Source organism: Acinetobacter sp. V91_7 (assembly GCF_031799075.1).
Classification (GTDB): Bacteria; Pseudomonadota; Gammaproteobacteria; order Pseudomonadales; family Moraxellaceae; genus Acinetobacter; species Acinetobacter calcoaceticus.
In genome coordinates this window covers 1-57,671 of record NZ_JAVQNT010000032.1, presented here as the reverse complement: position 1 = coordinate 57,671, position 57,671 = coordinate 1, and the positions used below count along the sequence as shown (strand labels likewise).

Below are 57,671 nucleotides of genomic sequence, written 5' to 3'. Positions count from 1 at the left end.
AGGCAGCACTTCGGACCCAACTGGTCAATGAACTTGAACAAGCAAAAGTAACCAGTGAAACAGAGCGATTACGTTCTGCTTTATTATCTTCAGTATCGCATGATTTACGCTCACCACTTGCTTCTATTATTGGAGCAGCTGATACGCTTGCCCATTTTAAAGCAGATATGTCAGAGCAAGATCAGCAAGATTTACTCGAAACCATTCATTTAGAAGGTGAGCGTTTAGATCGTTATATTCAAAATTTGCTTGATATGACACGTTTGGGGCATGACGGCTTATCTTTAAAAAGAGACTGGATTGGTGTAGATGAATTAATTGGTTCGGCAACCCGCCGTTTGAAGCGTTATAAACCAGATACTCAAGTGTTGGTCGAATTACCTGAACAAACCATTAGTTTATATGTTCATCCAGCACTGGTAGAACAAGCTATTTTTAATGTTTTAGAAAATGCTGCAAACTTTTCACCTCCAGATGAACCAGTCATGATTCGGGCTTCTCTTTTATTTGAAGATGAAGTGAAAATAGAAATTGAAGATAGAGGAGCGGGAATTCCTGAAGATGAAAGAAACCGCATTTTCGATATGTTTTATACTATGGAACGTGGAGACCGCGGAAAATTTGGTACAGGTTTAGGACTGACAATTGTGAAAGCGATTATTGGGGCTCATATGGGTACAATAGAAGCATTTTCAGGTCGCCAAAACAAAGGTACTTTAATTCAAATCAAACTACCCATTCATCCAGTAAAAGAATAAGTTGTAAAGTCATGATAAGTTCAGAAACATCACCTGTAGAAACACGTATTGTGATTATTGATGATGAGCCTCAAATTCGTAAATTTTTAGACATTGCCTTAAGAACACAAAAATACAAAACCACACTTTGTGAGACTGGTTACAAAGGTCTGGAGGCTTTGGCCACACAAGGTGCTGATTTAGTTATTTTAGATTTGGGTTTGCCAGATTTAGACGGTAAAGAAGTGCTTCAAGAGTTACGTAGTTGGTCGAATGTTCCTGTCATTGTGTTATCTGTACGTGCCGATGAATATGAGAAAGTTGCATTACTAGATGCTGGTGCAAATGATTACATGACCAAGCCTTTTAGCGTACAAGAGTTATTAGCGCGCATACGAGTCATTTTAAGAAACCAACCCATTCAACAAGAAGCTCATGTTTATGATGATGGCTACCTTAAAGTTGATGTCATGCAGCGTTTAGTGTGGATCGAGCAACAGCCAATTACTTTAACTCGAAAAGAGTTTCAACTGTTGACGCTGTTAATGCGCTATCAAGGGCAGCTTTTAACACAACCTCAACTGTTAAAAGAACTTTGGGGGCCAACCCATCAGGAAGATACTCATTATTTACGTATTTTAGTGGGTAAGTTGCGCGGTAAACTTGGAGATAATGCAATTCAGCCACGCTATATTGCAACTGAACCCGGTGTTGGATTGCGTTTTTTATCTAAACAGAAAAATCATTAATTACATATAAAAAAACCCTTAGGGAATTTCTCCCTAAGGGTTTGCAAAGTGGTTTATATCTTTTAGCTTTTTTTATTTATATATCCCAATGTTGTTCTGCTTCAGTCATTTGACTGTAAATATTTTGATATTCAGCCTGTTTAACTGTGTACCAATGTTCTACAAAGTCTGCCCCTAAATATCCTTTTAAAATAAGATTCCCTTTAAATATTTTTAATGCTTCTGGCTGATTGTTGGCTAATAGAATGTGCTCATCAGGAAATTTTAAAAGATGTGCAGGTTTTGGTAGCGGTAACTTATGAGATAAGCCATAAGATACACCCGCTAAAATCGTAGCTGTAACCAGATAAGGATTACAGTCCGCTCCTGCAACACGATATTCTAGACGTTGATTTCTCAAATCTGAGCATGGAATTCGAATTGCGACATTGCGATTATTGGTACCCCAATTTGCTTCTAACGGTACATGGTGCCCAATTTTAAAGCGTCTATAAGAATTAATATTGGGCGCTAAAATAGCCATAGATGCAGGCATTAATTCAATTAGGCCACTAATCGCGCTGAGTAATTTGGCCGAAGGTTCATCTTTTTCTACTGCTGAACTAAATACATTTTCATGGTACTGATTGAGCAAGCTCATATGAAAATGCATGCCACTACCAGCCTTTGCTAAGTTGGGCTTTGCCATGAAACAGGCAGTTAAGTCATGCTTTCTTGCGACTTGTTTTACAATTCTTTTTAAAGCATTAATTTGATCGCACAGCTTTAAAATATCATGAGTGTGTTGAAGGTTTAGTTCGTATTGTCCAGGTGATGACTCTGCAACAATAGCGGTAATTTCAATAGATTGTAGTAGGGCTGCTTTTTCAACTTCTTCTAAGACTTGTTGATAGTTATTTGGTGCATCTATGTCAAAACATTGGTTTTCCAAACATGTTTCAGTGTGATGGTTTGGGGAGAAAAGATAAAACTCTAGTTCAGCAGCCATAACAGGGAAATAATTGTTAGCGTGTAACTGATTTAATAATTTTTTTAATATATTGCGTGGTTCATATCGACAATCTGAGCCACCTTCTTCTTGCATTGTGAGGAAAAGCTGGGCATTCAATTCAGGGGATAAGGCACTTGGTTGCAAGCTGTCTAAAATGGGCAGGCAAAGTCTGTCTGGTTCACCAATATATTTTCCTAGGCCTGTCTCTTCAATAACTTTTCCATCAAGACTCATTGCATAAACAGAAAGTGGAAAATAACATCCGTTAGAGAGATTTCTCAAACTTTTAACATCAATTCGTTTGCCACGAATATGTCCGTTTAAATCATGTAGGCAAATATCAATATGCTGAGTATGAGGATATGAGTTTAAATATTCATCGACTTCTTTCAAAAATAAATCGGATTGGAAAATATTGACTTGTGTTGGTGGAGTAATATCGTCTGATATTTTAAAAGCCTTAAGGAGAGAGTCTTGTAAATTTAAGTTTGGATAAATATGCGTACTCATTATAAAAACCTTGGTGGTTATTTAGCTAAAATCCTACCTCAAGCTGTGAGGTTAATAGCATAAAAAAAGAGTAAAATGATTAAAGAATGATTTTTGGAATATTTTGGTTTTTTGTATGAATAATCAATTATTTGAGTCTAATTTTTATAATTAAAAATTTAAGTAAAATTAGCGTATAAGGGTAGTCTAAGAGTTAGCAAATTTCTTAGAATTTTATTTTTAAATTAAACAATATTAGTAATTATGACCTTTCAATTTGGTGAGATGGTCAAACTGATTTAAACTTAAAGACTTATCCAGTGAGTCACTTATTTTTGAAGTCTTGAATAGAGCAAGACCTTTTAGGGTATTTACTGGAATTTTATTTTTGCGTTTTTTTAAATTTATTTTTTGAGTTCTCTTAATATGAAAAATATCGGTTTAGCCATTCTAGCCATCAGCCTTTCAGGTTGCGCTGCAATGAGCGTAGAAGAATGTAAGACTGCAAATTGGTCATTAGTGGGTGAGAAAGATGGTTCAAAAGGTTCGTCGCCACGTTTAGATCAATATTACAAAGCATGTGGAAAAGCCAATATTGTTCCAGATCAAAAGTCATATGAACGTGGGTATAAAGAAGGTCTAGGATATTATTGCCAGCCAACAAATATTTTTTATAACGCTTTAGAGGGTAGTGGCAATATCAATGTGTGCCCAGTTGAGCAGCGTAATCGTTTAAGACCTTATTATCAGGCAGCTTCCGATTACTACAATGCAAAAAATGAATATGACCGTTATGACGAAAAGTTTAAGCAATATTCTGATAACGCGTACAATGAAAAATTAAAGCCAGAAGAGCGTGAACGTTATCGTAAGCTTTTAAGAGAATTACAAATTGATCGTGACCGTATTAATCGAAACTATTGGAATTCAATTCGTGATATTGAACGTTTCAAATATGATCATGGCTTAAAATAATATTTGAAAAGGATTGATCTGGTTCAGATCAATCCTTTATTTTTTAAAGATAATAACTGGTTTTTGTCATGAGCTTTGAAATGGCTGTCATGGTGATTTTTACCGCATACGGTAATTCAACACCACCTGCTTCAAGTGCAGTATGACGGTGATGTAACTCATCTTCATTCATTTGCTCTAAAATTTTACGAGAGCGATCATCTTGAGCTGGTAGCTGTTTTAAATGGTCTTGTAAATGAAGACTGACTTGACGCTCCGTTTCAGCCACAAAACCTAAACTATATTTATCACCTGCAATACCCGCAAGAGCACCCATGCCATATGAAAGCCCATACCATATTGGATTTAATAAACTGGTATGACTATTTAGCTCTTTTAAGCGAACTTCACACCAAGCTAAATGATCTTGTTCTTCAATTGCTGCTTGTTGCATTTCTTTACGTACATTGGGTAATTTTGCAGTTAATGCTTGTCCATGATAAAGGGCTTGTGCACAGACTTCACCACTATGGTTAACACGCATTAAGCCTGCGACATGGCGAGCATCTTCTACCCCTAGTTTTGCTTCAACTGTTTCAGCTGGATTTTGGCGCTGTGCTGCTGTTGCACCCGGAACAAGACTACGTAATGCTTGATCAAAAGAGTTAATGAGCTGATCAATTCCAGTATAGTGGCGCATAAATTAGTCCTCCAAAGAAAGATGTGCTGTGGCAAGCATTGGTTTTAGTCGTGCTAGAAGCCAAATACTAAAGATTGCACTAAGTACAGCTGTAATAATAAAAAGTATTTTAATATCAATTTTTAAAACACTTAAGATTAAAATTGAAAAAATTGCAGAAGAAACCATAAAAACGGCATTTAAAATGTTATTAGCCGCAACAACACGGGCACGATGTGAGCGCGGAGAATAAGCCTGCATCATGGCATAAAGCGGAACAATATAAAAACCGCCGCTAATCCCCAGTAAAGTCACTGCTAACATTACATGATAGTAAACCCAGCCTTGAGTGAAAATATCTTTTAACGTAAGTAATGCCCCAGTTCTTTCGGGAACAAAAGCTAAACTGGCAGCAAGGTAGAGCGCAAAAACAGTAAGGCCAATAGCACCAATCGGCACCATTTTAATATTAATTTCTGAACCACCAATTTTACGGCAAAGAAGTGACCCGACACCAATACCGACTGAAAAGAAAGTAAGCAAAAGGCTGACGACATTTTCTGAAGCATGGAGATTTTGTTGGGTGAGCTGTGGAATTTGCGTTAAATAAGTAGCGCCATAAAACCAGTACCATGAGTTACCTAACAAAATAGTGAACACTAAAGGTAAGCTTTTGGCATATTTAATGGTTTGAAAGCTTGTACGAATGAAATTCCAGTCAATCTTTAAATCGGGAGCAGCAACTTTTTGAGGTAAAATGAACCGACTACATAAATAGCCAATGCAAGCAATAATCACAACAGTAAGACTAATCCACAATAAGTTCCCATGTGATGATGCAATTACAGCACCACCTAAAATCATCCCGAATAAAATTGCCATTGAAGTGCCTGACTGAAACAGAGCATTACCAGACATTAACTCGTGCGGTTTTAAAATTTCAGGCAAAATTGCGTACTTGATGGGGCCAAAGAATGTTGAATGTGTACCCATTAAGAATAAAGCAAGAAGAAGCAACCATAAGTGCCCCAATAAAAAACCAGCAGAACCAATGAGCATAATAATAATTTCTAAAATTTTTATGCCACGGACGAGTTGTGAGCGCTCATATTTATCTGCAATTTGTCCAGCAGTGGCCGAAAAAAAGAAATAGGGCAAAATAAACAAGAGAGCTGCTAAATTATTGAGGGTACTTACAGGGGCAGATTGTTGCTGAATCAAACCATAAGTAATCACTAATAATAAAGCTTGCTTAAAAACGTTATCATTTAATGCGCCAAAAAACTGGGTAAAAAACATCGGTACGAACCGACGTGATGTCATCAGGTGCTCATCTTGTTTCATCATGTGCAAACTTCATTGTGTTTTATAAAAAAATGTGACCGATTGTTAATTTGCAGAGAAAACCATGTATGATATTTTTAACGCTTGATTAAATGAAAAATCAATGGTTTTGAGTGAGTTTTACACTCACCTTGGTGCGTTTTATTAAAAATAAGTCTAGAGTTTTCTATGCCTTCTAAAATTAAGTTTAAACAGTCAACTCTCGCTCATTCTATGCATTTAATTTTAAAAATGCAGGGGATTCCTAAACTTATTTGTAGCAGCTTGTTGTTAAGTGTTTGTGTAACGCCAAGTTTTGCTCAAACTTCTGTTGCAGCTAGTTCGTCAACTGCAAGCCCAACTGTGTCTGATACTTCAGCAGAACAATTAGCTTCGGTAGATCAGCAAAATACTGCGCCAATTACAGATATTGCTACACTTGTGACTCAAGCTCAGCAACAACAAGATAGCTTGGCTATATTGCAACAACAAGAACAATTTCCAAATCAAATTGACGAATTTAAGCCAATTACACTGGATAATCTCGAAGATTTACCAGATATGCCTGTTGACCAAAACATGGCAAATGAAATTTATAGGGTAGCGGAAGAAGCTAAAAATGAAGCGCAGAGTTTTCAAAATGGCACTCAGAAGCTACCTGAAGTAACGGTAAGTGATGCAACGCAGTCTGAAGTACAGGAAATTAAACAAGCACCTGTAAATATTGACCAGCTTATGCAAGAGATTCAATCTGATAGCAAGATTGTAGTCGAAGCCAATGAAACAGGAAAAACCTTACCAGAGTTAACTCCAGAGACCGATGAACCACCTGAGCAAGCGGGTTTCTTTAAGCGTATTTTAAATAAAGTGCGTCCGCCACGTGCAATTCCAATGGAACAAGTACCGCGTATTAGTGCAGAGGTAAGTGGTGCTTCAGATGTGCTGGCTAAAAACATTAAAGGTAAGTTATCAACATTTACTCAAGAGTCATTTGAAGATTTTAATGCAGCTTTACCTCAACTTAGAACATTAAGTAATCAAGCAGCACAAGCGGTTGGTTATTATAATGCTGAGTTCCGCTTTGAAAAATTAAGTTCGAGTCGGGTTCGTGTAAATGTGACGCCAAATGAACCAGTACGAATTAATGAGCAAAATATTGAATTTACTGGTGCGGGTGAAAAGCAACCACAGTTTCAGGTTATTCGTTTAGTTCCTGATCAAGATGTAGGTGACATTTTTAACCATGGTTTATATGAAACCACTAAAAGTCGTATTGTTGATGCCGCATCTAATAATGGTTATTTTGATGCTTACTGGCGTTTGCATGATGTGAAAGTGAGTCAGCCAGAAAATAAGGCTGATATTAACTTACGCTATGAAACAGGTGAGCGTTACAAATTAGATAAGGTTGAGTTTCGGATGAGTGATCCATCGAAACCTTTGCCATTAAATTTGAATATTTTAGAAAGTATGGCGCCTTGGAAAGACGGCGATGACTATGCATTTTGGCGAGTAAATGTGTTAGCAAACAACCTAACCAACTCACGTTATTTTAATTACACTTTGGTTGATAGTATCAAACCTGATCCAATTGAAAAACAACTTGAGTTACCGCCAGATTTGCAGGCTTTAGTGGATGAGCAAAACATTGATGTTGATGAGTCTAATTTACTTTCACCTGAACAACGACAACTGGCTAAAGCACGTCAATTAGCGACATCTAATAAAGAAGTTACACAAAACGTAGTTGATGAAAAACAGTTTGCAGGAACACAAAAGGCCAAAGAGGCAGAACCTCAAACTGCTATGTTGCAAAGTGCGTCAGTTCAGCAGGATGAACAAGAAACTGAACAGGACCGCTTGCAAGCACAAGCACGTGAAACTAAAAGAATTCCAGTCATTGTGACTTTAAATGCAGATAAGCTAAATAGTTTAGAAACGGGTGTTGGTTACGGCACCGATACAGGCGCACGTTTACGTAGTCAGTATCGCCGTTCTATTGTCAATAAATATGGCCATTCATTTGATGCCAACTTAGAAGTTTCGCAAATTCGTCAATCTATTGATGGCCGATATAGTATTCCCTATAAACACCCGTTAAATGATTACTTTAACATTGTGGGCGGATATGAGCGTGAAACACGTGATGATATTGGTCCAGATGTAAGTTTACTTACTGAATCCGCTGTTGTTGGTGGAGAGCGTATCATTAAACGTCCGTTAGGGAACTGGCAACATACTTTTGGTGTCCGCTACCGTTTAGACCGTTTAACCCAACAGGGTAATGTTGATATTTCTGAATTACCAGATGCTTTTAAAACTGCCGCATCAGAGCAAGAAGCATTATTATTTAGTTATGAAACTTCTAAAACTTCTAGTAATACACGTTTGAACCCAACTAAGGCTTTTAAACAAACCTATAAAGTAGAATTAGGTAGCGAGAGTTTACTGTCCGATGCCAATATGGCAATAGCAAGTGCGGGTTGGAGATTTATTTATTCTCTTGGCGAAAATGATGATCATCAATTCGTTGGAAGATCTGACCTTAGCTACATTTTTACCGATGACTTTGACAAAGTTCCGTACAATCTTAGATTCTTTACGGGTGGTGACCAAACCATTCGTGGGTTTGACTATAAGAGCCTTTCCCCAGAAGTAGATGGATATAAAATTGGGGGACAAGCTTTGGCTATCGGTTCTTTAGAATATAACTATCAGTTTAAGGACGGTTGGCGAGCCGCTATTTTCTCTGACTTTGGTAATGCCTATGATAAAGACTTTAGTAATCCAGCAGCTTATAGCGTTGGGGTTGGAATTCGCTGGAAGTCTCCAATCGGGCCAATCCGTTTAGATGTCGCTTCGGGTATTTCAGATGAAAACCATCCGATTCGTTTACATTTCTTTATAGGCCCACAACTTTAAAAATAAAATTTTATTAGGTTTATTTTATGGCGGATGTAGAACAGCAGCCAACTTCGGCACCTAGTTCACCTAAGAAGCGGCGCATTTTGCGTAGTTTCGTGCTGACGATATTGATCATATTTTTATTATTAGCGTCTTCGTTAGTGATCATGATGTCAACAGATCGCGGAAGTCGTTTTTTATTAGATCGGGTTTTAGAAGCTCAGAAAATAATTAAATATGAATACGAAGGCGGGAACTTACTGCGCGGAATTATTCTTAAGAATGTTTTGGTGCAATTAAAGGACGTTGATGTTTCATTAGATAGAGCTGACGTAGGCTTAGGATGGCGCTCTTTATTATTAGAAAAAGAAGTGCATTTGAGCCATGCAGATGTGCGTAACTTACGTATTATTAATAAAACTCCGCCCTCTGGTAAGGCGTTTGAATTTAAGCCTATTAAGTTGCCATTTGTTCTACGTGTTGATGAAGCCGATGTTGATCATTTAGAGATTAAGTTAGCGACCTCAGATGTAAGTTTTCATGATGTTCATTTGCAAGATGCAGTTTGGTCAGAGACCAAACTGGAATTTGAAAAATCCAGTATGGATATGGGCTATCTTTCAGTCCACAATGCCACAGGAAAAATGGATTTCAGCGGTAAATATCCATTAAATGCGACAGCAGATTTAAGAATCCCATCTTTAAAAAGTTTAAATATTCAAAATATTAAAGTCGTAGCTCGCGGAAGTTTAGATACTTTAAAAGCTGGTGTTGCAACAACAACTCCTGATTTGTTAACAGGTTGGGTGGTATTGCATCCTGTTCGTGATGAAGTTCCAATGCAAGGTCAGTTATTACTCAAAAATTATCACTTACCTTTATTGGTTGAACAAAAATTATTTGCAAAAAATGGTGTGATCAAGTTTCAAGGCGATATTGAACAACTTAATTTAGCAGTTGATACAGATTTAAAGGGCGAGAATTTACCTGAAGGTCAATACAACGCTTTAATGAATACTGACTTGGTTCATCAACTTAATATTACCGATTTTAATGGCCAAGTCATGAAAGGGGCTGTTAACCTTAAAGGTTTGGTGAGCTGGAAAGATCATGTTACTTGGGATATCAAAGGACGTTTAGACCATATTAATCCTAAAGACAAAGCAATTCCTCAGGTTGTTCAAGACTTTTTACCGCCAAGTTTAGATGCTGCTGTTGCTTCAACCGGCTCTTTGGAAAAAGGTACTGAAGTATTTGCTAATGTTGATTTTGATCGTTATGAGTCTTGGAAACTCAAGTTTAATCAGGCGCCAGAAAAAAATAATAAGCCTCAACCAATGCTCATGAATGTAGCTTGGACGAAAATAGACCGTGCAATGCCTTATATTGGATGGTTAAGCAGTGACAGTGGTCAGGTTGATTTAACATTACGTGATGGTCAGCAAGATATTAAAGTTGCTACAAAAGTATATCAGCATGAAAAAACTTTATTGCCAGCAGGACAATATCTAGCCAATTTGAATGTTAAAGATAATGTTTTAAATGTTCCCAATTTTAGTTTTACTGCTGAAAAAGGTAGTTTAACTGGTCAGGCTAAAGTGTTGCTTCCTACCGAAAAACGTCAGTTGGTTTGGAACGCATTGTTAAATGCAAAAGATTTTAACCCACAAAGTATTCATGCGGCAGCACCAGTTAATCTTTTAAATGGTTCGATTAAAGCGAATGGTTTTGCTAAACCAAACCAGCAAATCATTCAATTTGAGAAAATTGATTTAACGGGTCGACTGGCTCAAGCAGGTCAAGAGACTGTAACTTTAGGTGGTAAAAGTACAGCAGCATTATTATTCCATGATGTGAAAGCTGGTGGTGGCTTTAAAGGTTTTGCAGTTAATTATGATGGATCTTTAAAAGCCTTAAAACAGGCAAATGGTTTATTGAAGTTTTCTATAGCAGGTACGCCAGATTTTATTCGAATTAACCAGTTACAGCATGATGGAGTAGCTGGAAAAATCTATGCGACAGGTTCTGTAAATTTAAAAGATCGCATTGCATGGGATATTAATAGTTCATTGGTTCGCTTTAAACCACAATATTTTGTCTCAAGTATTAAAGGTGAACTTTCAGGGAATCTGAAAACCCAAGGGGTTTGGTCAGATCATTTGAAACGAATTAATATTCAGCAATTGAATCTTGCAGGCTTTATAAATAATAAACCTGTTCGCGGTAAGGGTAATTTATCTTTATTGATGGACTCTAATCAAAAGGGCTTTTTACCTCAGCAGTTTGAAGCCAATAATTTATTTTTAGTGTATGGGCAGAATCAGCTACAAGCGACAGGTAATGCACAAAATCTAAAAATCAAGCTCAATGCCCCCGCACTCTACGAGTTATATCCAGGGTTGCGTGGTCGAGCTTATGGCGACCTAAATGTTCAATCACAACCACGTTTAAAAGCAACAGCAAATATCGCGGTAGATAACTTTGCATTTAATACTTTAGTAAGTGTGAAGCGGTTGAGTATTCAAGGGGAGCTTCCAACATCGGAAACAACACCGACTCAATTAACCGCAAAATTAGATAATTTGCGGAGTGGAAATAGACAAATTCAGTCTGCCGAATTGAATTTAACTGGAACAAGAAAAGCGCATCTATTGAAAGTACTCGGCAATAATAGTATTTCCAAATTCTATGTTCAGTTAGCGGGCGGGTTTAACCAAAATAATGATTGGTTAGGTCAAATTCAGAAAGGAAGTTTTGATTCAAAACGCATTCGTTTAGCACAAAATCAAAATGCTCCAGTGATTTATTCTTCTGTACGGTCTGAGTTATATGTAGGTCAACACTGCTGGCAAAGTGCGAATAGCCAGCTCTGCTTTGACCAGCCGGTACGGGTAAGTAAAGCACGCGGTAATATTTCGTTTGTAACTCAGAACATGGATTTAAGTGACTTCGCGGCATTTATGCCAGAAGGCTTAGCGATGACTGGACAATTAAATGGTTATGCCAAGGCATCGTGGGTAAATGGAGGCAATCCAAAACTTGACGCACGTTTAATTACACGTAAAGGTGAAATTGGTTTAGCTGCTGAAGATCCTCAAGACCCTGCAACTACTCTGGCTTATGATGAGCTAAGTGTTATTGCAAAAAGTGTATCAGAAGGTCTTTTGTTCCGTGTTGATGTTAAAACACCTGATATTGGTACGGGATATGCGAATGTTATTATTAATCCATTCCAACCATCAATGCCAATGCATGGTGAGGTCGCTTTTAATGATGTCCAATTAAAAGTCTTGAAACCATTTATACAAGATGTCCGCACACTAAGTGGAACCTTGGCTTTAGCAGGTAAGGTCAATGGTACATTAACTCAGCCACAGTTTACTGGTGAAATGCGTCTGAAAAATGGTGCAATCAGTATGATTTCGCTGCCAGTTAATTTAACTAATGTTCAGGTTTACTCATCAATTCGTCAGAACATGGCAACCATTGATGGCGCGTTTAACAGTGGTCAAGGTGTGGGGCTTTTAAAAGGCAGTTTTGAATGGAAAGATGCACCGCGTCTTCAATTAAACCTCAAAGGTGATAATTTACTTGTACGTCAGGCGCCATTAATTACTGCAATTGCCAACCCAAACCTTACACTTGATATGTATCCTTTCGATAAGCGTTTAAGCTTAAAAGGATCGGTGGATGTTCCTCGTGCGCGAATTTCAATGCCAGAAACAACTGCTCCAGTCATTAATACCTCATCAGATGTTCGTATAGTGAGACAAGGTCAAGACCCGCTTGCAATTTTACGTGCTGCTAAACCTTGGGATATTCGAGCTGATATTGCTGTTAATATTGGAAAACAAGTGATATTCCAAGGCTTTAACAGTAATATTCCATTAGTTGGTCGCCTAAATTTAAGCCAACGTGGCTATGAGACTGCGATGAGAGCTAACGGGGCAATTGGTGTCAGTCAAAAAGTGAAAATTGAAGCTTATGGACAAAGTCTAGATTTGAATCGAGCGATTGCGCGTTTTAATGGTCCATTGGCAAACCCAACATTAGATATAGATGCAAACAAAAATGTTCAGGGTAGTATGGTTGGGGTACGTGTTACAGGTACTGCGACATCGCCAAACATTCAGGTTTATAATGATGCAGGACTATCTGAGCAAGAAGCATTAAATGCGCTCGTTACGGGACGTATTAATGAAGGTTCAAGTGGTTTAAGTAATGCAGAAGGATTTAAATCTGATGTAAATAACACCATTGCTGCTGCGGGTATCAGTATGGGCTTGGGCGGTACACGAGCTTTAACGAATCAGATTGGACGTACTTTCGGTCTAAGTGGATTAGCTTTAGATGCTCAAGGTACAGGTGATGATACTCAGGTGAGTTTAACTGGCTATATTACACCTGATCTGTTTATTCGTTATGGTGTAGGTGTGTTTACTCCAGTCAACAAGCTTACGTTACGTTATCAAATGAACCGCCGTTTATACCTAGAAGCAAGTCAATCTTTAGAAAGAGCGATCGATCTTTTCTACAACTGGCGCTTCTAAATGTATGAATTAAAAGCTCACTTCAAGTGGGCTTTTAATTTAATAACACCTTCATAACATTTAAAAAAGTTGAATATTTACTATATAAACCATCGATTCTCTTAAAAGTAAGCCCACCTTGAGTAGACTTCTGATTAAAGAAAATTCACTTGAAAATTGCTGTTTTATAAATTAGTTTTCAGAAACATTAAATGAAATTAGATTGATAATACCTTGTTGATAAGTGCAAATAAGGTGAATTTTTCAAGGAAATAAACGTGAAAATAGATACTTATGTTGAAATAAAATATGGCAAGGACAACGATACAAATATTAAATATCGTGGGCTAATTCACAAGTTAACAGCAACATTGTCGTTGACGCTTTTGTCATTTGGATGGTGCTCCACTGTAAATGCTGCACAGCAACAAATCGCTTTAGTGGGAACATGGACATCTATCCCTGATGCACCGCTTGTGCAAAAACCAAAACAAGCCAGTGAAGGTTTGTACCAGCTTCAAGTGAATAGCAATGGAACTTTAACTCCTATTAATGTGTTGAAAATGAAAAGTCCTTCTTGGATTGTAAAATCTAAAGATGGTCGTTTTGCCTATACCACTAATGAAGAAAATGAAGGAGCGGTGACTGCATTATCAGTTCAAAATGGTAAGGTAGAAGTGTTGAACACAGTGAATAGCCATGGTGGACATCCAACACACGCATCAATCAGTTTAGATGGTAAATTCCTGTTTGTGTCGAACTATTCAGCATTCGATAAAGGTCGTGGTGGTGTGGCCGTTTTGCCAATTTTGCCAAATGGTCATTTGGGTGAAATGGTTCAAAATATTGTTTTTAGCGAAGGTTCTGGTCATGTTAAAGGTCGTCAGGAGAGTGGTCATGCACATTCGACAACTTTCAGCCCAGATGGCAAGTATTTATATGCTAGCGATCTTGGAAATGACAAAGTCTATACCTTTCGTTATAACTCGAATAAGCCTCAACCACTCGAAGCGGACAGCAGCCGAGATGTGACCTTTAAGCACGGTTCTGGCCCGCGTCATATGGTCTTTTCACCAAATGGCAAACATGCATACGTTACCGCAGAAATGCGAAGCGAAATTGTGACATTTAATGTGCAAGATGGTCATTTGAAAAAAGTAGCTGAGCTAAAACTAATTCATGAGGACAAAACACCTGAATTTAAGAGTGCGAGTGGAATTATCCTCAGTCCAAATGGCAAATATGTGATTGCTGCCAATCGTGGTGCAGACAACAAACTTTTAGTATTTAAAATTCAACAGAATGGATTGCTAGGTAAACCAACAGTTTATAAAGCGAATGGTATTGAACCACGGGCTTTCTCATTCGATGCGTCTGGTAAATACCTATATGTGACAAACGTTTTTAGTAATAACATTAGCTTGTTCCGTTTTGATGCCAACAAAGGCACATTAAAACCCGCTGGTGATGCAGCAAAAATATCAACACCGACTGATATCAAATTTTTTAATTAACCAGAATCATGAAACTGGCATTTCTAATGCTTGATATAAAAGACCGAGGTTTTTATCTCGGTTTTTTTATGGCAATTTTTGCAAAAATGATGATTTTCCGTATGATATCAACAGCAATAATTAGTGTAGTGAAATGATGAAAAAGATTTTATTGATTGCGGTGAGTTTATTCTTTGTTGGTTGTTCAGAAAATAAGCCATTAACACCTGAAGAGCAATGGCATGGCTTTTGTACTAGCGTAGGAAATGCGGCTAGAAGCATTGTTTTTGATCGTCAGCAAGCAATTGAAAAAACTCAAGCAGTTGAGCATGCAAATAAGATTGAAGATGACATTACGAAAAAATTTATTCTTAATGTTATTGAAAAAGTTTATGCAATTCCAAAAGAAGAACTGACTAAAGATTCTCAAGCACTCCAAGAAAAAGTTAGAAAGCAAGCAATGGATGAATGTTTGGCAACGCCTCATGACAAAATGCCAAAATATAAATCGTTCTAAATGTGTAAGGTTGTTGAGTTTCCTCTTATATAAGGCATTTTTGCTTAAAAATAGCCCAGATTTGGCTAATATGCTTATTATTTATACACGGGTATTTAGATACAAAATAATGGGCATCACGGAGAAACACCCCGTTTTCATTAACTTTTACCTTGAACTCTAGTAAACTTTTGTAGTCCATATTACTTGTGAAGCTTTTTAAGAAAGCTGGAATTTGCAAGTAATTTTTCAAAAAAAGAGGAATGAACACCGTGCTAGAAGCTTACCGCCAACACGTTGAAGAACGTGCCGCACTCGGAGTCCCACCGAAGCCACTTGATGATGCTCAAACAGCTCAGCTTGTTGAACTATTAAAAAATCCACCAGCAGGCGAAGAAGCGTTCTTGGTTGATTTGCTTGAAAACCGTGTTCCTGCAGGTGTTGACCAAGCAGCTTACGTAAAGGCAGCGTTCTTGGCAGCAATTGCAAAAGGCGAAGCAACTTCACCACTCGTTTCTAAAGAACGTGCTGTTTACTTACTTGGCACGATGCTTGGTGGTTATAACGTAGCACCACTTGTTGAGCTTCTTGACAATGCTGAACTTGCAAGCCTAGCTGCTGAAGCATTAAAGAAAACACTTCTTGTATTTGATGCATTCCATGACGTAGCAGATAAAGCAAAAGCGGGTAATGCCAATGCTAAAGCTGTTTTACAATCTTGGGCAGACGCAGAATGGTTCACAAGCCGTCCTGACGTTCCAGAAGAAATTAAAATCACTGTGTTCAAAGTAACTGGTGAAACAAATACTGATGACTTGTCTCCAGCACAAGATGCTTGGAGCCGTCCAGATATCCCATTACACGCAAATGCAATGTTGAAAAACGAGCGTGATGGTATCAATCCTGAAAAACCAGGTGAAGTTGGTCCATTAAACCAAATCAAAGAACTCATCGCGAAAGGCAACCAAGTTGCTTATGTTGGTGACGTTGTTGGTACAGGTTCTTCACGTAAATCTGCAACTAACTCTGTACTTTGGTTCTTCGGTGACGAACTTCCACACATTCCAAACAAAAAAGATGGTGGTGTGTGCTTAGGTTCTAAAATCGCTCCAATTTTCTTTAATACAATGGAAGACGCAGGTGCATTACCTGTAGAAATCGACGTTGCTAACATGAACATGGGCGACGAAGTTGTATTGAAAATTGACCACGCTGCTGCAAAAGTTACTGCTTTTAAAGATGGCGTACAAATTTCAGAAGCAGAACTTAAAACTCCAGTACTTTTAGACGAAGTACGTGCTGGTGGTCGTATTAACTTGATCATTGGTCGTGGTTTGACAACTAAAGCACGTGAAGAATTAGGTCTTGCACCTTCTACATTGTTCCGTACACCTGTACAACCTGCTGACACTGGTAAAGGCTTCACACAAGCTCAGAAGATGGTTGGCCGTGCATGTGGTTTAGCTGAAGGTCAAGGTATCCGTCCGGGTACTTACTGTGAACCTAAGATGACTACAGTTGGTTCTCAAGATACAACTGGTCCAATGACTCGTGACGAGTTAAAAGACTTAGCATGCTTGGGCTTCTCAGCTGACTTAGTGATGCAGTCTTTCTGTCACACTGCTGCGTATCCAAAACCAGTTGACGTAACAACTCACCATACATTACCTGACTTCATCATGAACCGTGGTGGTGTATCTTTACGTCCTGGTGACGGTATTATCCACTCTTGGTTAAACCGTATGTTACTTCCAGATACTGTTGGTACTGGTGGTGACTCACATACACGTTTCCCAATTGGTATTTCTTTCCCAGCGGGTTCTGGTCTTGTTGCGTTCGCAGCTGCAACTGGCGTTATGCCACTCGATATGCCTGAATCTGTACTTGTTAAGTTTAAAGGTAAAATGCAGCCTGGTATCACTTTACGTGACCTTGTACATGCAATTCCTTACTACGCGATTCAAGCGGGTGACTTAACTGTAGAGAAGAAAGGTAAGAAAAACATCTTCTCTGGTCGTATCCTTGAGATCGATTTATCAGAAATGGAAAATGACTTGACTGTTGAGCAAGCATTCGAACTTTCTGATGCATCTGCTGAACGTTCTGCTGCTGGTTGTTCAATCACACTTTCTGAAGAGAAAGTTGCTGAATACTTACGTTCTAACATCACCATGTTGAAGTGGATGATCGCAGAAGGTTATGGCGATGCTCGTACAATGGCGCGTCGTGCTGAAAACATGCAGAAGTGGTTAGACAACCCAAGCCTGTTAAAAGCTGATGCTGATGCAGAATACTTAAAAGTTTACGAAATCGATCTTGCTGACATCAAAGAACCTATTCTTTGCTGCCCGAACGATCCAGATGACGCGAAACTTCTTTCTGACGTTCAAGGCGACAAAATTGATGAAGTATTCATCGGTTCTTGTATGACTAACATTGGTCACTTCCGTGCAGCTGGTCAGTTACTTGACAAAGTACCTAGTGGCTCATTGTCTACTCGTTTATGGTTGGCTCCACCAACACGTATGGATGAGCACCAATTAATGGAAGAAGGCTTGTATAACATTTATGGTCGTGCAGGTGCGCGTACAGAGATGCCAGGCTGTTCACTTTGTATGGGTAACCAAGCACGTGTAGCACCGAACACAACATGTGTATCGACTTCTACTCGTAACTTCCCGAACCGTTTAGGTCAAGGTGCAAATGTTTACTTAGCTTCTGCTGAGCTTGCATCTGTAGCTGCGGTTCTTGGTAAATTACCAAGCCCAGAAGAATATCAACAGTACGCGTCGCAAATCGACAGTGCTTCTGCTGAGATCTACAAATACTTAAACTTCGACAAGATGAGCGAATATACTAAAGAAGCTGATCAAGTTGATACTAAGAAAATCTCTGCTGCTCAATTGACTTAATACGTCAATTTAGTACAAAAAAGGAGCTGATTATTCAGCTCCTTTTTTATTTAAATGAGACCTGATGCATAATTAGGCTTTAAAAATAATAATTAGCTCAAATTTTATTTAATGAAAATGTAAAAATAAATATAACTCTAGATATTAAATAGTTTTTTGTTTTAAAATAATTAAACGAACTTAAAAATAATTAAAAAAAATATGAGTATATTATATAGGGAATTTAAGAATGCTAAAGACAATTGTTGAATTTAAATTTGATGATTACCAACCGCACGATCAAAAAACATACTCTGATGAAGAGGGTGTTTTAGTTCAAAAAACTGAAGATATTGCACAATATATTTTTAGTATATTGAAAAATAGATATCATTTAAATATAGAGCTATATAGTGAAAACTGGGGATGGCAAATTGAAATTCCTTTGCCCGAAATAACCATGTATCTTGGAATCAGTGTCTATGAAGAATATAGCAATGGATTCGCAATTTTTATTTCTCCAAATACCCCTATTTTAAGAAAGTTTTTATTTAGAAAGCTTGATATTACTCATCACATTATGTTGCTGCAAAACTATATTAATCTTATTTTGAAATCACATGCAGCTATCTATGATGTGCAGTGGTGGGAAGAAAATGAATTCCGATGTGTAGCAGTGAATTGACCTGAGAAAAAAGTAGAAAATTTTAAATGCCCAAGTGAGTGAAGGAAAATTTATTAAAGACTATATTGGTGAATAGAGGGCGAGAGCTTACTATATCTTTAATATCAAGTGGTCAGATCAATATGCAAAATTCAGCTTGGAAGGGATTGCGTAAGTTTTTCTATAATAATCTTCATAATCATGACTATGAAACTACGGTAAGTAGATGTATTAATTATTTTTTAGTTATTTTAATTGTTGGCAACGTCGCTGCCGTTTTGTTAGAAACAGTAAATGATTTGTACACAAGCTATCATGTTTGGTTCGACTATTTTGAAGTTATTTCAATTGCAATTTTTAGTATTGAATATCTATTAAGACTATGGAGTGTTGCAGATCGAGATACGACACAATCTGCATGGAAAATCCGCTTGAACTGGATGAAAAGTGGGGAAGCAATTATTGATTTGATGGCAATCTTACCTGCTTATCTCAATTTCTTCGTACGAATCGATCTTCGTATGCTCAGAATATTACGTTTACTTCGTTTATTAAAATTGACACGGTATTTTATCTCACTACAAATATTGTTATGTGTAATTAAGCGTGAGAAGGGCTCTTTTCAGGCAGTTATCTTTATTTTAATTATTATGATTATTATGACTGCTTCTGGAATTTATGTGGTTGAAAATAAAGCTCAACCAGAAGCTTTTAGTTCAATACCTAAATCTATGTGGTGGGCGGTGGTTACTTTAACTACAGTAGGTTATGGTGATGTCACCCCAGTGACCAGTTTAGGAAAGTTATTAGGCGCACTCATTACCATTTTAGGTGTTGGTATTGCAGCGTTACCAGCTGGTATTTTAGCATCTGGTCTTGCAAATGAACTCAATCAACGGAATCAAAGACTAGAGCAAGAGTTTCGCGAGTTACTTCAGGTACGAGGGATTGATATTTTACATGACGAAGCTGAAATAGAACGAATCCGTCAAAAAGTGGGATTGCCAAAAGAACAAGCGCATAACCTGATTATTCAAATTATGCGTGAAAAAGTATTAGAGGAAGAAGAGACGGTTAGAGAGACCAAATGTTATTGTCCTCACTGTGGTGGTAAGCTAACTGATTAGAAAAAATTAGTTAGCTTCTTCTTTGATTAAATTTTCTTACTTGTTTTTTTCTACTGCAAAGGCAATAAGTAAAATGATAAGACCACCGAGGCTTAAGACAAAACCGACCCAGATTGGCGCGATCCAACCCATTTGGTGACTGAGTACCCATCCACCTAGAAATGCACCTAATGCATTGGCCATATTAAAGGCAGAGTGGTTGAGTGATGCTGCTAATGTTTGAGCATCGCCAGCGACATCCATTAGACGAGTCTGTAATGCTCCACCTAATCCCATTACGGTAAGACCAATCAAAAATAATGAGGCAATAGCAGTATAAATATTACTCATTAAGAAACTAGCCACCACAAAAGCGATAGCTGAGCTAATGAGTACGCCTACAATCGTTTTATTCAGATTTTTATCTGCAAGCCATCCTGCGGCTAAGCCACCAATAACCATACCAATACCCCAAATAGCCAAAGCGATAGGGACGATTTGGATATTCACTTGTGTATATTCAGTCAAAATAGGTGAGACATAGCTGTAAACAGAAAACATGCCTCCAAAACCGATTGCACCTACCGCTAGTGTTAACCACATGTTGATATTTTTAAGGCCAGCTAATTCTGTTTTTATGCTTGCTTTTGCTTGGACTGGAATATTGGGTACAAAGAAGCCAACAGCAATTAAGGTGAAGAAAGCGATAGTCGCTGAAAATTCAAAGCCAGCTCTCCAACCAAAATTTTGACCTAACCAAGTTGCCAAAGGTACACCAATCACAGTTGCAACTGTAAGACCCATCATCATTTGGGCAACAGCAGATGCTCTTCGTGAAGGACCTGCTAGTTCAGCTGCTACTAATGCACCGACTCCAAAATATGCTCCGTGCGGTAAACCTGCAATAAAACGTGAGATTAAAACAGTTTCAGGTGTATGGGCTAAAGCGGTACAGGCATTTGCGATACCATAAAAAAGCATTAAGCCAAGTAATAACGTTTTTCTAGGAACTTTGGCACCAAGAATAGCAATAATGGGAGCACCAATAACCACACCTAATGCATAAGCACTAATAAAGTGTCCAGCTTCGGGTACTGTAATTTTTAAGTTTTTGGCAATTTCCTGAATCAGTCCCATTGCGACGAATTCGGTAGTTCCAATACAAAAACCACCTACAGCGAGTGAGAAAATTGCTAAAAAGAGTGAATAGTGTTGATGTGTAGATAGAGGAGATTGCGGGGACGCCATAATAGGTTAAGAAAAGACTCAAAAAGAGAAGTATAAGGGAAAAGAGTACAGAATAATAAAAAACTAAAATATTGAGAGAAGGATTACATATTCAAATGAAGTAAATTTAAATTTTTATATGGAATAATTCATCGAAAAACTTTCGAAAATTATATATGATTGGCGCGTAATACTCTAAGCATTACAACAAGTTGTATAAATATCAAAAAATAGAGATTTTAAGTCGTGAAAAAATTATTTATTACCTGCCTTATGGGTATGGCTATGTTATCTATGTCTGGTTGCTCAGTATTTATGGCGGGTAATCAACCAAGTAAAAAAAATGTAAATGTTCTAAATCCAGGTAGTTCTCGTAACTATGTGATTGCCGAGTTTGGAGCACCTGTACTTTCAGAATACCGTGATGGAACACGGGTTGAGATCTATACTTTTCAGCAAGGTTATTCAAAGTGGGTGAAAGTCGGCAGAGCTTTTGGTCATGGTGTAGCAGATGTTGCTTCAATCGGTCTTTGGGAAGTATTTGGGACGCCGACAGAAGCATATTTTAACGGTAAAGAAACATCTTACGAAGTATCTTACGGACCAGATGATTTAGTAAAAAGTTATAAGCTTATTGATTTTAATCAGGAATTTCCAAAAGTAAAAGAGCAATAAGGTAGATGAAAGAGGCCTATGGGCCTTTTTCTTTTTGAATAAAAAATTAGAGAATTTTAAATTTGAATAATAATAATAATGATTTTTATTTATGTATACTGTAGCTGCGTATCTTTTGTCTGAAATTTTTTAACTTTGTGTACAACAGGATTTTGTAAGAATGAATAAATTTTTAATTGTGCCTCTTGCATTTATATGTACCACAGGCTTTGCTCATGAGCCCTATGTAGCGCCTTTAGCTTATAAAACAGAACAAACTCAAGTACCCGTAATTGCAGGTTATGCCGAAGAAGCATTAAATAGCGAGTATGCTTTAAAGGATGCCAAACTTACCGTAATTACTCCTAAAAATGAGCTTAAGACGATTACGACGGAAGCTTTGCATAAATCGGCCACGGTTTTTGATGTCGATTTGCCGGAAGAGGGAACTTATATCATTCAGAGACAAGCAAGTTATCCTTTAAAATATGTATATGATCAAAAAACATGGCATTTGTTTTTTGATATACCTGCTGATAAGGCTCCACCGAAAGCAGAACGTGAATATTTAATTCCAGCTGACATTAAAGCGAAAAATATTAAAACAGAAGAAGTAACACGAGAGTGGGTATTACAAAGTTATCTTTCTAAAGGAAAAGTTTCAGATATTCAACTTCCAAATACACCGATTAAAGTTAACTTTTCTGTACATCCCAACGCAATTAAAGTTGCTCAAACTGTTAAATTAACCATAAGTGAGAAAGGAGCGAGTCTCGCGAATGCTGAAATTAATTTAAGAGAAAAAGGCGCGACTGATAAACAAGTGCAGCAGTTTAAAGCAGATAGCAACGGTCAGGTTGAGCTTAAATTTCCAAAGGCTGGAGAGTATTTAGTAGAAGTAACAGCTCCACTAAATTTAAAGGTAAAACCTAAAAATCAAAGTTATACGATTATTAGCTTAAATGTGTGGGCGCAGTAATTATTAATTTTTATAAAAAATAGATCTAGAGCGGGTCTATTTTTTGTTTTTATAAAATTCTTTTCGATTTCAATTAAGCAGTAATTGTAAGTTACACAGTTGTACCTTCACCTTTAAATTAAAAAAAATTCATCTGATAGAATAATTATGAAAAATAATTCATGTTGAGACAAATTAATTAATTCCATGGTAAAATGAATAATATTCATTAGTGAAGATTTATCTACAGTTATCCTATTTGTTGAAAGGCAAAGATGAGATTAAGACATTCATAGATAAATCTCTTTTTTAGGCTTGGGCCCATGTTAGAAATACGCCACCTTAAAACTTTAGTTGCTTTACGTGAACATGGTTCATTAGTTTCTGCTGCGAATGATCTTTGTTTAACACCCTCGGCTATCTCTCACCAATTAAAAGAATTAGATCATTGGTATGGGGTAGAGGTGGTGAATCGACGTAGCCGACCTGTTAGCTTTTCTAATGTTGGGCAACGCTTACTTAAGTTAGCTGATGATGTTTTACCTCAAATTCAGATTACACATAGTGATATTACTCGTATTGTGCATGGTCAGACAGGCAGAATTATCTTTTCATCTGAATGCCATAGCTGCTTTGACTGGTTGATGCCGTTATTGAATCAATATCGACATCAATACCCAGATGTTGATTTAGACTTTGCTTCTGGATTTGAAGCTAATCCACATGAGCTTTTACAAAATGCTGAATTTGATTTGCTTATTACAGCCGATCCAATTGCCTTAAAGGGAATTGAGTATTTTCCTATTTTTGAATATGAATCGCGTTTGGTTCTATCCAACACGCATCCATTGGTTCGTGCTGAAAATATTACGGTTCAAGAGTTAGCAGAAGAAGTTTTAATTACTTATCCGGTTGATAAACATCGTTTAGATATCATGTCTAAACTTTTTATTCCTGCGAATATTCAGCCTAAGCAAATACGAACAACAGATTTAACCCAAATGCTCATTCAGCTTGTAGCAAGTGGACGTGGCATTGCAGCTTTACCTGATTGGGTAGTAAATGAATATGAACAAAAGGGATGGGTTACGAGTCGCCGTTTAGATTGCGTTTCACCTACAGGCTTACGACGGACGTTATATGCGGGCTATCGAACTGAAGAAAAAGAAAAAAGTTATTTTGAAGGGTTCTTAAAGCAGTTAGAAAAATTCTCTTTAAAACGAACTTCGTATTATTCTGGCTAGGGCAATTCATTTAGCTTAAGCATAAAAAAGGTGCCCAATGGCGCCTTTTTTAATATCGAAAAATTTATTTACCGATAAATAACGAGAGCAAGCCTGCTGCAATAAGAGGGCCGACAGGTACACCACGGAGTAAGGCAACGCCTGCAACTGTGCCAATTAATAGGCCTGCAACAACATCAGGCTGACTCGACATAAGTTTTACACCGCGACCACCTAACCATGCGACTAACAGACCGATTGCAATGGCAACCAGTGATTTAATACTAACAAAGGACTTTAAAATACTCTCTCCGCTCAGTTTTCCGCTGGCAATAGGTGTGAGTACCCCAATGGTTAAAATAAGAATTCCTAAATTAAGACCATGTGCTTGAATAAAAGGGAAAAACTGATTTAAAGGCGTAATTTTAACGACAATTAACACACCTGCTGCAATGGTTACAGCTGCATTTTGACTTAGTAAACCACAGATAAGTAGAACTAGAAGGACAACTAAATTAACATCAAATTGGGCAAGCATGGGAGCGGGATATGCAAGTAAATAAAATGGAATTGTATAATATTTAAGAGTAGGAATGTGAAAGCTTTAAAAGATTCAACAGATCTTGGATTTTATTTTTAATAAAATTTTATTGTATATCGCTCATTGATAAAGAGTTTTAATTTTCGGTTACGCTTGGACACAATGTTATATAAATTAACAAGTTAAATCTTATAGTTTTTTGAAGTTGTGTTATAAAAATAGTCATTACTCATGAACATAGGATAATGACTATGGAAATTGTAGATATCAAAATTAAAGATCAGTTTGATCAGATTCATGATGCCAAGGCTCAACTAAAGCAAAATTTAGTTGAACACGAAAATGAAACTTTAAAACTAAGCCAACGTATTGAACATATTATTGTTGATAATGAAATTATTTTACCTACAACTGAATTGTTATTTGAAAGTGAACAGAACGAAAATATTTATCGAGTAATTGAAGAATAGAGTGCAGTTTAATGAACAAAATGCAAAGAGTAGTGAGTAGGAAGTTGAAACTGCGTTAAAATGAGTGTTTTGTTCTAAAGAGAAACTCCATGCTGCTGGAAAAAATTTTACAATCACAAGGGTTTGGTTCACGTAAATATTGTCAGCAGTTAATAAAAAATGGTTCTGTAAGTGTTAATGGAGAAATTGCCGATGATCTTAAAAAGCAATTTTCTCCTGAAAATTTAGAATTTTCGCTTTTTGGACAAACTTACCAGTATCGAGAACAAGTTTATATTGCATTAAAAAAACCAAAAGGTTTTGAATGTTCACATCAGCCTCAGCATCATCAAAGCGTTTTTAGTCTTTTACCTGAAATCATGATTCATCGAGGCGTCCAAGCAATTGGGCGTTTAGATCAAGACACAACAGGCTTACTTTTATTGACTGATGATGGTAAATATCTTCAAGCTTTAACTCATCCTCGTAAACATGTTCCAAAGGTTTATCATGTTACTACCATTGATCCAGTGACACCTGAGCAAATCGCAATGTTAAGCGAAGGTGTCAGCTTACATCAGGAAAAAGGCATTTTTGCTGCAACCGATGTAGCAATGTTGGAAACTCACAAATTAACGATGACCATTCATCAAGGTGTTTATCACCAAGTCAAAAGAATGATTGCTGCTGTAGGAAATAAAGTAGAAGCATTGCATCGCCATCAAGTAGGTCAATTGGTTTTACCTGAAATAGCAGATGGGGAATGGATTTATTTATCAGAGCAGCAAAAGCAGCTAGCACAAAATATTATTTAAGAAAACAATGGAATGTCTGGAACTCACTATCCCGAATGAAGCCCATTTGTTCATATAGACGATGAGACTCATGGTTATTACTTTGAGTTTCTAGGCTAATGCGTAGGGCATTTTGTTGTTTTGCAAATAAAATGGCAGTATCGATTAACTGTTTGGCTGAGCCTTGGCGACGAAAAATTGGCGTAACATATACATCATCTAAAATATAATATGTTGAACAAGCAACTGAAGAAAAACCTAAATAGAGTAGAACGAATCCGGTGATTTTTTCATCTTTAATATGAATGAAAAAAACACTTTCTCTATTCTCAAAACGTTGTTTAAGAAAGTAAAGTGATTCATTAAAATTAGAAGAAGCCCCATAAAACTGGCGGTATTCATCAAACAAAACGGCGAGTTGGTCTAAATCTTCAAAAGTCGCTCGTCTAACGATCATTTGGTACTCCTTGTAACTTATCATTATATTTTTACAAAGAGAGCATAACGAAAAAAAGAGCTTTTTGACGTTAAAACTTGTTTATAAATGCAACAGTGTTAAGTTTTGTCGCTCTCACCAAGAAGTGCGTTTAGTTCTTCAAATAAATCTTCATGGTCATCATCTTCTGCTAAAGTCGATGGGTTTTGATTTAATGAAGATGCTTTTGCTTTTCTGAGTTTTAATAATTGTTCCATATTAATACTCTGATTTTCGATCGCAAACGGAATAGATTTAGTTAATACGACTTGTTTAAAAAAAAGTCGTACCGCTTGGGCAGGGGTAATTCCCAATTGTTTAAAAACAGCAAAAGCCTGCTTTTTCTCTTGGGAGTCCAGTCGAACCTGATAAACTTCTGTTTTTCGCATGAATAACAAAACCAAATGATTTTTAATTTTTAGGAATTTATTTTAAACCATCGCAATGTAATTTCAATGTTTTTCGGCATAAAAAACAATCTTTTTGTCATTACGCTTACATTACAACGTCAATTCAAACTGAGAATTGAAAAACATTTCCCCTTTTGTGAGTGGATCGACAAATGAAATGTGCTTAGCTAAAAGTTGTAATGGCTCTGAAAAATCATCATCTGCCTTATGTTGAACAGTCGGATAAAATGGATCATTTTTAATCGGAATATCTAGATAATTAAGATGTACACGAAGTTGGTGCTGTTTACCTGTCGTCGGTGTTAAACGATATTTAGCCCAAATCTGGTTGTGTTCAATAAGTTCAATAAAGGTCTGAGTGTTTGCTTTAGCATTTGCCAAAACTTGCATGGTGTAAAAAGGAGTCCCTTTATCTAAATGTAAATATAATGTTTGAGGAAGTTTTAATTCTTTTTTATAAGGAGCGATAGCGTGGTAAGTTTTATTGACTTGACGCTCTGCAAATAATTGTTGGTAAATACCTCGCGATTCAACCCGTTTGCAAAATAGAACAACCCCAGCAGTTTCACGGTCTAATCGATGTATCGGTGTTAAAAATTCATTGCCTGTCTGTTTTTTAAGTCGAACTAATAATGTTTCTTGCACATATTGTCCAGTTGGGCTAATTGTTAAAAAATGAGGTTTATCGACCACCAATAAGTCATCATTTTCAAATAAAATCCGATGTTCGAAAGGAACATGTGGCTCATAGGCAAGAAATCGATAATAAAAAATATGGGTATTGCTTTGATAGGGACTATCTAATGTTAATTTTTGTCCATTTGCCCCATAAATAAGTCCATCTTGAAATCGTTGCTGCCACTCTTGTACTTTAATATGTTGAAAATGTTGGCATAAATACTCATAAATAGTTTGAGTATTTGTTTGTGCAGGAAGATAAACTTGGCTTGCGCTTACACCATCAACCATAGGTGGCAAAAAATCGTTCGGACTAGACATAAAAAAGTATAAATATGTAAGAGAATTGATATAAAAAAAGCCAACTTCTAGGGCTTGAGTAGGCTTTTAAGGCAGGGCAATGTTATCATATCGATTATTTTGAATCATGTTATGTGTGCTATGTCGTATTCATTGAAATTGGTCTTAAATCATGAAGAAGATACTGGGCGTCTAGCTCAAGCGTTGGCGCAACATGTTCAGTCAGGTGTGATTTATTTAATTGGAGACTTAGGTGCGGGTAAAACCACACTTACGCGCTATTTCTTACAGGCTTTGGGTCATAAAGGCTCTGTTAAAAGTCCAACCTATACGCTAGTTGAGCCGTATAAAATAAATGGAAAAGAAATTTTTCATTTTGACTTATATCGTTTGAATGACCCTTATGAACTTGAATTAATGGGAATCCGTGATTATTTAGATGTCACAGATGCATTATTTTTATTTGAATGGCCATCAAAAGGTGGTGATGAAATTCCTCAGGCAGATATCATCATCGATATTCAAAAGTCAGAGGATGAGCTGAGTCGTTTTGTAACTTTAACTCTACCCACAGAACCTTTGTATCAGACTTTGCAGGAACAGCTTCATGACTGATGAAAAGCTAACACAACGTCGTATTCATACTTTAGACGCAGCGTTAGCCAACCAGATTGCTGCTGGTGAGGTGATTGAACGTCCTTCATCTGTTGTTAAAGAATTATTAGAAAACTCCATCGATGCGGGTGCAACTGAACTCATTGTACGGATCGCTCAAGGTGGTTCGACCCTCATAGAAATTATTGATAATGGGCATGGTATTCATTCTGAAGATTTGGCATTAGCCGTCATGCGCCATGCGACAAGTAAAATTAAAACTGCAGAAGATTTACACGCTATTGTAAGTTTGGGATTTCGCGGGGAAGCACTTGCTTCGATTGCCGCAGTTTCAAGATTGACATTGACCAGTAGTCAAGATGAAAGTGGTATTGGTCATCAGGTTGAAGTCAATGGTACAGCCTTTGATCATCAAGAAGTACAAGCTGTTGCTGCTCAAAAGGGAACCCACATACGTGTTCAGGACTTATTTTTTAATGTTCCTGCACGCCGTAAATTCTTAAAAAAACCAACCACTGAATTTGGCCATATCGAAGAGATTGTTCGCCGTCTAGCTCTAACACATTTTGATATACGTTTTGTGCTTGAGCATAATGATAATATTAGAATTAATTTACCTATAGCAGATAGCGGAGAACTACGTTTTCAGCGAGTACAGCAATTATTAGGTTCGCAATTTGTACAAAATGCATATTGGATGGATGCCGAAAGTATTAGCATGCGTTTATCGGGGTGGCTTGGCCATCCTTCAGATGCTCGTGCGCAGGCTGATATGCAATATGTCTATGTAAATGGTCGTATTGTTAAAGATAAAACGATTTCACATGCACTACGTATGGCATATGACGGTATTTTACACGGCCACCAACATTCATCATATTTACTTTTTTTAGAAGTTGATCCTGAAAATATCGATGTGAATGTTCATCCTACAAAACATGAAATTCGCTTTTTAAATCAGAGAGAAGTGCATGAGTTTGTAAGACATTATGCCAAAGAAACTCTGTCGCAATTTCAGACAGCGAGCGCTGATTTAGCTCAAGCGATGAAAGTAGATGAAGCCTCAGACTACTCTGTGCAGTCTCAACCAAAATATCAGGAACAATTTACGCTGCATCGGGCAAATGAAGCTTTAAATCCAGACAATGAAGCGCGAGCTCAGAATGCACCGACAGAGCTATTAACTGATTTTAATGCTAGTCGTCCGCAAGCTGTTCACTATGCAGATCAAACACCAAGATATAATGGCTCTCCTCAGTTAAATAATGCGTTAAAGACATACTTAGCGCCACTGCGTGATCAACCTGCTAATTTTTCAGTAAATGGAGATATTGAGCCAGTAACTAAAGTCGATGAATTTCCGTTAGGCATAGCAATTGCTCAACTTCATGGAATTTATGTTTTAGCGCAAAATACAGAAGGGCTAATTATTGTTGATATGCATGCAGCCCATGAGCGAATTTTATTACAGCAAATGAAAAATGCTTGGGACAAACCAGAGTTTTGGACATCTCAGCAATTGCTTATACCTAAAGTCATTTCTATTAGTCGTATGCAGGCAGTGCGTGTAGAAGAGTTGAAACCTCAACTTGAGCGCTTAGGACTAGAAATTGATTTATATGGGGACGAGCAGATTATTGTTCGGGGAGTACCAGCCATATTACAAAAAGCTGACTTTGAAAATCTTATTCCTGAACTTTTAAATGATTTAGATCCAAATGATGAAGCACAAGGATTACTTCAAAAAAGAGATGAGTTATTAGCTGGAATGGCATGTCATGGAGCAGTACGTGCACATCGACAACTCAGTCTTTCGGAAATGAATGCTTTACTTCGCCAAATGGAACAAACCGAATTTGCGAGCCAATGTAACCATGGAAGGCCAACTTGGCGTGCATTTCCATTATCTCAATTAGATAAATTATTTGCTCGAGGAGAGTAGTTTTACATGTCAAATCAATTGCCCGTCATCAATTTAATGGGACCAACTGCAAGTGGTAAAACCGCTTTGGCATGTGAATTATACGAACGTGGAAATTTTGAGCTGATTTCTGTTGATTCTGCTCTCGTTTATAAAGATATGGATATCGGTACTGCTAAACCAACTCGTAAAGAGCAAGCGCTATATCCTCATCATTTAATTGATCTGATTACTCCTCTTGAAGTTTACTCAGCCGCTCAATTTGTTGAAGATGCGTCTAAGTTGATTGATGACATGCATTCACGTGGGAAAACTCCTATCTTGGTAGGAGGCACAATGTTGTACTTTAAGGCATTATTAGAAGGTCTATCGAGTAATTTACCAAGTGCAGATGCCCAAGTTCGGGCAGCAATTGAAGAAAAAGGTTTAAATGAAGGGTGGCAGGCTGTTTATGACGAATTAGTTTCCGTAGATCCTGCCGCGGCTATAAAATTTAATGTGACTGATAAGCAAAGGATTATTCGAGCACTAGAAGTTTATAAGCTTACGGGTGAGCCAATTACTAAATTGCAGGCAGAACAACCAAAAAACGTACCATATCGATACATATTTCATAATTATGCTTTACTTCCAGATCGGGTAGAATTACATCAACGCATTGAGCAAAGATTAAGCAAAATGTGGGATATCGGTTTTTTGAGTGAAGTTGAAGCTCTAATTGAAAAATACGATTTAGATGAAAATTTACCCTCAATGCGTTCAGTGGGTTATCGACAAGCACTAGAATTTCTATTAAAAAGTGATATAAGTCTCAAAAGTAAACGTGAAATGGAGGATAAAGCTTTATTTGCAACACGACAACTTGCCAAACGTCAATATACGTGGTTACGTTCTTTGCAAGAAATACACGATTTTAAAACTTACTTGACGATAAAGCAGGCGAAAGAAGACTTGCGAAACTCTTATGGATAAAGCAAAATTTGCACACTGTCTTTTTATAATTTTTAGTTGAAAAATAAAGATAGTTTTTTTTGCGCTGATTTAAAAATTTTTTTTTGGAGTTAAAAATGTCTAAAGGTCAAACTTTACAAGATCCGTTCTTAAATTCTCTCCGTAAAGAACGTATTCCTGTTTCTATTTTCCTTGTGAACGGTATTAAATTACAGGGTCATATTGAATCATTTGACCAATATGTTGTTTTATTAAAAAATACAGTAAGTCAAATGGTTTACAAACACGCGATTTCAACTGTTGTTCCAGCACGTAACCCACGCCCAGCAGGCGCGCAAGGTACAGGCTTCCCAGCACAAGGTGGCACACAAGGCGGTTTTGGTGGTCAACCTACTGGTGGCTTCGGTGGCGCTCAAGGCGGCTTCGGTGGTGCTCAAGGTGGCTTCGGTGGCGCTCAAGGCGGCTTCGGTGGTCAAGGTGGCTTCGGCGGTGGTCAAGGTGGTGGCTTCGGCGGTCAAGGTGGCTTCGGTGGTCAAGGTGGTGGTTTCGGTGGTCAAGGTGGCTTCGGTGGTCATCAAGGTGGTTTTGACAACGATACTAAATTTGAAGATGGTCAAGAAGACGAAAATAATCGTTAATTGATATCTAAAAAAGAAACCAGTCAGATAATGACTGGTTTTTTTATGTTTATTTAAAAGTTAATTCAAAATATTAAACTCATCAAAGGTCATGATTTGACCATGGTGACTCATATATTTAAATAAATAGAGTTTTAATCGATGATATTAATATTGGCTGCTGCTTTAAGTAGTGTTTTGGTGTCTATCCTATTAAAAAACTTAAAGAAAAAAGAGTATCAGCCGTTACAAATGATTGCATGGAACTATGCGAGCGCGAGTCTTCTTTGCTTTTGGTGGTTTCAGCCTGATATTCAACATATTTCAATACAAAAGACTCCTTGGTGGTTAATTATTGCATTGGGACTGATTTTGCCCAGTATTTTTCTGTGTTTAGCCAAGTCATTAGAATATGCAGGAATTGTTAAGACCGAAGTTGCACAGCGTCTTTCTGTCGTACTTTCTTTACTCGCAGCTTATTTCTTTTTTCATGAACAATTTAATGCATTAAAGCTATGGGGAATAGGTTTAGGAATTTTTGCTGTTTTACTTGTTCTTTTTGGACAAATGAGTGCTTCTTCGAATCATCAATCTAGAAAAGCAATTTTTGCTCTATTAAGTGTTTGGTTTGGATATGCCGCAGTAGATATTCTCTTAAAATATACGAGTAGTTTAGGTCTTCAATTTACACTCACTTTGAATCTTATTTTTATTACAGCTTTTATATTATCAATTTCATATTTATTGGTGCAGAAAACCCAAAAATGGCAGCTTAAAAGTGCTATAGCTGGGTTGGTGCTGGGGGTACTTAATTTCTCAAATATTGCTTTATATGTGAAAGCTCATATTCTTTTAAAAGACTCGCCTGCAATTGTTTTTGCAAGTATGAATATTCTTGTGGTGTTATTAGGCATTGCAAGTGGCGTTATTTTATATAAAGAAAAATTAAAATGGCATACCACTTTGGGTATTCTATTTGGGATAAGTGGCGTGATTTGTTTAGCTAGGGCAATGGCTTTATAGTTCAAGAGAGTTGAATCTCTTGAACTATTCTAATTTTATAAATAGGTAAAAATAACTTCATCTGGTAGGCGTGATTTAGGTAGTTTGGCATTAAAATCGTTTTCACTGCGATAACCTAGGGAAACAATGACTGAACTTCGTAAGCCTTTTTCAGTTAAACCTAACTCATTATTTAAAATATCTTCATCAAAGCCGCCCATTGGGGTTGCATCAATTCCTTCTAAACCCGCAGCAAAAAGTAGTTGTCCTAGAGCAATGAATGTTTGATTTTCCATCCATCCAAATAAATTTTTCTGCTCATTTCGATAGAACTCAACATAGCCATGGCGAGTATCTTTTTGGCCTAATTTAGCTTTTTCATCTTTAAAACGGCCACTTAAATCATCTTGTTCAAGTAATTGATCTAAGTATTCAGATGAAATGTCTGTTTTTGTGCAAAATACAAGTGTGTGTGATGACTCAAGCACTTTGGGACCATTGTAAGCATATTTACCTGTTAGGGCTTTCACTATTCTTTCTTTAGCTGCAAGATTATCTGCAACAAAAAAGTGCCAAGGCTGTATATTCACTGAAGAAGGTGAAAAACGTAAAATTTCTAATAATTTATTAATTTTTTCTTGGGGGATTTTCTTTTCAGAATCGTACGCTTTTGTTGTATAGCGGCTTTTAACAGAATTCAATAGGTCCATAGGTCTACTCCATATCAATCTTATGGCAATTGAGAGAATTTAATCTTTGTCATCATACGCTATTTTATTCAAAAACATTTCCTATGTAATTTGATAAAGAAATATAATGTTTATATAAAAGTTTAGTAATCTATTGAAAATGATTGATTTAATGCCAACCGATGCAAAGAGTAAGCTGTGAGAAGTTAGAATTGTTAAAGCTTTTATCATTCTTATATTTGTATTGAGTCTTCTTATTTTATACATTGAGTATCACGATCATGCACATATAAGCTGGAAATTTATATTTATTGCCAGCATGTGTGTGATTTACGATTCTGATTTAAATAAAAAAATTAAAGAATTGAAAGTTGAAATAAAAAGTGACTAATTTCTAACTAATAATTCCATACAACCAATTCGAGCTGTTGCGTATTTGAGGATGGATCAATTTCTAAAATATAAGCCTGATCTTCACGCCAATCACCAAGAACAATTCGCTGTTTATCTTGCACTTGATGAATTGACGGGCGGTGAGTATGCCCATGAATCAGTGTATCTACATCTGCTAAAGCAGACAGAACTGTTTGCTCATTCACATCCATGATTTCATAGCTTTTTTGCTGTTTATCCGCGGAGCTTCTCTTGCGGAAGCCATTAACCAGCTTAGTGCGAAAACTAAGTGGAGTTCGGCGTAAAAGAGCGACTAATAGAGGATTTCGAATAATCTTTTTAAATCTTTGATAAGAAACGTCATCTGTACATAATGCATCGCCGTGTTCTAGACGATATTGATGTCCTGCAATATTGAGGGAATAAATGTCAGGGAGTAAAACGCCATTAAATTTATTGAGGAAAACTTGATTAAGAGCAAAATCCCGATTGCCTACTTGAAAGTAAACTCGATTACCCTTTTGAGTAAAAGCCTTTAAGGCATCGACAATTTCATCGAGCCATGGTGCTGAATAGTCATCTCCAATCCAGGCATTAAACCAATCGCCTAAAATGTAGAGCTGAGTATTTTTATCTTGGTAATGCACCAATAAGTCTAAAAACCCTCGAACGAGTCGAGGGTGTTCAGGTGACAAATGTAAATCTGAGATAAACAGATAAGTCACAGCTTTATCCTAAAATTATTCAGAAATAATTTTAGCAGATTCGATTACAACGTTTTCTAAAGGAACGTCAGCGTGATAACCACGGTTACCAGTGCGAACACCTTTGATCGCTTCAACAATGTCTAGACCTTCAACAACTTTACCAAATACAGCATAACCCCAACCTTGAGCAGTTTTAGAGGTATGGTTCAAGAAAGAGTTATTTTTCACGTTGATAAAGAATTGAGCAGAAGCAGAGTGAGGAGCTTGAGTACGCGCCATTGCAATCGTACCTTCGTCGTTGCTTAAACCGTTATCAGCTTCATTTTCAATTGAATCACGTGTTGCTTTTTCTTTGAAGTTTTCATCCATACCGCCACCTTGGATCATGAAACCATCAATGACGCGGTGGAAAATAACGCCGTCATAAAAACCGTCACGTACATATTCTAAAAAGTTTGCTACTGTTTTAGGTGCTTTTTCAGCATTCAGTTCAAGAACAATACGACCTTTATTGGTGTTTAATTCGACTTGAGGAAAACTCATTACATTAATCTCCTAAACATGGGCTTATGACCATGGGTTTTTGGTTGAGAGAAGCATAAGCAAACTGTAAACTACAAGGCAAGTAAAAAACGTTAAAATCTTTGTTAAAAATGAAGATAGCGTTTAAATTTTTCGAAATTTTATCTACAAAGAAGTGATTGATACACTATGAAGCCTAATGATGTTGTCTCGAGCCTGCCAAATAACCCGACACCGAATACTCATGCCTCTGTCGATTCTGCGCAGCAAGAACAACAGGCTGGCTTAGATTTTGTTCGCCAAGTCATTACTGAAGACTTGGCTGCTGGACGTGCAAATCAGATCGTAACGCGTTTTCCACCAGAACCAAATGGTTATTTGCATATTGGTCATGTAAAAGCGATTTGCCTAAACTTTGGTGTGGCTGAAGAGTTTGATGGTTTATGTAATTTACGTTTTGACGATACAAACCCTGATGCTGAAGAACAAGAGTACGTTGACGGTATTGCAAATGATGTGAAGTGGCTTGGTTTTAACTGGAATGGTGAGCCACGCTATGCATCAAGTTATTTTGATCAATTATATGCATGGGCTGTTCAACTCATTGAGCAAGGTGATGCTTATGTTGATTTACAGTCTCCAGAAGAAATTAAGTTAAACCGCGGTAGTTTTGTTGAGCCTGGTAAAAATTCACCATACCGTGATGCATCTGTTGAAGAGAACCTTGCTCGCTTTGAAAAAATGCGCAGTGGTGAATTTAAAGAGGGTGAAGCTGTTTTACGTGCCAAAATTGATATGGCAAGCCCAAACGTACACATGCGTGATCCAATTTTATATCGCGTATTGCATTCAGAGCATCATCAAACAGGTGATAAATGGAAAATCTATCCAATGTATGACTATGCTCATCCATTGTCTGATGCTATTGAGGGGATTACTCATTCGCTTTGTACATTAGAGTTCCAAGATCACCGTCCGTTTTATGACTGGATTGTAGAAAAGGTAAAATCTAAAGCAGTTCCACATCAGTATGAATCTTCACGTTTAAACGTGGACTACACCATTACATCAAAACGTAAATTACGTAAATTGGTGGAAGGTGGTCATGTAAATGGTTGGGATGACCCGCGTATGCCAACAGTAGTAGGTATGCGTCGTCGTGGTTTTACTCCAGAAGGTTTACGTGATTTCTGTAAACGTGTAGGTGTGTCAAAAACTGATGGTATTGTAGATGTTGCAATGCTTGAGTTCTGTATTCGCCAATCTTTGGAAAATACAGCTGCACGTGGTATGGCTGTTTTAAGCCCACTTAAAGTGACTTTAACTAATTTACCAGAGGATATGGATCTTACTCATGCTCGTCATCCTAACGTTGATATGGGTGACCGTGTAATTCCATTAACCAAAGAAATCTATATTGACCGTAAAGATTTTGAAGAAGTACCACCAAAAGGCTTTAAACGTTTAATTCCTGACGGTGAAGTACGTTTACGTCATGCTTACGTGATTAAATGTGATGAGGTCATTAAGGATGCTAATGGTGAAGTGGTTGAGCTGAAATGTTCAATTGACCCTGAAACTTTAGGTAAAAACCCTGAAGGCCGTAAAGTGAAAGGTGTAATTCACTGGGTATCTGCAACAAAAGGTATTCCTGCTGAAGTACGTATTTACGATCGTTTGTTCACAGAAGCAGACCCTGAAACAGGTGATGATTTCTTGGCAAACCTAAATCCAGATTCGATGAAAGTATTAGAAGCTGTAATTGAACCTGCTTTAGCACAAGCGAGTCCTGAAGATCGTTTCCAGTTTGAACGTGAAGGTTATTTTGTTGCTGATCAACATGATCATTCACCTGAAAAACCAGTGTTTAACCGTATTCTCGATTTGAAAGATAGCTTTAAGCCTGAGAAAAAGTAACACGAGTAACAGGTTTTGAGTAAATAGCAGATATAAAAAAGCCCAACTCAGTTGGGCTTTTTTATGGTGTTCATACTCATATTATTTTTTATTTTGCTTTGGCGATTAAGCTAAGCAGGGTTAATGACATAAAAATAAGCAATAATTGTGATGAGTAGAATACATGCAAGCAATAAATAGGTATTCACCGTATTAAAGCTTTTAATGAATTTCCAGATATCCATAGTAAATCAGCGTGTATTTTATGTTACAAAAAAGAATAAATGTATAATACACGTAAATTAAAAATAAATGTGCCTAAAGATAGATTATTAATCTACCTTTGAGTAAAAAAGAAACGTTTAGTTTGAGGAATATAATCTAATTAATCAATTATTAAATTATATTTTTATAAATTAACCACTATATCCAATACGTTTGAGAAATTTTTGAATAATTTCAAATGCAGCATGTTCGAGCGCTTGAGCGTATTGCAAATTATCTTCGCGAAGCTTTGGAATCGAAACATTTGCATGGCGAAGTTCACATGTATGACCAATTAACCATTTTTCAAAATGCTCTTCAGTGGTTTCAATGTGGAACTGCAAGGCAAGAATATTATTCCCGACTTCAAATGCCTGATTGGTATAAATATCAGAGCTTGCTAAAAGCACTGCATTTTCAGGAAGGTCGAAAGTGTCACCATGCCAATGTAGAACATGCACATTATTAAGCAAACCAGATAAAACTTGATTAGCGCGTAGGCTTAAACTCAGTGAACCCCAGCCAATTTCTTTTTGATGTCCTGCATATACTTTTGCGCCAAGTGCATGAGCAATAAGCTGTGCGCCTAGGCAAATGCCCAGAGTAGGTTTATCGGCTGCTAAACGTTGTTTGAGTAAAGCAATTTCATCTTTTAAGAATGGATAATCATCAGTTTCATAAACCCCGATTGGACCACCTAAAATAATGGTTAAACCTTCATGTGAAAAAGCAGGAGTTAAATCATCAACACCCGCCTCAAAATAACGGACACGAAATCCGAGTTGATAAAAGACATCTTCTAATGAACCTAAGTCTTCGAAAGCAAGATGCTGAATGGCATAAATAGTTTTAGGGAAGGCGTTTGTTGTGCTCATACAAATGATTCATAGAAGATCAATAGGTGGAGTATAGCGATAAATATAAAGAAAAGAATATCTGTATAAATCACCAATAACCGAAAATTGATATTTTTCGTTAAAATGATGTTGTTATGCAAAGGATTATCTATTTATGACTAAATCCCTAAACATATTCTACTGTTTAAAATAATAGCTTTTGAGTTTCCTCAAGGCCTATGTTTGAAAGTTGATGTTCATCTTTTAAATTAACGCCTGAAAAACCGAGTTGTTTTGATTTTTTCATTAATGCAATTAAACGTTGTACCGCCACTGGAATACTTAAGCCTGCTGGGCGAACATTGGAAATACAATTGCGTTTCGCATCGAGGCAGCCTGAATATGCATTCCATGTATAGTAAATGCCCATATTATCGGGAGAGCTTAATCCCGGACGTTCGCCAATAAGCATCACAAGCATAGATGCTTTGAAAATTTCTGCGACTTCATCGCCAAGAGCAACTCGGCTACCTGTCGCAAGTGAAATTGGTGCAAGACTCCAGTTTTCTTGCTGAATTTGTTCGTTTAACGCTGTAATAAATGCCACAGCGTTCGCTTCAATTGCTCTTGCAGAGAGTCCATCACCGACCACAATACAAACATCGTATTGTTGAGAGCCTTCTGCATATTTCTTAATTAAGACATCTTTTGATTGATCTGAAAGCTGACGTCCTAAATCAGGACGTTTAAGATAAATTTCCTTATTAGGGGCGTTGCTTTGGACATGAATGCTTGGAAGCTGCTGTTGCTGTAATTGTTCAGATAAATGGAAAACGTCCATATCTTGATAAACAGCATCTTTTGCTTGTGCATGAGACAATTGGAACTCAAGTAAGGCTCGTGTTGGGATGCTACAACCTGCACGGCCCAAAGCAATACGGGCATCGGTAAACTGTTTGAGTTTTTCCCACTGATCTTGATGGGTAGAAGAGGGATATTGAATATCACGACTGAGTTTCATAGTGTTCTCCCTAATTCATAAGCAGGCGAGAGAATTGGTCAGGCATGTGATCTGCCCAGCAAATTTGAGAGTTTTGTTGTTTAAAAATGCCTTGCTGTTCAAGCCAAGCAGAAAACTCAGGAGCGGGTTTTAAACCTAAAAGCTGTCTTAAGTATAGGGCATCATGGAACGAAGTCGTTTGATAATTGAGCATGACATCATCTGAACCCGGAATCCCCATAATAAAGTTGATGCCCGCTGCGCCAAATAGGGTAAGGAGAACATCCATGTCGTTTTGGTCGGCATCAGCATGGTTGGTATAGCAAATGTCGCAGCCCATTGGCACACCAAGTAATTTGCCACAAAAGTGGTCTTCTAGACCTGCGCGTATAATTTGTTTGCCGTTAAAAAGGTACTCTGGGCCAATAAAACCGACGACTGTATTTACTAAAAGCGGGTTATATTTACGAGCCACTGCATAGGCACGAGTTTCCAATGTTTGCTGGTCAACGCCGTGATGTGCATTGCTTGATAATGCACTACCTTGACCAGTTTCAAAGTACATAACGTTTTGTCCAATGGTTCCGCGTTTGAGTGCAAGCGTGGCTTCATATCCTTCTTGCAGTAAATCGAGTGAAATTCCAAAACCTTCGTTAGCCAGTTGGGTGCCAGCGATTGATTGAAACATTAAATCAATCGGCACATTTTTTTCAGCAAGTTGAATACCTGAGCTGATATGGGTAAGTACACAAGATTGTGTTGGAATCTGATATTCCTGAATCACATGATCAAGTAATTTTAGTAGCTCAGACAAATTATGTAGGTTATCCGTCGCTGGATTGATACCAATCACGGCGTCACCATTGCCATACATCAAGCCATCTAAAATACTGGCGGAAATACCAAGAACATCGTCGGTAGGGTGGTTCGGTTGTAAACGGGTAGAAAGATGGCCTTTTAAACCAATCGTGTTGCGAAATTGGGTGACCACTTCACATTTGCTAGCGACAAAAATCAAATCTTGATTGCGCATAATTTTGCTGACAGCAGCTACCATTTCTGGAGTTAAACCTGATGCTAATGCTTTTAAGCTTTGTGCAGTTGCTTCTTCTCCAAGTAACCAATTCCGAAAATCGCCTACTGTGAAGTGTGAAATAGGGGCAAAGGCTGCCGGATCATGTTCATCAATAATTAAACGGGTAATTTCATCAGTTTCGTAATCGACTAGAACCTCATTTAAAAAGGTTTTAAGCGGTACATCGGCCAAAGTCATTTGTGCCGCAACATGTTCGGTTGCGTCTCTGGCAGCTACACCTGCTAACTCATCGCCTGAACGTAATGGTGTTGCTTTTGCCATTAAAGTTTTTAGGTCAGCAAAGTGATACTGCTGATTGGCGACAATATTGCGATAACTCATGGTTGCATCCTTTTATTTATAGCTCTTGTTCAGCAGCTTTAATATTTGCAAACTCTTCTTCTGGTGTACCTTTCACTAAATGATAACGACTATAGAACAAAAAGTAAGCAATAAATGCAGCATAAATAGCAGCAGCAATAAACCAGACTCTAGGGTTAACCACAAAACCTGCAACTACCGCAGCCACTGCTAAAACTAATGCAATGCTTGAGGTCACAATGCCACCTGGTGTTTTATAGGGACGGGGCATGTCGGGTTTAGATAGGCGTAATTTGATGTGGGATAAAAGAATCAACACATAAGAAATGGTTGCACCAAAAACCGCGATTAAAATCAGTGAATCGCCTTCTTTGGTAAGTGAAAGTAAGAAACCGATAATGCCCGGAATAATAATTGCGAGATAAGGGGCTTTATTTTTGTTAGTTAAGGAGAGTGAGGTTGGTAAATAGCCAGCACGTGACAATGCAAAGATTTGACGTGAATAGGCATAGATAATTGAAAAGAAACTCGCGATTAAACCTGCTAAACCCACAAAGTTTACAAAGGTCGCAAGCCAAGTATTGGTGCCATAAACTTTAACCAGAGCATCTACGAGGGGAGCACCAGAATTTTGTAAAGTACTCGCACCTGCTGCGCCCGCACCCAAGAATAAAATGAGCATGGCAAACGCCGTTAAGATGAGCATTGAACCAATCAAACCACGTGGGAGCGATTTGGCTGGATCTTTCGCTTCTTCGGCTGCTAAAGGAACACCTTCAACTGCAAGGAAAAACCAGATTGCAAAAGGAACTGCTGCCCAGATGCCTAAATAGCCATGAGGTAGAAAACGACTTGCACCAGCTGCTGTGCCAACAGGAATATCCAACAAATTTTGTGTATTAAAATGTGGAATCATTGCGACAATAAACACAACCAGAGCAACAGCTGCGACAAGTGTAATCGCAAACATAATTTTTAAGGCTTCGCCGGCACCTTTGAGATGTATGCCCATAAAAATGGCGTAGCAGGCGAGGTAAATCATCCAGCCATTAATGCCAAATAAAGATTCACAATAACCACCAATAAATACGGCAATAGCAGCAGGGGCAATTGCGTATTCAATTAAAATAGCTGTACCTGTTAAATAGCCACCAAAAGGACCAAAGGCAGCACGTGCAAAGCTATAACCACCACCCGCCGTAGGCATCATAGTGGACATTTCTGACATAGAAAGACACAGGCACAGGTACATAAGCGCAGCAAGCGCAGTGGCAATAAACATACCGCCCCAGCCACCTTGAGCAATACCAAAGTTCCAACCGGCAAAATCACCAGATATCACATAAGCCACGCCTAAACCAATCAGGAGTAACCAACCCACGGTACCTTGTTTAAGTTGACGCTGAGCAAAATATTCTGCTGATGAAACTTCTGCGCTTGAAGCAATAACGGAAGCTGTTTCTGGTTGATTCATACAATACTCCTGCGAGTGGGTTTGTATGAATCAATGCAAAAGCAATGCCTAAATTAAGCACTTTAGATAATAGATGGCGCTTTTTTATTCCAAATGATAAAAACTTGAGAACTAACAGTACTAAATAAAGAAGCCAGTAATCTAAATTACTGGCTTCTTACATAATTAATGAGCTTACTTCTTTCTAGTGTTGATAGTCTGGTATCAACTTGGTGCAGAACTTAGAAGAAGCCCATTGGTTTAGTTGAATAACTCACCAATAAGTTTTTAGTTTGTTGATAATGATCTAGCATCATCTTGTGGTTTTCACGACCAATACCTGATTTTTTGTAGCCACCAAATGCAGCATGTGCAGGGTAGATGTTGTAGCAGTTTGTCCAGACACGGCCCGCCTCAATGGCACGACCCGCACGATAAGAAATGTGAGCTGAACGTGACCAAACGCCTGCACCTAAACCATACATGGTGTCATTGGCAATTTTAATTGCATCGTCAAAGTCTTTGAACGTTGTCACAGCAAGTACAGGTCCAAAAATTTCTTCTTGGAAAACTTGCATGCCATTGTGACCTTTAAAAATAGTCGGATCAACATAGAAACCATCACCTACTTCTTTACGGCCACTACCGCCAAGTAAGAGTTCTGCGCCTTCTTCACGACCAGTATTAATACAACGTAAGATTTTCTCTTGTTGTTGTAGAGATGCTTGAGCACCAATCATGGTTTCAGTATCAAGTGGATGACCAGTTTTAATACGTTTTACACGCTCTACAGCCAACTCCAAGAACTGATCAGCAATACTTTCTTGTACTAAAGCACGAGAAGGGCAAGTACATACTTCACCTTGGTTCAAGGCAAACATCGCAAAACCTTCAAGTGTTTTTTCTAAGAAATCATCTTCTTTATCCATGATATCTTCAAAGAAAAGGTTTGGTGACTTACCGCCAAGTTCTAAGGTGACTGGAATAATATTTTCGGTCGCATATTGCATCACCATTTGTCCAGTTTGAGTTGAACCTGTGAAAGCAATTTTGGCAATACGTGGGTTTGTCGCTAGCGGACGACCGACTTCTGAACCGAAACCATTAACAATATTAAGTACACCCGGCGGTAAAATGTCTTGAATAAGTTCAGCCACCAACAAAATACCTACTGGTGTTTGCTCTGCTGGTTTAATTACGACACAGTTACCAGCCGCTAGAGCAGGAGCAAGTTTCCATGCTGCCATTAAAATTGGGAAGTTCCATGGAATGATTTGGCCAACCACACCTAATGGCTCATGGAAATGGTAGGCAATTGTATCTTCATCAATTTCAGAGATCCCGCCTTCTTGAGCACGGATACAACCTGCGAAATAACGGAAATGGTCAATCGCAAGTGGTAGGTCTGCTGCTAAAGTTTCACGAACAGCTTTACCGTTATCCCAAGTTTCTGCGACAGCAAGCATTTCAAGATTTGCTTCTAAACGATCAGCAATTTTTAAAAGTATATTAGAGCGTACCGTTGGTGAGGCTTTATTCCATGTAGCTTTCGCTTTATGTGCTGCATCTAGAGCAAGTTCGATATCTTCGGCACTAGAGCGTGGAATACGTGTGAAAGCTTTTCCATCAACAGGAGATACATTATCAAAATATGCACCTTTTACAGGTGCAACCCATTCACCGCCAATAAAATTTTCATATTGTGATTTAAATTGAACTTTTGAGCCTGGTTGATTTGGATCGATATAGCGCATATAAATATTCCTTTGCTTTTTAGGACTAAAGACTAACAAGAACCCTGTCAGTAGGTACTTTCGTACTTTGTATAATTAGGATATAAAGAAGAAGGTTGGAGAAAGGTTGGAATAGAAATGTGGATATATAAGGAATTTACAAATGTTCACAAAAAAGGATTTATTGCAGCAACGGACGTTGATTGATCAACTGCGTACGCAAAATAGTCTCTCTCCTCAAAATGCTGCCAAACTGGGTCAAAGTATTGCAAGTTCATGGGAACGGTCAGCCTCTGCTGCGATTCCTAAAGAGCGTTTTGCGGCTCCATTAGTCGAAAAAAAATCTGCTTCACAAAATGCTTTAGATATGGCTTTAAGTCAGTGTGCCGATGATTTACGTCATATTGCTGAGCAATCCTCAATGGTGATTGCCGTTGGTGACATTGGTAGTACGATCATTTGGACGGCAACAAGTGCTCAAATGCAAAGTGCAGCTGAGCGTGTTCACTTTGTACAGGGTGGGCAATGGCGTGAAGAATTTGTTGGTACCAATGCATTGGCTTTGTCTTTAAAAACTCAGCAATCAAGTTGTGTTTTTTCTAATGAACATTATATGGAATCGATTCATGATTGGGTGTGCTATGCCGCGCCAATTATCGATCCATACTCAAAACAAACTCTAGGTGTCGTTGATTTATCGACTACTTGGAAGAACCATAATAGTTTAGGAATATTGGCTGCCGAACGTTGTGCATCAATTATTCAATCTGCCTTGCTAGAGCAGCAGCGTCAGCAATTACATATTCGTGCTTTTTCAACACCACAAGTTAAATTTAATGGCAAAAGTTTATTATTAACACCGCGTCAAATTGAAATTTTAACCATATTGGCGTTATGTCCACATGGTTTAACTTTAGAGCATCTCTATCAGGCGCTCTATGGCGAACGTAAAGTGAGTATGGGTACGCTTAAAGCTGAAATGTCTCAACTTCGAGATATTTTGGGTGGTTTACTTGGATCTCGGCCATATCGTTTGCTTGTACATGTTGAAGCCGATTTTTTACAAGCTGAACAAGCACTGGATGCGGGATATGCGGCTTCTGCTTTGCAGCTTTACACAGGTGTTTTTCTGGCAAAAACTGAAAGCCCGTTTTTATGTGCATGGCGTGACTGCCTTGAATCGCGCTTGAGCGATGCAATTTTTAAAACGCAAGAAACAGATTTATTACTTAAGCATTTAGCTCATTTCCCCGAAGCAATCGATGCAGTAGAACGTCTTATGGAGTTAGTACCGAGTGAACATCCCGCGCATCAATTGCTGATGAAATACCTTGACTCACCTAAGCTCAGTTAAGTGATTTTTTGATCCAGCCACTGGAACAATTGTTGATAGACTTGTTCTCGTACTGGCTGGGCCGAAAGGACTAAATCATGTAACCCATTGTGAATAGAGACAACAGAGACATCGCCTTTAATTTTTTTACCATGTTTTTCAATGTCTTTAACATCTAAAATCACATCACTCTGAGTCGCATCTGCTCCCCATTTTTTAGGGTTTTTAGTTTGATGAGAATGCATAATCAGTGCAGGGATATCAAGTTTAACCCCGCGATGTATTTCTTTTTGTGCCGTATGAATCGCATGTAGAAAGCTGAGTTGAACCGTAGGGGCAGAGGTAGGTTTCCAGTCCAGATTAAAGTCCCATTCGCCCTTGAGCTGTTTGTGAAGACTCGCGGTGTACCATTTGTTCAGTTGGCTTGGGAATTTAACTTTAGGTAGATATTTTCCTACTCGACTGAGTACTGGAATACCAAACTTCTTTTCGACCAAGCTTAAATTAAAGTCATAAAATGGACTATTCGTCCATAGCGCTTTAATAAGAGGATGGTTCGGGTGATGGGCAGCATAAAGCGTTGCTGTCAAACCGCCAGTCGAATGGCCTGCAAGCAATACTTGTGTGTGCTGTTCTTTAGCAATTATATCTAATGCTTGAGTAATTTCGGCATCGTATTCACTTAAATCAAGCACATTATAGAAGATTTGATGGGGTAGCTTGGAACGACCATATTTTCTTAAATCCAAGGCATAGAAGTCGTAACCATGCGCATTGAATTGTTCAGCCATTTCAGTTTGAAAGAAATAATCTAAAAAACCATGAATATACAGCACAGCTTTTTGAGTAGATTGAGCGGCCTTTTTACGAACCAGTGTGGCAACAACTTTACCTTCATAATCATCGGGAAAGTTTAGTGTGAGCTGTTCGTAGCCAGTACCTAAAATATCTGGAACATAATTTTGAGTAGCTGAGGATGTATTCATTTTTATCGAGCTATTGTAATTAAGACATGCTGAGTATCCTTCAATGAAATGGGCGAATTGTCAATCAGGTTTAGAGGTTGGATTGGAATAGAGGTTTAAAAAAAAGGGAATACCGCTGGAGCTAAGTATTCCCCAAAAAGTAAGTCAACGGTCGGAGGGGTTTGACTTACTAGAGGGATGTGCCATTACATCAGTATTAAAGTGCTGCTTTGAAAATCTCCACAACTTGTGCATGATTTGCTTTACGTGGATTGGTCAGCATACATGCATCTTTTTGAGCATTATCGGCCATAACCGCAAGGTCTTCAGTTTTTACGCCTAGCTCTGTTAATCCAGATGGAATACCAATGGATGAAGACAGTTTACGAATGGCATCAATTGCAGCATACGCAGCTTCCATCACGGTCAGTCCATGAGTTTTTACACCCATTAACTCTGCGATTTTTGCGTAGCGATCTGGGCAGGCAATTAAGTTAAATTCGCACACGTGTGGTAACAAGATTGCGTTACATACGCCGTGAGGTAGGTTATAGAAACCGCCCAATTGATGCGCCATTGCATGTACATAACCTAGAGATGCATTGTTAAATGCCATACCAGCCAAGTACTGTGCATAGCTCATTGCATCACGTGCTTCGATATTTTCACCGTTTGCTACAGCAGGTTGTAACCATTGACTAATCATGGTGATGGCTTTTTCTGCACAAGCATCGGTAATTGGGTTGGCCGCCGTAGAAACATAGGCTTCAACTGCATGGGTTAAAGCATCCATACCTGTTGCTGCTGTTAAACCAGCCGGTTTGGCAATCATGAGTTTCGGGTCATCAATTGCAATAAGTGGAGTACAACGCCAGTCAACAATTGCCATTTTTACGTGAGTGTCTGTATTGGTAATAATACAGAAACGAGTCATTTCAGATGCAGTACCAGCGGTTGTGTTGACTGCAATCAGTGGCGTCATTGGGACTTTACTTTTATCGATACCTTCGTAATCACGAATATGACCACCACCAGCAGTAACTAGGCCAATCCCTTTTGCACAGTCATGAGATGAACCGCCACCTAGCGAGACAATAAAGTCACAGCCATTGTCGTTATAGGCATTTACGCCATTATGGACATTGATATCGGTTGGGTTAGGTTCTGCACCCGGAAAAATATGGCTCGCAACGCCTGCTTCAGTTAAATAGTTTGCGATAAGATCTGCGACACCAAATTTAAATAAGCCTTCATCGGTCACAATTAATGCTTTTTTTGCGCCGAGGTTTTGTGCCTTTGTACCTATTTCTTTGGCACATCCTGGTCCAAAGAGTGATACACAGGGAATATAAAAACCATTTGTTTGATCTGCAATATTTTTAAAAGCCATGGAGTGATTCCTTCTTCCATAAATCCATTGTTTGTTATTACAGGTGAGCCTCACCATGGCCTTAGTATTGTGATGTGAAGATTATTTTCCTACCTACCAAAAACCTACCAAATATTATTTTAATGTTAATTATTGATTTATATTGATTTTACAGAAATTCTAGCTCATTCATTTAATTTTTTCGGGAAAGTCGTTAAGCTATGGGCTGTTGAAGATGTACTTATGAGATTATGAAACAGGAAACTGCGCTTAAACTGCTTAAAGCAGGTGAAAATGTCTTTTTAACCGGTTCGGCTGGTGCAGGGAAAACCTATACACTCAATCAGTACATCCAATACTTAAAAGCACGTAAAGTGCCTGTGGCGATTACGGCATCTACAGGTATTGCTGCAACGCATATGAACGGCATGACGATTCATACATGGGCAGGCATCGGGATTAAAGATCAGTTAACTGATGATGACCTAAAACGTATGAAAGAGCGTAAATATCTCAAGGAACACCTTGAAAATGCGCAAGTTCTCGTCATCGATGAAATTTCGATGTTGCATGCTAAGCAGCTTAATCTGGTGAATCAGGTTTTAAAATATTTTAAAGAAAGTGATGAGGCATTTGGTGGTATCCAAGTCATTGTTGCCGGAGATTTCTTTCAGTTGCCACCAGTTGGACGTAATAGTGAAGCCAACCGTGACAAGTTCTGTTTTATGTCTGATGCATGGGTCGAAGCTAAATTCCGCGTATGTTATTTAACAGAACAACACCGCCAAGACGATGAAATTCTTAACCAGATTTTAAATGCGATTCGCGCGCAAAATATTCAATCAGATCATTTACACGCATTACGTCAATCACGCTCGCATGATATTGGTGAGACCTTTACTCGTCTCTATACGCACAATATGGATGTCGACAATATCAATTATCAGCACTTAAATGAAATTGATAATGAAGGGCATCAATTCAATGCGGTTTTAGATGGTAATGAAAAACTGGTAGAAACTTTAAAATCTTCGGTTCGTGCACCAGAAGAACTCACCTTAAAGAAACATGCAAAAGTCATGTTTGTAAAAAACAACTTTGATATGGGATATATCAACGGGAGTTTAGGTGAAGTCATTGGTTTTGAAGAAGATGATGAAAATGGTTTGTTGCCGAAGGTGAAACTAACCGATGGTACGACATTGCTTGTTGCGCCTGAAACTTGGTCAGTTGAAAATGATGCAGGTAAAGTGATTGCCAGTTTCCAGCAAATCCCACTTCGTTTGGCATGGGCGATTACCATTCATAAAAGCCAAGGGATGACCTTAGAAGCTGCCGAAATTAACCTCATGAACACCTTTGAAAAAGGTCAGGGCTATGTTGCGCTCTCGCGACTGAAATCTTTAACTGGATTAAAGTTATTAGGGATTAACGAGCAAGCTCTAGAGCTAGATAGTTTGGCTGTTAAAGCCGATCGTCGTTTCCAAGAGTTGTCTAAAGAAGCAGAAGACAACTTTGCAGATGTAGATTTAACTGCTCAGCACAAAGCATTTATTCGTCATTGTGGCGGAACTTTAAATGAAACTGAGATTTCTCGTAATGAGAAAAAACTCTCAAAAGGTGCGAAACAAAATTATGCCTCGGCAACTCTAGACGAAACACGTGCGTTGTTTGAAGAAGGCTATGAGATTGAAGATATTGCGCATGAACGTGGCCTTACCCCAGCGACAATCATTAACCATTTGGCGCGACTGCATAAAGAACAAAAACTGGATATTTCGGTTGCCCATCCTGGTGAAGAGGTGGTGGAAGAAATCCGAAAAATTTATAAGAAACTGAAAAAGCGCCAAAATCCAGATCATTTTTCTGATGATGGTTCGATCAAACTAAGACCAATCGTTGAAGCAACCAGTCCTCGAATGGGATATGATCAGGTTCGATTAGCTTTATTATTTATTGAGTAAAGTTTAATTAGCTTAATTACTTATTACATAAATTGAGGTGGCTATGCCGCACATTGTAGTTGATTATTCAGATAACTTAACTGGATTAAACGCAAAACAATTACTTGAAGAAATTAATACAACGCTCATTAAAACAGAGCTGTTTAGCCCAGAAGACATTAAAAGCCGTGCGCGTAAAGATGATGTTTTCCTAATTGGTTTGGGACTAGAACAGGCTTATATTCATGTAAAAGTTTATATTTTGTCGGGAAGAAATGCAGAGCAAAAACAACTGATGGGTGATCAGTTGTTAGCGGCACTCAGCAATAAAAATTATCTACAACAAGAGTTTAATAAAGAAATTCAATTGTGTGTTGAACTTGTTGATATGCCAAAAGAAGATTACTTTAAGCAAGTTGTATAAATTATAAAGCTGCGACTGGTTTGTGATTATCAGTACTATCGGCAGATTTAAAATATCCTCTTACCCACAAAGGCATAACTTCTTGTGGTTATGCCTTTAAACCAAACAGCTTGATATTTGCATATTGCTCAATCAGGTTGGCATCTAACATATGAATATAGTCCATAAAAATGGTACTAAAACTTCCCATGGTTTGTGCTTGATTAGATGCAAGTTTACCCGCAATTGCAAAATGTATATGAGCTGAGAGCGCTGCAATGGTTGGAGTCGTTACTGCACTATATGCAGCGATTAACGCACCCAAAGCACATCCTGTTGCTGTAATTTTAGGTTGTAAGGGGCTGCCGCCGTTAATTTGGATAACGACATCTAATTCTTTAGACAGAATGTAATCTGACTCACCTGAAATTGCGATACAGTCTGTATGTACTAATAGCGCGTAAGCCTGTCGATAGACATCATCACTACTTAGGGTGCTATCTACACCTTTAGATTGAACCTGATTACCTGCAAGCGTACTGATTTCTGAAGCATTACCACGGATAACGCTTGGCTTAAATTGCAAAAGCTCGTCTGTCATTTGACTACGCCAAGCTAAAATTGGCCCATAGCCAACCGGATCAAGTACCCATGGAATGTCATTTAGCTGAGCTGTTTTAGCTGAGATCTGCATGGCTTGCATTTGCTCAGTGGTGGGCGTACCTAAATTAATGCTCAAGGCCGATGATATTTTGGTAAAGCTTTCTGCTTCATAAGGATTATCAATCATCGCAGGCGAAGCACCAGACGCGAGTAATACATTGGCCGTATAGTTTGCAGCAACGCTATTAGTAATACATTGTACAAGAGGCGTTTTGGCTTGCATGTTGTGCCAAGCTTCAATGACCTGTTCAATCAAACTAGATGTCGATGTCATATTATTATCCCTAGTAAGCCAAAGTGATTATAAATTTAGTGGGTAAAATAGTGGTCTTGATGCTTACATTTTTGGCAAATCAAAGAAACATAATCTGCTGCATCATAGTCAACGGTTAAATCATTTGAACCACAATACATACAACGTTTGACAGAATAAAAGTTTAAACGTGGTTCAATTTTTCGCCATGCTTTCCATACAGGTTGCACAAATATCTGTTCATCGTAACCCAAGAAACGATTAAGCAAAATATAACTCATTTTACTGTAAGGAATATTGTGAGGACGGGGGAGCATAGAGGTTTCCCACTTTTCGGTCACGGCTCTTTCGCGATATTGTTCTAACGTTTTCTTTAATAGATTAGTGTTAATAAATTTATCATTGCGAGGCTGTAAAACTTTTTGTTTATACAGATATTCGAGTGCAGTTTGTACCAGATAATAAATCTGCCCAATTGCGAGTGAATCCATTAAACGATAGCAAAAGCTTTGAAAATTTGAATTTCCAGCAATTTGGATACCCCAAGTTCGGCAGTAGAACTGCATGAACTGGATAATTTCTTGATAGAGCACCTGAAAAAGTACGTCTTTAACTTCATCTGCACTACGAAAAGGAATACCAAAGCTTAAATTTTCATAAAACCAATTACGTAGTTGCTGAGCCACACTAAATAAACTTGGATCACTGTAGCCATCTAAACGAATATTTAAGTGAAAACATTGTGGGTCATCAGTTTGGTCATTTGCATCCAAAATGCCATCTTTATGCAACTGTTTAATTAAATAGCTCTGAAACATCCAGTTAGGCGTGATGTGATGGTATTTAATTTTGTCCCAATGAATATATTCATCATGAGCGATTTCTTCACGTGCATATTCATCTAAAAGACTCAGCAAGAAAAGTTTATGCAAAAAACTGAGCTGTTCCAGACTGCGTTGTGGCTGTTCTTTTGATTTAAAATGGCGTTGTTCTTGTAAGCGTGTTTGTTGTAGAAGCTTTTTCCGTTGTTTTGTGCATGTATCACAGTGGCAAGTCATTCTTTGATCTTTAAATAGACGGTGCTGACAATGACTGCATTCATGGAATTGAATGTCTTGTTCAAATTGCTCGGCATCTACCCAGTACATGGAAGCTTGGCAGAGAGGACAATGGCTACTTTCATCTAGCTGTTTCTGTAGAATTTGTAAGGCCATTTTGCTCCGAACATAAAATAAAAATAATGGGGCTATTATACACAGCCGCGCTGTAGATGGCGGAGATTGCCAATTTCGTTTGTTGCTAAAATAGAAAAACCTAAAATCTATGTTTCGATTTTAGGTTTTCATAGTGGGCTAAAAAGTTGAATTAAACAGGGCACGGCAAGCTCTCATCATTTTGGCCAAGCTTTTTGGCCTTAATAAGAGCCTGTACTTTTTTACTTGGTAATTTCAATTTCCCTAACGCATCGTAAGTATTAACAATAGAAGTAACCTCCTGAGTTGTAATAGAAATACCTTCCGCAGATAAGAACACGGCAATCACATGGTGATCGAGTCCTGCTGCTGATAGATCATGAATAGCTTTAATGTTCTCTAGTCGATGAAAATGTGCTTTGAATTCCATGCTGACACCTCTTGTTCTAATTTAGATACCCATATTGGTATATTTAATTAGGCAAGAACCATGCCCAAAATGTAAGCTGACTCTAAAAAATGTTAAAAGCTAAAGGTGTTTTATTTTTATTGTATAGATTGCTTATATAAACAACGATTATCGTAAATTTGGTCTAATCTGTGCTAATAAAACAAGATTCTAATTTGAAATGTATAAATGAAGTCCCATTAATTTCATAAAGGTAATCAAATACAGTATGTATGACTTGGCGTATGATATTTCATGACGACTCATACTACCGTTTAGACGAGTATATAAGGAATAAAGATGAATATTGCGGCGCAGCCTCCAGTTCAGGCAGATCAGACAGTTTATTTAAAAGATTATCAAAAACCTGCGTTCTTGGTTGAATCAATTAATCTTGATATCCAAGTATATGATGACAAAACAATTGTTGATTCGACATTAGTGATGAAGCGTCAAACTGCTGGTGATCTGGTGCTATTAGGCCGTGACCTAGAATTACAGTCTGTTCAGTTAAATGGACAAATTCTCACTCCTGCACAATATTCACTCGATAGTGAACAACTGGTGATCACTAATGCACCAGATGAAGTCATTTTACAAACGCAAGTCATTATTCATCCTGAAACGAATACTCAATTAGAAGGCTTATATAAAGCAGATGACTTGTTTGTAACGCAGAACGAACCTGAAGGTTTCCGTAAAATCACCTTCTATCCAGACCGTCCAGATGTACTTTCTGTATTTACTACACGCGTAGAAGCAGACAAAAAATATCCAGTGCTACTTGCCAATGGTAATTTGCTAGAAACAGGTGAGGCTGGTGAAAACCGCCACTTCGCGATTTGGCAAGACCCGACTAAAAAACCAAGCTATTTGTTTGCTTGTGTTATTGGTGATTTAGCTGTTCTTAAAGACCGTTATACGACTTCGGAAGGGCGTGATGTTGCTCTAGAAATCTATGCCATTGAGAAAGATATTCCAAAATGTCATATCGCGATGGAAGCATTAAAGCATTCAATGCGTTGGGATGAAGAACACTACGGCCGTGCTTATGACCTCGACAACTATATGATTGTTGCTGTTAGCCAGTTCAACATGGGTGCAATGGAAAATAAAGGTTTAAACATCTTTAATACTTCATGCGTACTTGCCGATGAAGAATACACAACTGATGCTGCGATTATGCGTGTACAGTCTGTGATTGCTCACGAATATTTCCATAACTGGACAGGGAACCGTATTACTTGTCGTGATTGGTTCCAGCTCTGCTTAAAAGAAGGCTTAACGGTATTCCGCGATCAGTCATTCTCTGAAGATTTACAATCTGCTGCGGTTCAACGTATTGATGATGTCGCTGTGCTGAAATCACATCAATTCCCTGAAGATGCAGGTCCATTATCGCACCCGCCGCGTCCAGATCACTTTGTGGAAATTAATAACTTCTATACGGCGACTGTCTATGAAAAAGGTGCGGAAATTAACCGCATGATGTCGACCTTGTTAGGTAAAGAAAAATACCGTCAAGGGACCGATGAATACTTCCGCCGTCATGATGGACAAGCCGTGACTGTAGAAGACTGGGTTGCTGCGTTAACTGCTGGCTCAGGTGTCGATTTATCTGCCTTTTTAACTTGGTATAACCAACCAGGAACTCCAAAGCTCGAAGCAAAAGGGGAATATGATGCAGCAGCGCAAACTTATCGTTTAAGCTTTAAACAAAGCCTAAAAGCACATCCTAAGTATCCAAATTTAAAAGCTGTTCCGATTCCTGTGGCATTAGCACTATTTAATGCTAAAACAGGTGAGCAATATACATTGCATAGTGAAAGCTTGTTTGTAAACGATGTTAAAGATGGCGTGTATCTGTTTGACCAAGATGAGGCAACCATTGAGTTTACAGGCGTGACTGAACAACCAGTTGTGTCACTACTCCGTAATTTCTCTGCACCCGTAAATCTTGTGTTTAATTATACTGATGACGAGTTAGCTTTCTTAATTCAGCACGAAACAAACGGCTTTAACCAATGGCAAGCAACGCAAACTTTGCTTGAACGTATTTTGTTAGAAGACCATTCTGCGGATGCATACATTCAGGCAATTCAAAGTACTTTGCCTGAGTTAGTTGGTCGCGACCCGCTATTGGCATCGCGTTTGTTTGATGTACCAAGCGAAGGTTATTTGGGTAGTCGTATCGATCAGAACTATGCACCAGCTGATATTCATGTAAAACGTGAAGCATTGCTCAATCGTTTAGCACAAGAGATGGGTTCATTCTGGAAAGATACTTACCTTACACTTGACCCAGATCTGCAAAAAGAATTTTCTTTGGCAATGGGCGTGCGTGCATTAAAAAATATTATGCTCATGATGATAGCTCGTCAGGGTGATCAAACCGCATTTGAACTTGCGCATGTGCAATACCAAAATACAGGTAATATGTCTGAACGTTTAGGTGCGCTACGTGTACTGGTTTGGCAAAATGCGCCTCAAGCTCAAGATGTACTTGCTGATTTCTATGATCGTTTTAAAGATGAAGCTTTATCTTTAGATCAGTGGTTTATGATTCAGGCTGCAAACCCGAATGCGACAACCGAAACAATTGAATACCTCACTCAACATCCTGATTATGATTTAACAACTCCAAATCGTATTCGTGCGGTGAGTGGAGGATTATCAAATAATCCTGAAAACACGTGGGGCTTTGGTGTAGCTCACTTTATTAACCTTGCACAATATCTTGATGAGAAAAATCCAATTTTAGGTTCACGACTGTTACAGGTATTGTCGCGTTGGTACACGTTAGCAGAACCTCAGCGGACTCAAGTGCAACAGGCTCTGCAAGCATTGCAGCCTAAAGTGAAATCGAAAAATGTCTCTGAAACTTTAAATAGTATGTTAAGTGTTTAATTAGGCTTAAATATAAAAAATAAAGGTCTCGTAAGAGGCCTTTATTTTTTATATGTCTCTATAGAGATTTAATGCTTTAAAAAATAAAAATTTCCTTATTGTAATTCGTCTTTAGCTCTACTACTCATCATTTTACTTTTATTTAAATTATAATCTTTAATAGTTTGTTTGAAATTTATCTTTAAGTAAGCATATACAATCAAAATTTAAGAGAGCAATAATATAAAAATAAGTAAGTAACTCTGTAATTAGTATTTAGTTTCATAAAATTAGCTAAATTTTTGACATATTTATTTAAATTTTACTTAATAAATTTTATGAAGGTTTTATTTAAATTATTTAAATCAATGGGTTAGTTTTTTGGTGTGTTAATTTTTGTATCTATGGAGTTGGTTTGAGTAATTATATTTTGTTAATTAGAAATTAAAATAATAATAAGATCATGCATTTTAATTGTTTTTATGTATGATGTTAAAAAATAGGGTAAAAAAATAAACTTTAAAAGGAGCAGTCAAATAAAAAATGATTGTAAGAATAAGTGCTAAATTTTTTATATCTATTAGTTTTAACAATTTAATTTAAAAGGTTTTGACTATGAAAAAGACTTTTTTTCATTTATCAGTAATTGCCGTAGCATTATTTTCTCTCAATTCAGCAAATGCAGCTACAGCAACGGGTACATTAACTGTTAAGGCAACAGTAACGAATAGTTGTGTATTGAATACTTCCGCTACAGGTACAACAGCGAATGCAGTTTTAGACTTTGGGACTTTAAGTTCTCTTGCGAGTAACGTTGATGCAGACACCACAACGACAGGTGGTACCTCAATCAAAGTCCTTTGTAACAACACTGTACCGTGGACCTTGGCTTTCGATGCTGGGCAAAATGCGCAGACGACTCAACGTCGTATGATTGGTGGTGCAACAAGCAACGAATATATTCCTTATAATCTCTACTCAGATTCGGGGCATGCCACAGCAATCGGCATTGCAACGACTGCCTATAGTGGAACTGGTAGTGGTGCAGTACAAACAGTGAATGTATATGGCCGTATTCCTGCTGGTTCAACGCTGCCGAGTGCGGGTAGCTATCTTGATACAGTAACAATAACAGTAACTTATTAATTTTTATAAATTAGAAATATTGTTAGCCCTTTTGAAAGGGCTAACACATTAAAAAAGTTATATTTGAGTAAATCATGAAAAAAAATATCTTTATTATTACGGGATTATTCTTATCTTTTTCTAGCATTATTAACGCCGCTACAATTCGTCTTTCACCTGTGAATGTAGAAATATTAAGTAATCAAAACGCGTCTTCAATTAGTTTATTTAATCAGTCAAATGAAAGTACTGATTTGCAGATTCGTGTATTTGAATGGACTCAAAAAAATGGACAGGATCAGTTAACACCTACAGATGAGATCGCAATTAGTCCACCATTTTTAAAATTACAGTCTAATGATTCTTATAACTTGCGTGTAGTTAGAATTAATCCAGCACCCGTTTCTGGTGAAAAAACGTATCGCATTATTATTGATGAACTACCAAAACCAATTGATAGCCGTAAAGCAGCTCAAGGGGTTAACGTGCTTTTACGCTCGTCATTGCCTGTATTTGTAGTAAATAAAGACGCGATGACTAAACTGAATTGGAAAATTGATGCTAATCAGGAGGTGCCTTCCTTAAATATTAGTAATATTGGAAACCGGCATGCACTTTTAAATGACTTAACGCTTGTGGATACCACAACAAATAAAAGCTATCCCATTAAAGTAAATACCGTGAATGGTTATATTCTTGCGGAGCAGGCACGAAGCTACTCTATTAATAATTTTACATATCAGCCAAATCATAAATACAGCGTTTCTCTGACAGTTAATGGTAAGAAAACCACACTTTAAGAGGCTTATATGAAATACATTATAGGTGTCTTATGTGTTGCATATCTTCCGGCGTATTCTTTTGCTGAGCAACTCCAAGATAATACGAACACTCCAATTCCCAGTGTTCCTAAATCTATAGATAGCAATAATAAATATACACAGGGGAATATAAATGAAGAGGAACAATATCTTAATTTTACTCAGCTTTTTTTAGTCGTTTCTATTAATTCAAATGCTGCTGAAGACTTGGTTGCTGTGAAGCAATCTAAGGATGGAAAGCTATATATTCGCTCTGGGACCTTAAAAACTTTAAGAGTGAAAATGGATGAGCATGTTGCTGATAGCCAATGGGTGTGTATTAACGAGCTAAAAGGAATTCAGTTTAAATATCTAGAGAATGAACAATCTCTAAACTTACAAGTTCCGTCGAACATGTTGGCGGATTATTCAGTTGACTTAAATGGTCAACAGCTCACAAGCCCTCATTTACTGAAAATGAAACCCTTAAATGCGGCCATTTTGAACTATAGCCTGTATCACACCGTGACCAATGACGAGAATGTTTTCTCCGGTTCAGCAGAAGGGATCTTTAACAGCGC

49 protein-coding genes and 2 pseudogenes (1 of these 51 running past the window's edge) are annotated in these 57,671 nt (G+C 37.8%); 30 read left to right on the top strand and 21 right to left on the bottom strand.

The features are described 5' to 3' along the window. Positions 1-758, top strand: partial view of a sensor histidine kinase KdpD gene (locus RMB03_RS08970; protein WP_311075465.1) — the final stretch only. It extends 1,897 nt beyond the left edge of the window; the window shows 758 of its 2,655 coding nt (coding positions 1,898-2,655); its start codon lies beyond the left edge, outside the window; it ends in the stop codon at positions 756-758. An 11-nt stretch (positions 759-769) separates the two neighbouring features. Continuing rightward, positions 770-1,486: a response regulator gene (locus tag RMB03_RS08965; protein ID WP_005039667.1), complete on the top strand. Its 717-nt coding sequence runs from the start codon at positions 770-772 to the stop codon at positions 1,484-1,486. A 76-nt stretch (positions 1,487-1,562) separates the two neighbouring features. Here RMB03_RS08965 and RMB03_RS08960 read toward each other — a convergent pair whose 3' ends face one another. Next, positions 1,563-2,987 carry a glutamine synthetase family protein gene (locus RMB03_RS08960; RefSeq protein ID WP_311075463.1) on the bottom strand — a complete coding sequence of 475 codons (1,425 nt, stop codon included), beginning with the start codon at positions 2,985-2,987 and terminating at the stop codon, positions 1,563-1,565. Between the two features lie 405 nt (positions 2,988-3,392). Here RMB03_RS08960 and RMB03_RS08955 point away from each other — a divergent pair, with 405 nt between their 5' ends. After that, positions 3,393-3,941, top strand: a complete 549-nt coding sequence (locus RMB03_RS08955; RefSeq protein WP_311075461.1) for a DUF2799 domain-containing protein — start codon at positions 3,393-3,395, stop codon at positions 3,939-3,941. A 43-nt stretch (positions 3,942-3,984) separates the two neighbouring features. Here RMB03_RS08955 and coq7 read toward each other — a convergent pair whose 3' ends face one another. Both coq7 and RMB03_RS08945 read right to left on the bottom strand, forming a co-directional pair. Beyond that, entirely contained in the window at positions 3,985-4,620 is a 636-nt protein-coding gene (gene coq7, locus RMB03_RS08950) for a 2-polyprenyl-3-methyl-6-methoxy-1,4-benzoquinone monooxygenase (protein ID WP_004643288.1), read from the bottom strand. 3 nt (positions 4,621-4,623) lie between these two features. Beyond that, entirely contained in the window at positions 4,624-5,946 is a 1,323-nt protein-coding gene (locus tag RMB03_RS08945) for an MFS transporter (protein WP_080758369.1), read from the bottom strand. A gap of 165 nt (positions 5,947-6,111) precedes the next feature. Between RMB03_RS08945 and RMB03_RS21070 the strand changes: the two are divergent. The 8 genes and pseudogenes from RMB03_RS21070 to RMB03_RS08910 form a co-directional block, all read left to right on the top strand. Beyond that, positions 6,112-7,692 (top strand): annotated as a pseudogene (locus RMB03_RS21070) (POTRA domain-containing protein); the annotation flags it as partial. A gap of 36 nt (positions 7,693-7,728) precedes the next feature. Then, the gene (locus RMB03_RS21065; RefSeq protein WP_409193034.1) at positions 7,729-8,844 is read left to right on the top strand and encodes an autotransporter assembly complex protein TamA; all 1,116 of its coding nucleotides are present in this window, start codon (positions 7,729-7,731) and stop codon (positions 8,842-8,844) included. A 26-nt stretch (positions 8,845-8,870) separates the two neighbouring features. Then, positions 8,871-13,376 carry a translocation/assembly module TamB domain-containing protein gene (locus tag RMB03_RS08935; RefSeq protein ID WP_311075454.1) on the top strand — a complete coding sequence of 1,502 codons (4,506 nt, stop codon included), beginning with the start codon at positions 8,871-8,873 and terminating at the stop codon, positions 13,374-13,376. Between the two features lie 257 nt (positions 13,377-13,633). Beyond that, positions 13,634-14,869: a lactonase family protein gene (locus RMB03_RS08930; protein WP_311075452.1), complete on the top strand. Its 1,236-nt coding sequence runs from the start codon at positions 13,634-13,636 to the stop codon at positions 14,867-14,869. 133 nt (positions 14,870-15,002) lie between these two features. Continuing rightward, positions 15,003-15,365, top strand: a complete 363-nt coding sequence (locus RMB03_RS08925; protein WP_311075449.1) for a hypothetical protein — start codon at positions 15,003-15,005, stop codon at positions 15,363-15,365. A gap of 251 nt (positions 15,366-15,616) precedes the next feature. Beyond that, on the top strand, positions 15,617-18,256 hold the full coding sequence (locus tag RMB03_RS08920) for a bifunctional aconitate hydratase 2/2-methylisocitrate dehydratase (protein ID WP_004643279.1): 2,640 nt from the start codon (positions 15,617-15,619) through the stop codon (positions 18,254-18,256). Between the two features lie 229 nt (positions 18,257-18,485). Then, the gene (locus RMB03_RS08915) at positions 18,486-18,920 is read left to right on the top strand and encodes a hypothetical protein (protein WP_311075447.1); all 435 of its coding nucleotides are present in this window, start codon (positions 18,486-18,488) and stop codon (positions 18,918-18,920) included. Positions 18,921-19,042: 122 nt separating this feature from the next. Beyond that, positions 19,043-20,026 carry an ion transporter gene (locus tag RMB03_RS08910; RefSeq protein ID WP_311075444.1) on the top strand — a complete coding sequence of 328 codons (984 nt, stop codon included), beginning with the start codon at positions 19,043-19,045 and terminating at the stop codon, positions 20,024-20,026. 36 nt (positions 20,027-20,062) lie between these two features. On the opposite strand, the gene RMB03_RS08905 is transcribed toward RMB03_RS08910, so the two are convergent. Beyond that, a complete protein-coding gene (locus RMB03_RS08905; RefSeq protein WP_311075442.1) occupies positions 20,063-21,253 on the bottom strand; it encodes an MFS transporter in 1,191 nt (396 codons plus the stop codon). A 225-nt stretch (positions 21,254-21,478) separates the two neighbouring features. Here RMB03_RS08905 and RMB03_RS08900 point away from each other — a divergent pair, with 225 nt between their 5' ends. The 3 genes from RMB03_RS08900 to RMB03_RS08890 all read left to right on the top strand — a co-directional run bounded on the left by RMB03_RS08900 (position 21,479) and on the right by RMB03_RS08890 (position 24,088). Next, positions 21,479-21,907, top strand: a complete 429-nt coding sequence (locus RMB03_RS08900; RefSeq protein ID WP_311075440.1) for a hypothetical protein — start codon at positions 21,479-21,481, stop codon at positions 21,905-21,907. 160 nt (positions 21,908-22,067) lie between these two features. Beyond that, positions 22,068-22,865, top strand: coding sequence for a DUF4198 domain-containing protein (locus RMB03_RS08895; RefSeq protein ID WP_311075438.1), 798 nt, complete (start codon positions 22,068-22,070; stop codon positions 22,863-22,865). Positions 22,866-23,167: 302 nt separating this feature from the next. Next, on the top strand, positions 23,168-24,088 hold the full coding sequence (locus tag RMB03_RS08890; RefSeq protein WP_003652415.1) for a LysR family transcriptional regulator: 921 nt from the start codon (positions 23,168-23,170) through the stop codon (positions 24,086-24,088). 64 nt (positions 24,089-24,152) lie between these two features. Here RMB03_RS08890 and RMB03_RS08885 read toward each other — a convergent pair whose 3' ends face one another. Then, entirely contained in the window at positions 24,153-24,605 is a 453-nt protein-coding gene (locus tag RMB03_RS08885; RefSeq protein ID WP_003652413.1) for a DUF441 domain-containing protein, read from the bottom strand. A gap of 254 nt (positions 24,606-24,859) precedes the next feature. Here RMB03_RS08885 and RMB03_RS08880 point away from each other — a divergent pair, with 254 nt between their 5' ends. Next, complete coding sequence (locus RMB03_RS08880) at positions 24,860-25,078, top strand: hypothetical protein (protein ID WP_004643270.1); 219 nt, start codon at positions 24,860-24,862, stop codon at positions 25,076-25,078. An 89-nt stretch (positions 25,079-25,167) separates the two neighbouring features. Next, the gene (locus RMB03_RS08875; protein ID WP_311075433.1) at positions 25,168-25,872 is read left to right on the top strand and encodes a pseudouridine synthase; all 705 of its coding nucleotides are present in this window, start codon (positions 25,168-25,170) and stop codon (positions 25,870-25,872) included. On the opposite strand, the gene RMB03_RS08870 is transcribed toward RMB03_RS08875, so the two are convergent. From RMB03_RS08870 to RMB03_RS08860, 3 genes are all read right to left on the bottom strand, one after another. Further along, positions 25,865-26,308, bottom strand: coding sequence for a GNAT family N-acetyltransferase (locus RMB03_RS08870; RefSeq protein WP_004643268.1), 444 nt, complete (start codon positions 26,306-26,308; stop codon positions 25,865-25,867). The two genes, RMB03_RS08875 and RMB03_RS08870, sit on opposite strands and share 8 nt — an antisense overlap. 98 nt (positions 26,309-26,406) lie before the next feature. Continuing rightward, positions 26,407-26,715 carry a type II toxin-antitoxin system RelB/DinJ family antitoxin gene (locus RMB03_RS08865; protein ID WP_003652408.1) on the bottom strand — a complete coding sequence of 103 codons (309 nt, stop codon included), beginning with the start codon at positions 26,713-26,715 and terminating at the stop codon, positions 26,407-26,409. A gap of 111 nt (positions 26,716-26,826) precedes the next feature. Then, positions 26,827-27,735, bottom strand: coding sequence for a pseudouridine synthase (locus RMB03_RS08860; protein WP_311075432.1), 909 nt, complete (start codon positions 27,733-27,735; stop codon positions 26,827-26,829). Between the two features lie 120 nt (positions 27,736-27,855). On the opposite strand from RMB03_RS08860, the gene tsaE reads away from it, so the two are divergent. From tsaE to RMB03_RS08835, 5 genes are all read left to right on the top strand, one after another. Next, positions 27,856-28,329: a tRNA (adenosine(37)-N6)-threonylcarbamoyltransferase complex ATPase subunit type 1 TsaE gene (gene tsaE / locus RMB03_RS08855; protein WP_311075431.1), complete on the top strand. Its 474-nt coding sequence runs from the start codon at positions 27,856-27,858 to the stop codon at positions 28,327-28,329. Beyond that, a complete protein-coding gene (mutL, locus tag RMB03_RS08850) occupies positions 28,322-30,271 on the top strand; it encodes a DNA mismatch repair endonuclease MutL (protein ID WP_132069258.1) in 1,950 nt (649 codons plus the stop codon). The genes tsaE and mutL overlap by 8 nt, the downstream gene beginning before the upstream one ends. Positions 30,272-30,277: 6 nt before the next feature. Beyond that, positions 30,278-31,222 (top strand): tRNA (adenosine(37)-N6)-dimethylallyltransferase MiaA, encoded by a 945-nt coding sequence (gene miaA / locus RMB03_RS08845; protein WP_311075430.1) that lies wholly within the window; start codon positions 30,278-30,280, stop codon positions 31,220-31,222. A gap of 95 nt (positions 31,223-31,317) precedes the next feature. Next, positions 31,318-31,839, top strand: coding sequence for an RNA chaperone Hfq (hfq, locus tag RMB03_RS08840; protein ID WP_281830987.1), 522 nt, complete (start codon positions 31,318-31,320; stop codon positions 31,837-31,839). Positions 31,840-31,980: 141 nt separating this feature from the next. Continuing rightward, on the top strand, positions 31,981-32,841 hold the full coding sequence (locus tag RMB03_RS08835; protein WP_311075429.1) for a DMT family transporter: 861 nt from the start codon (positions 31,981-31,983) through the stop codon (positions 32,839-32,841). Positions 32,842-32,876: 35 nt separating this feature from the next. On the opposite strand, the gene nfsB is transcribed toward RMB03_RS08835, so the two are convergent. Continuing rightward, positions 32,877-33,530 (bottom strand): oxygen-insensitive NAD(P)H nitroreductase, encoded by a 654-nt coding sequence (gene nfsB / locus RMB03_RS08830; protein ID WP_311075428.1) that lies wholly within the window; start codon positions 33,528-33,530, stop codon positions 32,877-32,879. Positions 33,531-33,720: 190 nt separating this feature from the next. On the opposite strand from nfsB, the gene RMB03_RS08825 reads away from it, so the two are divergent. Continuing rightward, positions 33,721-33,900, top strand: coding sequence for a hypothetical protein (locus RMB03_RS08825; protein WP_311075570.1), 180 nt, complete (start codon positions 33,721-33,723; stop codon positions 33,898-33,900). A gap of 7 nt (positions 33,901-33,907) precedes the next feature. On the opposite strand, the gene RMB03_RS08820 is transcribed toward RMB03_RS08825, so the two are convergent. Together RMB03_RS08820 and RMB03_RS08815 are read right to left on the bottom strand one after the other, a co-directional pair. Beyond that, positions 33,908-34,627, bottom strand: a complete 720-nt coding sequence (locus tag RMB03_RS08820; RefSeq protein ID WP_311075427.1) for a UDP-2,3-diacylglucosamine diphosphatase — start codon at positions 34,625-34,627, stop codon at positions 33,908-33,910. A 15-nt stretch (positions 34,628-34,642) separates the two neighbouring features. Beyond that, entirely contained in the window at positions 34,643-35,152 is a 510-nt protein-coding gene (locus RMB03_RS08815; RefSeq protein WP_003652397.1) for a peptidylprolyl isomerase, read from the bottom strand. Positions 35,153-35,320: 168 nt separating this feature from the next. On the opposite strand from RMB03_RS08815, the gene RMB03_RS08810 reads away from it, so the two are divergent. Beyond that, complete coding sequence (locus tag RMB03_RS08810; RefSeq protein ID WP_005039731.1) at positions 35,321-37,048, top strand: glutamine--tRNA ligase/YqeY domain fusion protein; 1,728 nt, start codon at positions 35,321-35,323, stop codon at positions 37,046-37,048. Positions 37,049-37,443: 395 nt separating this feature from the next. On the opposite strand, the gene RMB03_RS08805 is transcribed toward RMB03_RS08810, so the two are convergent. The 5 genes from RMB03_RS08805 to RMB03_RS08785 all read right to left on the bottom strand — a co-directional run bounded on the left by RMB03_RS08805 (position 37,444) and on the right by RMB03_RS08785 (position 43,730). Then, positions 37,444-38,166 carry a glutamine amidotransferase gene (locus RMB03_RS08805; RefSeq protein WP_205468961.1) on the bottom strand — a complete coding sequence of 241 codons (723 nt, stop codon included), beginning with the start codon at positions 38,164-38,166 and terminating at the stop codon, positions 37,444-37,446. Positions 38,167-38,332: 166 nt separating this feature from the next. Beyond that, positions 38,333-39,148 (bottom strand): ethanolamine ammonia-lyase subunit EutC, encoded by an 816-nt coding sequence (gene eutC, locus RMB03_RS08800; RefSeq protein ID WP_311075426.1) that lies wholly within the window; start codon positions 39,146-39,148, stop codon positions 38,333-38,335. Positions 39,149-39,158: 10 nt separating this feature from the next. Then, entirely contained in the window at positions 39,159-40,544 is a 1,386-nt protein-coding gene (locus RMB03_RS08795) for an ethanolamine ammonia-lyase subunit EutB (protein ID WP_311075425.1), read from the bottom strand. A gap of 16 nt (positions 40,545-40,560) precedes the next feature. Further along, positions 40,561-41,997, bottom strand: a complete 1,437-nt coding sequence (gene eat / locus RMB03_RS08790; RefSeq protein ID WP_311075424.1) for an ethanolamine permease — start codon at positions 41,995-41,997, stop codon at positions 40,561-40,563. A 221-nt stretch (positions 41,998-42,218) separates the two neighbouring features. Then, the gene (locus RMB03_RS08785; protein WP_003652388.1) at positions 42,219-43,730 is read right to left on the bottom strand and encodes an aldehyde dehydrogenase family protein; all 1,512 of its coding nucleotides are present in this window, start codon (positions 43,728-43,730) and stop codon (positions 42,219-42,221) included. A gap of 142 nt (positions 43,731-43,872) precedes the next feature. Here RMB03_RS08785 and RMB03_RS08780 point away from each other — a divergent pair, with 142 nt between their 5' ends. Next, a complete protein-coding gene (locus RMB03_RS08780; protein WP_003652386.1) occupies positions 43,873-45,063 on the top strand; it encodes a helix-turn-helix domain-containing protein in 1,191 nt (396 codons plus the stop codon). Here the strand turns inward: RMB03_RS08780 and RMB03_RS08775 are convergent. Both RMB03_RS08775 and RMB03_RS08770 read right to left on the bottom strand, forming a co-directional pair. After that, the gene (locus tag RMB03_RS08775; RefSeq protein ID WP_311075423.1) at positions 45,060-46,028 is read right to left on the bottom strand and encodes an alpha/beta hydrolase; all 969 of its coding nucleotides are present in this window, start codon (positions 46,026-46,028) and stop codon (positions 45,060-45,062) included. The genes RMB03_RS08780 and RMB03_RS08775 overlap by 4 nt on opposite strands. A 196-nt stretch (positions 46,029-46,224) precedes the next feature. Further along, a complete protein-coding gene (locus RMB03_RS08770; protein WP_032035449.1) occupies positions 46,225-47,397 on the bottom strand; it encodes an iron-containing alcohol dehydrogenase in 1,173 nt (390 codons plus the stop codon). 230 nt (positions 47,398-47,627) lie between these two features. Here RMB03_RS08770 and RMB03_RS08765 point away from each other — a divergent pair, with 230 nt between their 5' ends. Together RMB03_RS08765 and RMB03_RS08760 are read left to right on the top strand one after the other, a co-directional pair. Next, entirely contained in the window at positions 47,628-49,340 is a 1,713-nt protein-coding gene (locus RMB03_RS08765; RefSeq protein WP_005039753.1) for an AAA family ATPase, read from the top strand. Positions 49,341-49,383: 43 nt separating this feature from the next. Next, positions 49,384-49,743: a 5-carboxymethyl-2-hydroxymuconate Delta-isomerase gene (locus tag RMB03_RS08760; protein ID WP_198077661.1), complete on the top strand. Its 360-nt coding sequence runs from the start codon at positions 49,384-49,386 to the stop codon at positions 49,741-49,743. A gap of 88 nt (positions 49,744-49,831) precedes the next feature. On the opposite strand, the gene thiM is transcribed toward RMB03_RS08760, so the two are convergent. The 3 genes from thiM to RMB03_RS08745 form a co-directional block, all read right to left on the bottom strand. After that, the gene (gene thiM / locus RMB03_RS08755; protein ID WP_017392121.1) at positions 49,832-50,659 is read right to left on the bottom strand and encodes a hydroxyethylthiazole kinase; all 828 of its coding nucleotides are present in this window, start codon (positions 50,657-50,659) and stop codon (positions 49,832-49,834) included. Between the two features lie 35 nt (positions 50,660-50,694). Then, a complete protein-coding gene (locus tag RMB03_RS08750; RefSeq protein WP_017392122.1) occupies positions 50,695-51,852 on the bottom strand; it encodes a hypothetical protein in 1,158 nt (385 codons plus the stop codon). 151 nt (positions 51,853-52,003) lie between these two features. After that, a complete protein-coding gene (locus RMB03_RS08745; RefSeq protein WP_004643236.1) occupies positions 52,004-52,261 on the bottom strand; it encodes a hypothetical protein in 258 nt (85 codons plus the stop codon). A gap of 318 nt (positions 52,262-52,579) precedes the next feature. Between RMB03_RS08745 and pepN the strand changes: the two genes are divergently transcribed. From pepN to RMB03_RS08725, 4 genes and pseudogenes are all read left to right on the top strand, one after another. Continuing rightward, the gene (gene pepN / locus RMB03_RS08740; RefSeq protein ID WP_311075422.1) at positions 52,580-55,186 is read left to right on the top strand and encodes an aminopeptidase N; all 2,607 of its coding nucleotides are present in this window, start codon (positions 52,580-52,582) and stop codon (positions 55,184-55,186) included. A gap of 588 nt (positions 55,187-55,774) precedes the next feature. Then, on the top strand, positions 55,775-56,311 hold the full coding sequence (locus RMB03_RS08735; protein WP_201784113.1) for a spore coat U domain-containing protein: 537 nt from the start codon (positions 55,775-55,777) through the stop codon (positions 56,309-56,311). Positions 56,312-56,385: 74 nt separating this feature from the next. Next, positions 56,386-57,090 carry a fimbria/pilus periplasmic chaperone gene (locus tag RMB03_RS08730; RefSeq protein ID WP_311075421.1) on the top strand — a complete coding sequence of 235 codons (705 nt, stop codon included), beginning with the start codon at positions 56,386-56,388 and terminating at the stop codon, positions 57,088-57,090. A 9-nt stretch (positions 57,091-57,099) separates the two neighbouring features. Beyond that, positions 57,100-57,671: pseudogene (locus tag RMB03_RS08725) on the top strand (fimbrial biogenesis outer membrane usher protein); the annotation flags it as partial.

Bases quoted from the DNA above. Each gene is read 5' to 3' on its own strand.
- RMB03_RS08965 (WP_005039667.1), top strand. From the start codon at position 770: ATGATAAGTTCAGAAACATCACCTGTAGAAACACGTATTGTGATTATT.
- RMB03_RS08960 (WP_311075463.1), bottom strand. From the start codon at position 2,987: ATGAGTACGCATATTTATCCAAACTTAAATTTACAAGACTCTCTCCTT.
- RMB03_RS08955 (WP_311075461.1), top strand. From the start codon at position 3,393: ATGAAAAATATCGGTTTAGCCATTCTAGCCATCAGCCTTTCAGGTTGC.
- coq7 (WP_004643288.1), bottom strand. From the start codon at position 4,620: ATGCGCCACTATACTGGAATTGATCAGCTCATTAACTCTTTTGATCAA.
- RMB03_RS08945 (WP_080758369.1), bottom strand. From the start codon at position 5,946: ATGATGAAACAAGATGAGCACCTGATGACATCACGTCGGTTCGTACCG.
- RMB03_RS21065 (WP_409193034.1), top strand. From the start codon at position 7,729: ATGTTGCAAAGTGCGTCAGTTCAGCAGGATGAACAAGAAACTGAACAG.
- RMB03_RS08935 (WP_311075454.1), top strand. From the start codon at position 8,871: ATGGCGGATGTAGAACAGCAGCCAACTTCGGCACCTAGTTCACCTAAG.
- RMB03_RS08925 (WP_311075449.1), top strand. From the start codon at position 15,003: ATGATGAAAAAGATTTTATTGATTGCGGTGAGTTTATTCTTTGTTGGT.
- RMB03_RS08915 (WP_311075447.1), top strand. From the start codon at position 18,486: ATGCTAAAGACAATTGTTGAATTTAAATTTGATGATTACCAACCGCAC.
- RMB03_RS08910 (WP_311075444.1), top strand. From the start codon at position 19,043: ATGCAAAATTCAGCTTGGAAGGGATTGCGTAAGTTTTTCTATAATAAT.
- RMB03_RS08905 (WP_311075442.1), bottom strand. From the start codon at position 21,253: ATGGCGTCCCCGCAATCTCCTCTATCTACACATCAACACTATTCACTC.
- RMB03_RS08895 (WP_311075438.1), top strand. From the start codon at position 22,068: ATGAATAAATTTTTAATTGTGCCTCTTGCATTTATATGTACCACAGGC.
- RMB03_RS08890 (WP_003652415.1), top strand. From the start codon at position 23,168: ATGTTAGAAATACGCCACCTTAAAACTTTAGTTGCTTTACGTGAACAT.
- RMB03_RS08885 (WP_003652413.1), bottom strand. From the start codon at position 24,605: ATGCTTGCCCAATTTGATGTTAATTTAGTTGTCCTTCTAGTTCTACTT.
- RMB03_RS08880 (WP_004643270.1), top strand. From the start codon at position 24,860: ATGGAAATTGTAGATATCAAAATTAAAGATCAGTTTGATCAGATTCAT.
- RMB03_RS08875 (WP_311075433.1), top strand. From the start codon at position 25,168: ATGCTGCTGGAAAAAATTTTACAATCACAAGGGTTTGGTTCACGTAAA.
- RMB03_RS08870 (WP_004643268.1), bottom strand. From the start codon at position 26,308: ATGATCGTTAGACGAGCGACTTTTGAAGATTTAGACCAACTCGCCGTT.
- RMB03_RS08865 (WP_003652408.1), bottom strand. From the start codon at position 26,715: ATGCGAAAAACAGAAGTTTATCAGGTTCGACTGGACTCCCAAGAGAAA.
- RMB03_RS08860 (WP_311075432.1), bottom strand. From the start codon at position 27,735: ATGTCTAGTCCGAACGATTTTTTGCCACCTATGGTTGATGGTGTAAGC.
- tsaE (WP_311075431.1), top strand. From the start codon at position 27,856: ATGTCGTATTCATTGAAATTGGTCTTAAATCATGAAGAAGATACTGGG.
- mutL (WP_132069258.1), top strand. From the start codon at position 28,322: ATGACTGATGAAAAGCTAACACAACGTCGTATTCATACTTTAGACGCA.
- miaA (WP_311075430.1), top strand. From the start codon at position 30,278: ATGTCAAATCAATTGCCCGTCATCAATTTAATGGGACCAACTGCAAGT.
- hfq (WP_281830987.1), top strand. From the start codon at position 31,318: ATGTCTAAAGGTCAAACTTTACAAGATCCGTTCTTAAATTCTCTCCGT.
- RMB03_RS08835 (WP_311075429.1), top strand. From the start codon at position 31,981: ATGATATTAATATTGGCTGCTGCTTTAAGTAGTGTTTTGGTGTCTATC.
- nfsB (WP_311075428.1), bottom strand. From the start codon at position 33,530: ATGGACCTATTGAATTCTGTTAAAAGCCGCTATACAACAAAAGCGTAC.
- RMB03_RS08815 (WP_003652397.1), bottom strand. From the start codon at position 35,152: ATGAGTTTTCCTCAAGTCGAATTAAACACCAATAAAGGTCGTATTGTT.
- RMB03_RS08810 (WP_005039731.1), top strand. From the start codon at position 35,321: ATGAAGCCTAATGATGTTGTCTCGAGCCTGCCAAATAACCCGACACCG.
- RMB03_RS08805 (WP_205468961.1), bottom strand. From the start codon at position 38,166: ATGAGCACAACAAACGCCTTCCCTAAAACTATTTATGCCATTCAGCAT.
- eutC (WP_311075426.1), bottom strand. From the start codon at position 39,148: ATGAAACTCAGTCGTGATATTCAATATCCCTCTTCTACCCATCAAGAT.
- RMB03_RS08795 (WP_311075425.1), bottom strand. From the start codon at position 40,544: ATGAGTTATCGCAATATTGTCGCCAATCAGCAGTATCACTTTGCTGAC.
- eat (WP_311075424.1), bottom strand. From the start codon at position 41,997: ATGAATCAACCAGAAACAGCTTCCGTTATTGCTTCAAGCGCAGAAGTT.
- RMB03_RS08785 (WP_003652388.1), bottom strand. From the start codon at position 43,730: ATGCGCTATATCGATCCAAATCAACCAGGCTCAAAAGTTCAATTTAAA.
- RMB03_RS08780 (WP_003652386.1), top strand. From the start codon at position 43,873: ATGTTCACAAAAAAGGATTTATTGCAGCAACGGACGTTGATTGATCAA.
- RMB03_RS08775 (WP_311075423.1), bottom strand. From the start codon at position 46,028: ATGAATACATCCTCAGCTACTCAAAATTATGTTCCAGATATTTTAGGT.
- RMB03_RS08770 (WP_032035449.1), bottom strand. From the start codon at position 47,397: ATGGCTTTTAAAAATATTGCAGATCAAACAAATGGTTTTTATATTCCC.
- RMB03_RS08765 (WP_005039753.1), top strand. From the start codon at position 47,628: ATGAAACAGGAAACTGCGCTTAAACTGCTTAAAGCAGGTGAAAATGTC.
- RMB03_RS08760 (WP_198077661.1), top strand. From the start codon at position 49,384: ATGCCGCACATTGTAGTTGATTATTCAGATAACTTAACTGGATTAAAC.
- thiM (WP_017392121.1), bottom strand. From the start codon at position 50,659: ATGACATCGACATCTAGTTTGATTGAACAGGTCATTGAAGCTTGGCAC.
- RMB03_RS08750 (WP_017392122.1), bottom strand. From the start codon at position 51,852: ATGGCCTTACAAATTCTACAGAAACAGCTAGATGAAAGTAGCCATTGT.
- RMB03_RS08745 (WP_004643236.1), bottom strand. From the start codon at position 52,261: ATGGAATTCAAAGCACATTTTCATCGACTAGAGAACATTAAAGCTATT.
- pepN (WP_311075422.1), top strand. From the start codon at position 52,580: ATGAATATTGCGGCGCAGCCTCCAGTTCAGGCAGATCAGACAGTTTAT.
- RMB03_RS08730 (WP_311075421.1), top strand. From the start codon at position 56,386: ATGAAAAAAAATATCTTTATTATTACGGGATTATTCTTATCTTTTTCT.